The organism is Phaeovulum sp. (assembly GCF_047638075.1).
GTDB lineage: Bacteria > Pseudomonadota > Alphaproteobacteria > Rhodobacterales > Rhodobacteraceae > UBA6197.
Genome location: NZ_JBLJBV010000048.1, coordinates 1 through 41,798, shown reverse-complemented (window position 1 = coordinate 41,798; position 41,798 = coordinate 1). Strand labels below are relative to the sequence as shown.

The following is a 41,798-nucleotide window of genomic DNA, read 5'->3' as shown; positions in this document are numbered from 1 at the left end:
CCCTTGTTCTTGACCAGCATGATCAACCCCGAGGTGATGTTCATCGCCGCAATCAAAACAAGGATCGACAGGATCACGAACATCACGTTGTCCTCAATGTCCAGCGCGCGCAAAAAGCCGCCCGAACTATCGCGCCACGTCCACAGCAACGTGCCGTCGCCCCCGGCCTGAAACAGCGGCGCGGCCCAGTCGTCAACGCGTTCTGGATCGGTGACATAAACTTCGATCTCATCGGCGCCACCTTCGCGGTTGAAATAGCTCTGCGCCTCGGTGAAGGGCATATAGACGCGGGTACGGTCAATGTCCCAGCGTCCGGCGGTAAAGATATAGACCACCTCATAGGCATTGACGCGCGGGCTGGTGCCAAAGGCGGTGCGCGCGCCGTTGGGCGAAATCACCCGAACCCGGTCGCCCAGACTGACGCCCAGTTCGCGCGCGATACCAGACCCGATGGCGATACCCTCGCCAAAACGCCCAAGGTCGCCCAGTGCGGTTTCCGGATTTGCCACACGCGGGATGGTTTTCAGATCATCAAGCGAGATGCCATAAACTTCGGCCACGTTCGAGCGATCACCAAAGGTCAGCATCGCCTGCCCCCGGATCAGTGGCGCGGCCCGTGTGACCCCGGCCACAGCGCGAATGCGTTCCGCACGCGCCTCATAGTCGGTCATCAGGGCCGAGTTCTGCCCCGCCTCATTAGGAGCCGCCGCCGAATAGAGGGTGACATGCGCATTTGACCCCAGAATTGTATCGACAAATTCCGCCCGAAAGCCCGCCCGCACCGCCAGCGTGGCGATCAGCGCCGCCACCCCCAACGTGATGCCGATCAGGCTGATCCAGGTCATCACCGAGACCCCGCCCTCGGCGCGGCGCGCGCGCAGATAGCGCCACGCGATCATGAACTCAAAGCGTGAAAACGGCGCGGTGCGGCTGGCCATACGGTTCTTCCTTAGGTCGCGGCGAAACTGGCCGGGGTAATGGGAAAGGTCAAGGGTGGCCGAACGGCAAAACGATCACGCTTGCGTCCCGGTTGGCTTGCTATTTCCGGCCCAAGCCCTTGAGGCGCTCTGGTGGGGCGTCAATCCGTCAAAAGCGGCTCGTATCGCGCGTCGGTCAGCGTCTCAAGAAACGCCACCAGCGCGTCGATGCGCGCGTCATCCAGCGGGGGCCCGTGTTCAAGTTCGGTCAATGACAACGTACCCGGCACCTCGGGCGCGGCCCAGGTGCTGCCTGTTTCGGGGTTGATCTGACGCGCGGGCCGCCTCGAGTTGTATTTGTTGTAAAACAAAACCACGGTGCGCAGGTCTGCAAAAACGCCGTTATGCATATAGGGGCCGGTCACGGCAACGTTGCGTAGCGTGGGCACCTTGAACTTGCCGTCTTGGGCCGGGTCGGTGATGGCGGGATTATCAAGCAGGCCGTGGTCGATATGGCCGGGCGCAACACCGTTCAGGGCACGCGCGGCAAGGTTCGGCGGGGTGCCGATGTTATGATATTCATAGTTCGAAAACGTCTCTTCCAAAGCCAGAGGAGCCGCGTTCAACTGGTGACAAATGTTGCAATTGGTAAACTGCTGCGAAAAGAACAGAACGCGGCCCAGCTCTTCTTGATCGCTTAACTTGATTTCTCCACGCAAAAATCGGTCGTATTTACTGCTGAACGGCGCGAATTCCGGGGTTGCCTCAAACGCGGCGATAGCGTCGGCTGCGACGTTGAACATTTCCTCCGGGTCGGCCACTGCATCTGCGCCTGTAAGCGCGGTCAGCGTAGCCGCGTAACGGGGGTTTTCGGCCAGACGAGCGGCCACATCAGCGGCGGTTGCCATGCCCATCTCGATCGGGTTCAGGGGCGGGCCCTTGGCCTGATCAGCAAGGCCTCCGGCGCGGCCATCATGGAACTGACCGCCTTTCCATTGGCTATTCTCACCTTGCTGAAACGGCGGTGAAAAGCGGGCGTAGGCCGCCGTTGGCGCATTGCGATCCCCCAGCGACACCCCGTCATCGCCCAATGACACCGCCCGCCCGGCAGCAGTTTCGCGCGGATCGGTAAAGGCGAAGTCCGGCGAATGGCAGGTCGCACAGGCTTGGGTGCGGTTGGCCGAGAGGTTGGTGTCAAAAAACAGCGCCTCGCCCCAGGCTTCCAGCGTGTCATAGGGTGTGGCGGTTTCGGCGCCCATGGGCTGTGCCAGGCCAAGGCCCAGCAGCGTCAGAATGACTGTTTTCATGCCCATAGCGCCAGCCCTGTCACGCATCATGACGCCGTTTTGCACAAGGTCGTGGGCGGATGCAAGTCAATACCTGACAATTTAGCTTTGCCCCGAAAAGGCCAAACAATACCGAAAGCCCCCGCCCCAAAACAAAGATCGGCCGTATCAGACGGTTGCGTAGATTTCGGCCACGCGGGCAACGGCGGCATCGGCGGTCATTTCTTCGCTGATTCCGGTGCGACGCGAGGTCAGTTCAACCACGCCATTGGCCAGACCGCGCGGCCCGACCGTGATGCGCCACGGCAGGCCGATCAGATCCATCGTCGCGAACTTTGCCCCGGCACGTTCGTCGCGATCATCGTAAAGCGGCTCCAACCCGGCTTTGACCAGCGCCTTATATAGGCTGTCGCAGGCCGCATCGGTGCCCGCATCGCCTTGCTTTAGGTTGACAATCCCACAGGGGAACGGGGTCACACCCTCGGGCCAGATGATCCCTTTATCGTCGTGGCTGGCCTCAATGATCGCGCCCAGCAGGCGCGAAACGCCAATCCCGTGGCTACCCATTTCAACCGGCACCCTACTACCATCGGGGGTGACAACGTTGGCCCCCATCGCCTCGGAGTATTTGGTGCCAAAGTAAAAGATCTGCCCCACCTCGATACCGCGGGCCGAACGGCGGCGTTCTTCGGGGATCTGGTTGAAGACGGCCTCATCGTGGGTTTCGTCGGTGCGGGCGTAACGGGCGGTAAATTCCTCCATCACGGCCTGGCATTGCGCCTTGTCATCATAGTCGATGTCACGCGCGCCAAGGCGGATATCGGTCACGGCGCTGTCATAGAACACTTCGGATTCGCCGGTATCAGCCAATACCAGAAACTCATGCGTATTCTCGCCACCGATCGGGCCACTGTCGGCGCGCATCGGAATGGCTTGCAGGCCCATGCGCTCATAGGTGCGCAGATAGCTGACCAGATGGCGGTTATAGGCGTGCAGCGCGTCTTCGCGCGTCAGGTCAAAATTATAGCCGTCCTTCATCAGGAATTCGCGGCCCCGCATGACGCCAAACCGGGGGCGCATCTCATCACGGAACTTCCACTGGATGTGATAAAGCGTCAGCGGCAGGTCTTTGTAGCTGCTGATATGGCTGCGAAAAATGTCGGTGATCATTTCCTCATTGGTCGGACCATAAAGCAGGTCGCGGTCCTGGCGGTCCTTGATGCGTAGCATTTCCTGCCCATAGTCATCATAACGCCCGCTTTCGCGCCACAGATCCGCCGATTGCAGCGTCGGCATCAAAAGCGGGATGTGCCCCGCGCGGACCTGTTCTTCGTGCACGATCTGCTCGATCCGTTTAAGCACACGAAACCCCAGCGGCAGCCAGGAATAAATTCCGGCGGCCTGTTGCTTGATCATCCCCGCGCGCAGCATCAGCCGGTGGCTGACAATCTGTGCCTCGGCGGGGTTTTCCTTTAGAACGGGCAGAAAATAGCGGGACAGGCGCATCGGAACCTCATGCAAAAAGCTTGTCTTTCGTCTATGCGATACAAATCTGGCAGGCAAGGGTTGCGGCACCCCTGCATTGGGACAGCGGCTTGCAACGCGGGCCGCACTGGGGCAAAGTCGCGGCAGATTTTCGGGGGCGGTTTCATGGCATTGCCGGTGCGGCATCAGGCAACATACTGGGGCATCGCGCTGGCGGTGTTCTTTATTCTGTTGTGGGGCCTTGGCGATGTGATCCTGCCTTTTCTGGTAGGCGGTGCCATAGCCTATTTCATGGACCCGATTGCCGACCGGCTGGAACGCGCCGGGCTAAGCCGGGTCATGGCCACCACGCTGATCGCGCTGGTCGCGGTGCTGGTCTTTGTGGTGGCGGCGCTACTGATCCTGCCAAGCCTCGCGCGCCAGCTTTCACAGTTGATTGCCATCACCCCTGAGATTGCACACCGATTACAGGGTTTCTTGACCTCAAAGTTTCCCTCGATCATGGAGGACGGCTCGGTTCTGCGCGATACGCTTTTGAGTTTGGGCGAAGCGGTGAAGGCGCGCGGTGGAGAGCTGGTCAGCGGGGTCTTGTCTTCTGCAATCGGGGTGGTGAACGCGGTGGTGTTCGTCGTCGTGGTGCCGGTGGTAGCGTTTTACATGCTGCTGGATTGGGACCGGATCGTCGCAAAAACCAATGGGCTGCTGCCGCGTGACCACGCGCCGGTTGTCCGCCAGATTGCCGGCGATATTGACCGCGTGCTATCGGCTTTTGTGCGCGGCCAGGTGTCAGTCTGTCTTGCGATGGGGGTGTTTTATTCGGTCACGCTGATGCTGGCGGGGCTGCAATTCGGGCTGATCGTCGGGGCTGTTGCGGGGGCGATCACCTTCATTCCCTACGTCGGGGCGCTGATCGGCGGGGCGTTGGCGATCGGTTTGGCATTATTTCAGTTTTGGGGTGAATGGTTGAATATCGGGTTGGTTGTCGGTATTTTTGGGTTGGGCCAGTTTTTAGAGGGGAATGTGATTACCCCACGTCTGGTCGGAAACTCGGTCGGGTTGCATCCGCTGTGGCTGATCTTTGCGCTATCGGCCTTTGGCACGCTGTTCGGGTTTGTAGGGATGTTGGTGGCGGTGCCGGTAGCCGCAGTGATTGGGGTATTGATCCGCTTTAGCACGGCACGCTATCTAAATAGCATGCTTTATCAGGGGCTTGACCATCCAACCATCAGCCAACAGGCGCAAAAGGACACGGACTGAGTGGAATATCAACTGACCTTCGACTTGCCTTTGCGCGCGGCGCAGGGGCGCGAAGACTTCTTTATCGCGCCCTCGAATGCGCTGGCACTGGCAACGCTGGATGCACCGGAAACCTGGCCATTGGGCAAACTGGTGTTGATCGGCCCAGAGGGCGCGGGCAAAAGCCATTTGGCGCAGATTTGGGCCGATACCCATGGCGCATCTCTGGTACGGGCTGCAGAGCTTAGGGCGGACACGGCGCCACAACTGGCCTCTGCGCGCGCCGTTGTGGTCGAGGATGCGCATCAGATCGGCGGCCTGCCACAGGCCGAGGCGGCCCTGTTTCACCTGCACAATCTTTTGGGCGCCGACGCGGGGCTATTGCTGGTTACGGCGCAAACCCCACCGCGCGACTGGGCGCTAAGCCTGCCCGATCTTTCCAGCCGGATGCAGGCGGCTGCCACAGTGCGGCTGGACCCGCCCGACGATGCACTTCTGGCGGCTGTGCTGGTCAAACTTTTTGCCGACCGTCAAATCGCGGTGACGCCTACCCTTATTCCCTGGCTGGTAACCCGCATCGACCGATCATTTGCCACCGCACGCCAGATTGTCGCTGCGCTGGATGCAAAGGCACTGCAAAAGGGGGCGCCCGTAACCCGCGTTTTGGCCGCCGAAGTGCTGGACACTCTGCCCTGAGCGCCGCAAGGTGGTGTAGCCCCGGCTATCAAACCAACTCATAAGCGCATCATGACACAGGCTGATTTCCTAAAGACGCCCTACCCCGCCCCGGTCGAAATGCCCCCCGAGGTCATCTTGGGCCCGTCGCGGTTTTTCAACCGCGAATTATCGTGGCTTGCCTTTAACTGGCGGGTTCTGGACGAGGCCAAAAATCCGCGCGTGCCGCTGCTGGAACGACTACGCTTTTTATCAATCTCGGCCACCAACCTTGACGAATTTTATACCGTTCGCGTGGCCGGCCTGCGCGAGCTGGTCCGCGAGGGCAACGTGACGCCGTCGCATGACGGGTTATCGCCTGCCGAACAACTGGTCCTGATCAACGCTGATGCCCGCCTTCTGATTGGCACCCAACAGGTCTGCTGGAACAAGATCAAGCGCGAGATGGAGGCAAACGGAATAGTTCTTTTGACACGTTCAAAGCTGACAAAGCGCGACGAAACCTACCTGAAAGAGCACTTTCTCAACAAAGTATTCCCAGTGCTTTCCCCATTGGCTATTGATCCGGCCCACCCGTTTCCCTTTATTCCCAATCTTGGGTTCTGCCTTGCGCTTCAGTTGCAACGCGAAACCGATGGCCGCCGGCTGCAAGCCTTGCTACCGATCCCGCAACAGATTGATCGTTTCGTACGCCTACCCGGCAAGGCGCGGTTTTTGCCCTTGGAAGAGCTGCTTTTACTTCATCTTTCGTCCCTGTTTCCGGGCTACCGCGATACCGGGCACTGTGCCTTCCGGGTGCTGCGCGATAGCGATCTTGAGGTTGAAGATGAGGCCGAAGACCTTGTCCGCGAATTTGAAACGGCGCTGAAACGGCGGCGCCGCGGGCAGGTCATCCGCATGAAAATCACCGCTGGCGCCCCCGAAGGGTTGCGCGCCCTGGTCATGGATGAACTGGGCGTCAACCCCGACGAAGTGGTTGAAGTAAAAGGGTTGCTGGGTATTGCGGACCTAAAGGAACTGGTCTTGGGTGATCGCCCCGAGATGCTCTGGCCCAGTTTCACGCCGCGCGTTCCCGAACGGGTGCAGGACCATCATGGCGATATGTTCGCCGCGATCCGTCAAAAAGACATGCTGTTGCATCACCCCTATGAAACGTTTGACATGGTGATCAGGTTTTTGACGCAGGCGGCCGCAGACCCGAACGTCCTGGCCATAAAACAAACGCTCTATCGCACGTCGCGCGACAGCCCGATTGTCAGCGCCCTTTGCGAAGCCGCCGAGGCCGGTAAATCCGTAACTGCCTTGGTTGAATTGAAAGCCCGCTTTGACGAGGCCGCCAATATTCGCCAATCGCGGCGGCTGGAGCGGTCAGGCGCGCATGTGGTTTACGGATTTATCAACTACAAGACCCACGCGAAAATCAGCACCGTGGTGCGCCGCGAAGGGGACACGCTGGTCACCTATACCCATTACGGAACCGGCAATTACCACCCCATTACCGCGCGCATTTATACCGATTTGTCGTTTTTTACCTGCGATGCGGCCTTGGGCCGGGATGCGACCAAGGTGTTCAACTATCTATCGGGCTATGTTCAGCCCGAAGGGCTTGAAAACATAGCCATTTCTCCCATTACGCTAAAACCCCGCCTTCTAGAACTGATCAGCCGAGAAGCCGAGTTTGCCAGCGCAGGTCGCCCTGCGGAAATCTGGGCCAAGATGAACAGCCTGATCGACCCGGAAGTAATCGACGCGTTATATGCAGCGTCAAAAGCAGGGGTAAAAATCAGCCTGATCGTCCGGGGTATCTGTGGATTACGACCAGGAATCAATGGGTTAAGCGAAAACATTCGGGTAAAATCCATCGTCGGTCGGTTTTTGGAGCACAGCCGGATCGTGTGCTTTGGCAATGGCCACGGCTTGCCTGCCAAAAAGGCACGGGTGTTCTTTTCATCGGCCGATTGGATGGGTCGCAATCTGAATCGGCGCGTGGAAACTCTGGTCGAGGCCAGGAATGATACGGTAAAAGCACAGATCGTCAGTCAGATCATGGCCGCCAACATGGCCGATGAGGCACAAAGCTGGATCTTGCAACCCGGCGGCAAATTCATCCGGCACATGCCCGACGGCAAGTCGGATTATTTCAATTGCCATCGGTTCTTCATGGAAAACCCGTCACTTTCCGGGCGTGGTTCCGCAGGCGCGAAAGATGTACCAAAGCTTGCCCATAGCCTTGAATAGGCGCTAAGGATGCGTGCCAATAGCGAAATAAAGGAAGCCAATGACCGCAAAGCCCCGCAGCCAAAGCGACGATTGGGACCCATTTGGCCGGTCGATTTTTGATAGCGCATCGCCCCGCGCGCTTGCGCGGGTTGGGGTGGTCGATGTGGGGTCAAACTCGGTTCGGATGGTGGTGTTTGACGGGGCGGCACGCTCGCCTGCGTATTTTTACAACGAAAAGGTAATGGCGGGACTGGGTCAGGGATTGGCCGAAACCGGGCGCCTTAGCCCGCAGGGGCGCGAGCGCGCACTATCGGCACTGCGGCGGTTCGCGCTTTTGGCGAAGGGAATGGGCATCGAGCCGCTGACCTGTGTCGCGACCGCTGCCATGCGCGAAGCAGCCGACGGTCCTGAATTCCGCAAGCTGGCGGAAAAGGAAACCGGGTTAAAGCTGCACGTCATCGACGGGCAGGAAGAAGCACGCCTTTCGGCGCAAGGCGTGCTGTTGGGCTGGCCCGAGGCCGAGGGCCTGGTCTGCGACATCGGCGGCAGCTCAATGGAACTGGCCGAAGTTCGAAATGGACAAGTTGGGCGGCGCAGCACCTCGCCATTGGGGCCATTCAGGTTGCAAATGATCAAGGGCGGAAAGAAACAAATCACGGCACACATCCGCAACCTGATGGGCGATCTAGCGGATCAGATGGGCCGCGACCATGATCGGATCTATCTGGTCGGTGGCAGTTGGCGCGCAATCGCGCGCCTCGACATGGAGCGGCGAAAATACCCGATGACGGTGTTGCACGAATATCGGATAGACCCGGAATCCGTGTTACAAACCGTATCGTGGATAGAAAAGAACGACATCAACCAGCTAAGGTCCCGCACCGGAACATCTGCGGCACGGATGGCGTTGGTGCCATTGGCCAGTCAGGTGTTGCGTGAATTGATGCATCAGTTCACCCCCAAAGAAATCGCCATATCGTCCTACGGTATCCGCGAAGGCCTGCTTTATGAGCAGATGCCCGACAGATTGCGGCGGCGCGATCCGCTGCTGGAGGCTTGCCGCCACGCCGAACGCACCATGGCACGGATGCCGGGGTTCGGCAAAAAGCTGTTCGGATTTATCCAGCCGGTGTTTGCCACTGCAACCGACGCGCAGTTGCGGCTGGTCAAGGCCGCGTGCCTTTTGCATGACACCACTTGGCGCGCCCACCCCGATTACCGGGCGGAGGCCTGTTTTGACAATGTGACACGCGCCAACATGGGGGCGCTTTCACACCCTGAGCGGGTGTTTTTGGGGTTGGCGCTGTTGCACCGCTACAAGAATTCGCGCACGGGTTCGGCTATGGCTCCGATCTTTGGGCTATTGTCGGACACCCAGTTGCAAGAGGCTGAGGTGTTGGGCAAAGCCATGCGTTTTGGTGCCATGTTTGCGATCCACTCGCCGCAGAATGCCGGTGCCCTGACGCTATACCCAACGCGCAATTTGCTGGAGCTGAGCCTTACAAAACATGGCGTCGGGTTATTCGGAGAGGTGGCTGAGGCGCGATTCCTGTCGCTTGCCGCCGCCCTTAAGGCAGAGTCGGTGGTGCATGGACGCTAAAGCTCGATCTCGCCGCGTGGACCGGGGATGATTTCCATATCAGGGCGCGGGGAATCCGGTTTCCGGCGGATCAGAATGTCACCATTGGGCAGTTTCACCGGTGCCTCATAGTTGCGGATATCCCCCAGCATCGCGGCCAGATGACGCAGCGCAGGCTCCATCTCGGCCATGGCGCCTTCCAGACCCTTCTGCATTTCTTGCAACGCTGGACCCATTTCGCTGATCAAGCCGCGCAACAGCAGTTGCGTGCCCTGCTCGATCAGGCCCATGCCTTGATCCACCTCCCCCGGGGGCGGTTCGTCAGCCATCAGCGGCGCGGCCAGGATCAGGGCAAATAATGGCGGCAAAAATCGTTTCATTCCCTCAATATAGCTGATCCGGCGCGAAATATCAGGGGTCATAGCGAAATATCCACCGAAACCGGAAAATGGTCAGACGCCTGCAACAACGCCTCGCGCAGTTCTGGGACACGGTAGCAGGCGGGGTCATCAAACGGGTGCCAGATCCGCCATTTCGGGGCATCGGCGCACAGATCCGGTGACAGCATCACATAATCCAGCATGGCAGAGAAAAACTGCCCCGCCTCAGGCAGATAAAACCGCGCCGATGCGGGCGCAGCCGAGGTCGGGCGCCCGCGTGACAGCCGCGCGTTGGGGTCGCGCAGGCGCCGGGACTGGTCTACATGTTCGCCTAGAACAATCTCGACACCGGACCGACCGAACAGCTTTTCGTATTCGTCAATACCCGGCCCATCATTGAAATCACCCAGCACGATCAGGCTGTCACCGGCGTCAAGATGTTCGTCAACACGGGCGCGCAGCCAGATGCATTGCGCCAGTTGCTTGCGACGGTTTTCAATGGCGATCCGTGTGGCGTTTTCGGGGCTTGTCGCGCCATGCGGGGCTTTTGATTTGATGTGAACGCCAATCAAGCGCAACTCGCGCCCCTCTGGTGTGGTCAGAGCCACCTCAAGCGGTGGCTTTGAAAAGGTGACGGTTTCAGGATCGGCGTCGGTGTTCAGGTCGATCCGGTAGCTTGTATCAAAACGCGGGCTGGCCCCGCCATCGCCTTGCGGATCATGCACCGCAGAGACTTTATCAGGGTCATAAAGGAGCGCGATTTCCTGTTGCGTCTCATTGGAATAGCCCAAAAGCGCCCGCCGGGTGCGCAAGCCGAAGTGACGGGCGAACCGCTCCAGCATGGCAACTGTATGGCGGCGGCGGTTGTCATCGGGGGCCTCAATCACCGTCACCACATCGGCATCAAGCGCGGTAAAGACAATCCCCAGCGCCCCCAACTGCTGGGCCCGCGTCACCTGATAGCGCGCCGACCATTCGTCATCCTCCAGCAGCTTGCCATAACGGTCAAAAAGATTGGAAAACCATTCAACGTTATAGGTGGCGATCCGCATGATGTGTCCCTTTATGCCGCGCGCCGCGATACCTCATCCCAGGCGCGGTTCAGCGCGATCAGGCGCCGTTCTGCCAGTTTTACCGCCTCGGGCGGCAGGCCCCGCGCCAGGGCACGGTCGGGGTGGGTTTCGCGCACCAGATCACGCCAGGCCGCACGGACCTGGTCCAGGGGCGTGTTGGACGGCACCCCCAGAACCTGCCACGGATCAGGCGCTGCATCGGGCACAAAGCTTGCGCGCAGCGATTCAAAGCAACATTCCTCAAGGCCAAATATTCGCGCCACCTCGCGCAGGAATTCATCCTCGCAGGCGTGATAGTGACCATCTGCCATGGCTATGAAGAAAAGCCCCTCCATGACGTCCTTCAGCACCTCATTACCGGGGCCGAACATCGCGGCGATCTTATGTGCCCAGGCATCAAAACCAGCAACATCGGTGCGGGCCAAATTGAACACGCGCGCGGCATTTGCCTCCTCTGTGGGGGGAACTGAGAACACTTCGCGAAAGGCGGCAACCTCGTCGCGGGTGACGCGCCCATCGGCCTTTGCCATCTTGGCGCCCAAGGCGATTACCGCGATGGTAAAGGCAACGGAACGTTCGGGCGGGGTGCGTAATGGCTCGAATATCGCTGACAGCCCTTCGCCACGCGACAAGGCGGCAAAGGCGTCATAGATGCGGGTCCACAGTGAGGCAGGTTTATCCATAGGTATACTTTAGCATAGGGCGAAACAGTAGAAACCCGATTTTCACAGGCCGCATCTTGTAGCGCGTCTTTTGCACCAGAACCACGCCCGGCGCGCCCATAATCCGCCAAGGGCTGCAAATCTGCCTCTTCTTCAGCCCAAGACGGCTAAAAGCGCATCATGTCATTGAAAATCACTGCCATATGCTGCATGTTCCGCCTCGATCCCATGTATCCGAAAGGTCTGATATGCTGTTAGTTCACGCCCTGACCCGCTTCTTTCGACATGAGGCGTCGGGGGGCGTCCTGCTGATGCTGACAGCATTATTGGCCCTTTTGGTCGCCAACAGTGGCTTTAGTGCGGTTTACCACGGCATTCTAGAGATGAAACTGTCGATCCTTCTGGATGATCAGGGGTTATCAAAACCATTGATCTTGTGGATTAACGATGGGTTGATGGCTATTTTCTTCTTTCTGGTTGGTCTGGAGCTGAAACGCGAAGTGCTGGAGGGTAAGCTGCGCAACCCGGCTGATGTAATGCTACCGGGTATGGCAGCGCTTGGCGGCATGGCCGCACCTGCGTTTATTTATCTGCTGTTCAACTACAGCCATCCAGAAACGATTCACGGTTGGGCAATCCCTGCTGCAACCGATATCGCCTTTGCGGTCGGGTTGATGGCGCTATTGGGGCGGCGCGTTCCGTCCTCGCTAAAGATTTTTCTGCTGACATTGGCAATTTTGGACGATCTCGGCGCAATCCTTATTATTGCGTTGTTTTATACCGAGCATCTGAACCTGACCTATCTGGGGTTGGCGCTGATCCCGCTGGCAATTCTATGGTGGGCCAATCGTGTGGGCTTGCACCGGATGGCGCCGATCTACCTGCTGGGCATCGTGCTATGGGTGCTGGTGCTGAAATCGGGCGTCCATGCAACGCTGGCCGGGGTTATCACCGCATTCTTCGTACCGCTGACAGACCGGTTTGGAAAATCGCCCTTGCATGCGATTGAGGATGCGCTGACGCCCTACGTCTATTTCCTGATCGTGCCGATCTTTGCCTTTGCCAACGCAGGCGTTGTTTTGCGCGGCCTTACGCTGGCGGATTTGGCTGAAACGCTTCCCATAGGTATCGCCGCGGGCCTTGTGCTGGGCAAGCAGATCGGGGTCTTTGGGATGACATGGATCCTAGTCCGCTTTGGTGTGGCAAAGCTGCCCGATAGTGCCAGTTGGACCCAGGTTTGGGGTATTTCCTGCCTTGCCGGGATCGGGTTCACGATGTCGCTGTTTATTGGGTCGCTTACCTTTGCCGAGGGGCACTACATGAATGCTGTGCGGTTGGGGGTGCTGTCAGGGTCAGTGATTTCAGCAATCCTGGGCTATACCATTTTGCGTGTTGCCGCAGCCAAGCAAACAGAAGTCAATCCAGCCTAAGGGCCAAAGGTCAGTAGAACAGGGCGGGGGCATTTCGCCCCCGCTTTTTTCAGCTCTGCCGGGTCTTGCGAATAAGCGTCATGATATCGCGCGCGGCCGTCGGGATATTGGTTCCCGGCCCAAAGATGGCCTTCACGCCCGCGCGTTTCAGATAATCATAATCCTGCTGCGGAATGACGCCGCCACAGATCACCAGGATATCGCCTGCGCCTCTGGCCTCCAGTGCCTCGATCAGCTTCGGCGCGAGGGTCTTGTGCCCTGCCGCCTGCGACGACATCCCGATCACATGCACATCGTTGTCAACGGCGTCCTGCGCGGCCTCTTCGGGGGTCTGGAACAGCGGCCCCACGTCTACATCAAAGCCGATATCTGCAAAGGCGGTAGCAATGACCTTGGCGCCCCGATCATGGCCATCCTGGCCCATTTTCACCACCAGCATACGCGGGCGGCGGCCTTCTTCTTCGGCAAAGGCTTCCACATCCTTTTGGATCGCGGCAAAACCATCGTCGCCCTCATAGGCGGCGCCATAAACCCCGGCCAGCATTTTCACTTCGGCGCGGTGACGCCCGAAAACCTTTTCCATCGCCATGCTGATCTCTCCTACGCTGGCACGCGCCCTTGCAGCCGAAACAGCTGCCTCCAACAGATTTCCACCTTCCGAGGCGCGGCGCGTCAACTCTGTCAATGCTGCGTCACAGGCTGCGGAATCGCGGGTCTCGCGCATCTTGTTCAACCGTGCAATCTGGCTTTCGCGCACCGCAACGTTGTCGATATCAAGAATGTCGATCGGGTCTTCCTGCGCCAGACGGTATTTGTTGACGCCCACGATCACCTCTTCGCCACGATCAATCATGGCCTGACGGCGCGCAGCGGTTTCTTCGATCCGCAGTTTCGGCATGCCGGTGGCAACGGCTTTGGTCATCCCGCCCATTGCCTCGACCTCTTCCATCAAGGCCCAGGCTTTTTCTGCCAGATCATGGGTCAGCTTTTCGACATAATAGCTGCCGGCCAGCGGATCGACGACATTTGTAATGCCGGTTTCTTCCTGCAATATCAGCTGGGTATTGCGCGCGATCCGGGCAGAAAACTCGGTCGGAAGAGCAATCGCTTCGTCCAGTGCGTTGGTGTGCAGGCTTTGCGTGCCGCCCAATGCCGCCGCCATGGCCTCATAGGCGGTGCGCACGACATTGTTATAGGGGTCTTGTTCTTGCAACGATACGCCCGAGGTCTGACAATGCGTCCGCAACATCAGACTGCCGGTTTTTTTCGCGCCAAACTCGGTCATGATCCGGTGCCAAAGCATGCGGGCGGCGCGCAGCTTTGCGGCCTCCATGAAAAAGTTCATCCCGATCGCAAAAAAGAACGAGAGCCGCCCGGCAAAGGCATCGACATCCATCCCCCGTTCAATTGCCGCGCGCACATATTCGCGCCCATCGGCCAGCGTATAGGCCAGCTCTTGCACGAGGTTCGCCCCCGCCTCCTGCATGTGATAGCCGCTGATGCTGATCGAGTTGAACTTGGGCATTTCTGCCGCCGTATATTCAATGATATCCGCAATGATCCGCATCGAGGGTTCGGGCGGGTAGATATAGGTGTTGCGGACCATGAATTCCTTCAGAATATCGTTCTGAATGGTGCCAGACAGCAGGCTGCGGTCAACGCCCTGCTCTTCTCCGGTAACGATAAAACTGGCCAGAACAGGGATAACCGCGCCGTTCATCGTCATGGAGACACTGACTTTTTCCAGCGGGATCCCGTCAAACAGGATCTTCATGTCCTCAACGCTGTCAATCGCCACCCCGGCCTTGCCGACATCACCCACCACGCGCGGATGATCGCTGTCATAGCCGCGGTGGGTGGCCAGATCGAAGGCCACCGACACGCCTTGTTGCCCGGCGGCCAGTGCCTTGCGGTAAAAGGCGTTGCTGGCCTCGGCGGTGGAAAAGCCCGCGTATTGCCGGATCGTCCAGGGCCGCCCGGCATACATTGTCGCGCGCACACCGCGCGTAAAGGGTTCCAACCCCGGCAGCGTGCCCATATGCGGCAGGTCGGCCACGTCCTCGGCGGTGTAAAGCGGCTTTACCGGGATCCCTTCCAGAGTATTCCAGGTCAGGCTGTCAAACGGGCGGTCGCGTAGCTCTTTTCTGGCCAGCTTGACCCAGTCGTCCAATGGGATGGGCTCTATTTGGTTGGTCATAGCGGGTTCCTTTCTTCTTGGTCATCCCCGGATCTGTCCGGGATGCCGACAGCATTCTTGGTAAAAACGGCCTTGGGTATGTTTTCAAACATATCGCCCTCCAAATCGCCCCCCTCCCCGCGGCACGATCCGAAGTCCACGATTAATTCGTGCGCCCGGGATGAACAAACATGGAGCAGGCGGCACAAAGGTCGCTTTTTCAACAAAAGCGGCAGGTCTGGCTTTGCCCCGGCGCGTCCTAGTGCCTATATCGTTGCAAGAAGGAGATCCGATGAACCGCGCCCTTAGCCTTACAATCGCTGCATTTTTTCCGTTTGCCTTGGCGGCCCAAGGGGCCCCCGGCCTGCCGGACCCCGCCGCGTCAGAACAACCCCAAGCAGTAGAGTTCATGCCACTGGATGCCCAAAGCGTTGATCTGGAAGGTTTTCTTTGGGAAAAGCGCCCGCTTGTGGTTTTTGCGAACAGCCCCGCCGACCCGGCATTTGGCGAACAGCTGCGCCTGTTGGCGGCACGCTGGCCCGATCTTGTTGCGCGCGACGTGGTCGTGATCGCGGATAGCGACCCTGCCGCAAAATCATCGGTTCGCGAAACACTGCGCCCGCGCGGGTTTTCACTGGTGCTGATTGAAAAAGACGGCACCGTCGGATTTCGCAAGCCCATACCTTGGGACGTGCGCGAAATCACCCGGGCAATAGACAAGATGCCACTGCGGCGCGAGGAAATCCGCAGCGGGCTTAGCGGCGCAGGCGGATAGCGGGCGGGTAGATCGACGCACGCCGCCATCATTGTGTCCCCGCCTCAAATGACAAATAGGCGCCGGCGGGTAATGTCGGGGCGAAATCACGCAGCAGCGCCAGTTGCGCCGGTGCAAGCGACGGGTCAGTGGCATAAAAGGACACCTCACCCCCCCCTAACGCACCGCGATACGGATCCATCCGCAATACGGCAAGGCGACGCCAATCGGGGCCCATGGCCGTTTCAAACCACCTGTCGTAGATGATCGCCATCTGCGCCCCTTTGCTTTGTGCCAGAGGGGCGGCCCATCCCTTGGGCGTATCGCCACTAAGGCGCAGTTCAAGCACCTTCGGTGAAGCCAAGCCATAAAGATCAAGGACGTAATCGGGGTTACCCCAGGCAATGCGCCCCAGATCATTGATCGCGACGGGCGCTTTCAGCCAACCTTGCACAAAACGCCCCATCTGCGTTTGCTGCAAATATACGGCGCGGGTGTTCCAGATATAACGCTGCGCAACTTTAGGCCAGAAAGCCAAGGCAGCAATGGCCAGCAAAAAGCCCAACATCGCCCGCCAACGCCATGCGGCGCGCGGTCCGGTTACGCCTTTGGTCGATATCACCATCGCGGTGATTTGCGCCGCAATGATGTAATGCTCATAGCGGTGCATCCAGCCAATCTGTCCAGCCAGCAAATGCGCCACCCCGGCCACGGCCACCACCGCCAGCAACCATATCTCGGGCCTGCGGCGCCCGCTCAGGGCCAGGGGAAGCAACGCACAGAGCATTGTCAGCACCGCCAGCAACTGCCCGGGCGGGGTAGAAAGATTGACCTTGACCGCCATCACCAGCCGCATCAGTCCGCTACCCAGTGGCGCCGCCAGCCCCACCTTCGCCAGGACAGACCCGGGTAGCGGTGCCAATCCCAGCCCCATCAAAAACGCCGCAAAGGCCAACACCGGCACCACCACAGCCAGCCCCAGCATCACACCGGACCGCAACTGCCCACGGACCGCCACCACACCCGCCGCCAGAAGCGACAGCGCCAGCCCCTCAAGCCGGAACAACGGCGCCACAACGACCGCCAGCACAAACCAGGGGGCAACACGCCCCTCGCGCAGGAAGATGGCCAGCCCCAGCACCGTCGCCAAACTGGCGGCCGTGTGAAGCGTATGCTCCATACCTGTATAGCCAACGCCGGGCATGTTCAGCGCCAGCGGCCCCAGCAACGCCAGCGCAACCCCCACACCACCCGAAAGGCCGCCCATCACCAGCGCGCGCCCCCAAAGCCAGCCGCAAAACACCAGCGCAACCCCGTTCCAAAGCAGCGGCAGCAGCCGTTGCACCTCGGTCCCCGCAAAGGGCATCAGCAGAACCGGATAGAGAATGGACGACGCCGCCGAGGCCGGTTCACCCGCATTTATCCCGTAGGTGCCCTGCACCATGTTTGCGGCCATCGCGAGGTGAATATAGACGTCATCCAGCGGGTATTCGAACACCCCCGCCAGCGTGAACGCCCAAAGTTGCAGCGCCACGAACCCTGCGCCCGCCGCCAGTGCGGCAAGCACAGGCAGATCAAGGCCGACGCGTCGGATTTGTGGCACCGCCGTCATGTCATTCAAACTCCATGATCACTTCGTCAACGCGCAGACTGGTACCCGGTGTCGCATTGATTTTCTTGACCACACCCTTCTTTTCGGCGCGTAGGGTATTTTCCATCTTCATCGCCTCGATCGTGGCCAGCGCCTGCCCTTCCTGAATTTCGTCACCCTCAGCCACGTTGATTTTAACGATCAGGCCGGGCATCGGGCACAACAAAAAGCGCGATGTATCTGGGGGCAGTTTTTCCGGCATCAGGCGCGCAAGTTCCGCCTGACGCGGGCTGCGTACATGCACCTTGAGATCGGCGCCCCGGCTTCGGATACGAAAACCACCGGGTATCTTACCAACCTTGAGCACGAGCGGATCACCGTCCACTTTCAGCCGCGCCAGCGCTTGCCCCGGCGTCCAGTCAGATGTGACCCGATGCCCGCCACCCCCGGCGAAGCTAACCGTCGCACCATCGGGGTCAGCCGCAATTTTAACTTTGTATTCAGTGCCCTGAAGCGTAACAACCCAATCATCTCCGATCAGGCGTTCATGATTTCCCAAGCGCCCTGATATGCGCGAGCGTCGTATCTCCGCCACGCGATTCATCGCTGCTGTTGCCGCCGCGATGCGCCGCAGCAGGTCTTCGGCCAAGGTCGCACCCTGAAACCCGTCGGGGTATTCTTCATCTATGAAAGCGGTGGTAATGTCGCCCGACACAAACCGCGGATGATCCATCACCGCGCCGACGAAGGGCAGGTTATGGCCGATGCCCTCGACCTCAAACGTATCCAGCGCGATCCGCATTTCCTCGATCGCCTGCGCGCGGGTCGGTGCCCATGTGCAGAGCTTGGCGATCATCGGGTCGTAATACATGCTGATCTCACCGCCCTCGAAAACGCCGGTGTCGTTACGCACAATGCCCTGCGCCGTCGGCCCTTCCACGGGCGGGCGATAGCGGGTCAACCGCCCGATCGACGGCAGAAAGTTGCGGTAGGGGTCTTCGGCATATAGGCGGCATTCCATCGCCCAGCCGTTGATTTTCAGATCCTCCTGCCTGAAGGGCAGCGGCTCGCCATTGGCAACACGGATCATCTGCTCGACCAGATCAACGCCGGTGATCAGTTCAGTCACCGGGTGTTCGACCTGAAGCCGGGTGTTCATTTCAAGAAAATAGAAATTGCGATCGCCGTCGACGATGAATTCTACTGTGCCTGCACTGGTATAGCCCACCGCGCGCGCCAGGGCACAGGCCTGTTCGCCCATTGCCTTGCGGGTTGCGGCATCCAGAAACGGCGAAGGCGCCTCTTCGATGACCTTCTGGTTGCGGCGCTGAATCGAACATTCCCGTTCGTGCAGATAGACATAGTTTCCGTGCTGATCAGCCAGCACCTGAATTTCAATATGGCGCGGCTGTGTGACGAACTTTTCAATAAAGATCCTGTCATCCCCAAAGCTGTTGGCCGCCTCGTTTTTTGACGACTCAAAGCCCTCGCGCGCCTCGGTATCGTTCCAGGCAATGCGCATACCCTTGCCGCCACCCCCGGCAGAGGCCTTGATCATCACCGGATAGCCGATCTGGTTCGAGATCGTCACCGCCTCATCGGCATCCGCGATCAGGCCCATATAGCCCGGCACGGTCGACACACCTGCCTCCATCGCCAGCTTCTTAGAGGTGATCTTGTCACCCATTGCCTCAATCGCGGGGCTGGGGGGGCCTATGAACACCACGCCTTCTGCCTCAAGTGCAGCGGCGAAATTCATGTTTTCGCTAAGAAATCCGTATCCGGGGTGAACCGCCTCGGCGCCGGTCTGGCGAATGGCCTCCATGATCTTGTCGATCACGATATAGGATTGGTTCGCGGGCGGCGGGCCGATGTGAACCGCCTCATCGGCCATCTTCACATGCAGCGCGTTGGCGTCGGCGTCAGAATAGACCGCCACCGTCTTGATCCCCATTTTCTTTGCTGATTTGATCACACGGCAGGCAATCTCACCCCGGTTGGCGATCAGGATTTTCTTGAACAAGGCGCTTTCCCCCTCAGTCGTGCCCAAATCGGGCCAAATGCGAAAAGGCCACCCGAAGGGCGGTTGCCCCCGGATGGCCTATGAATGGAACTTTGGCCGCGCAGAAGGCGCGGCGGATCAGATCAGTAGCAGGCAGGCAGGCCCGGAACGCCGCAGGACACACCGCCCGCGACGGCACCGATAAGCGCGCCTTTGGTCTTGCTGCCGCCGGTTGCGTCGGCAATGACAGCGCCCGCAGCGGCGCCACCGATGGTGCGCATTGCCGCCGAATTGGTCGGTGAATTACCACCGCCATAGTAGGGATCTGAACAGCCAGCCAAGGCGAAGGTGGCCAGGGCTGCCGCAGCGAGAGATATCTTGAACATGGAATACTGCCTCTTTCAGGGGTTTTTATCTTGGCCGACTCTAGCCATTCCCCCCAAAGACGAAAGCGGAAAAAGACGCTCCGCGAAACTGTGATCGGGCGATCGGCAAACCTTTGCCTAACCGCAAAAAGCTGCCTGATCCTAACGGGATCAGGCCAGAGGGATAGGGAAGGGATACGGACTTGACAAAAACGAAGCGAGGATCCGTGTAGCGCCTCGTTCGCCCGGTCAGCATGCGCTGTGCCCAACGGGATGGCAAAGTCGGATTTGCGCGCCAAAAGGTGTTCGGCGGCAATTTGCCAGTCGCGAAGGACGCTTGGCGAAATCATGCCCAATCGTCCTCGTCTTCACCCAAGCCCGGGGCTGCATCTGCCGCGAACACCTCGGGGAATGACACCATCGCGCGCTGCACGTTGATCTTTAGCAGCGCCTCGTAACTGGCCGGATCAAATGGCTCTTCGGCGGGCACCACCTCACGGCCAAACAGCCATGATAGCCGCCCCGCATCAAGATTTCCTCTTTCAAAGGGTTCTTCGCCAAAATGGTTCCAGAGCGCGGCCATAAAGCCGGCATCGGCCCGGCGGTCTGCGGGGGCGCGGTCCCGGAAACGTTCGCGCGCGATCAGTTTTGATATGCCCTTGGCATGGCTAGCGCGTCGAATGACGAATTGAAAATCCGTTCCCGGCAAGCGCCCGGGAAAAGCCCTGTGTTTCAGCATCTTGCACCCTCCTGTAACAGGTTCGGGCGCGGGCAAAGCGGAGCGGGCCCGGAAGCCCGCCCCGGATTTTTATTACTTGTACTTACCGGTATAGGTCGGTTCGACAGTGACTTCGTCCACGACCGGTTCGGTCTTGGCTGCACAAGCAGCGACGAAAGCAACCATTGCAAACGAAAGCAAAACCTTTTTCGACATTCCAGTCTCCTGTCCTTGCGGTTTCTGATGCCGGTTTTTCCTGCACCACACCGCCCATGATTCAAAACCCGAACCAATCCATATTGGCCCGATCCAAGGATAGCTTGTAAGCTCTGTGCCTCACAGGGGGAAATGCACGAAGGCACATTTTGTGGCGGCGGTGCATCAGCGCTGGGGGCGCAAACAGGGGGGCGGCAGTGACGCATCAATACATCTCCCAGACACACGCGGCGCCATCGGGGCGATAAGCCTCAAAATATTGGGTAGCCGCGGAATCTGTTGCGCCGAAATCCAAAGCCCGATCAGCAAGACTGATGATGATCTGCTGCGGCTGCGGCCCCAGGGATGACAGCCGCGGCAAGGCGTAAGTTTCACATAAGTAGGCCATGTCAACCAGCGCCTGCTCTGCGTCGACCGCCCCGTTTGCGGTGGCAATCATCGGCGCGAGAAACCGAAAACGGGCGGTCAACCCATCTGGGCCGGCGGCATCATTGATCGTCTCCAGCAAGGTTACCTCCTGCCCTGACGGCACCAATATCGGCTCTGCACCCAAGAGGGCCTGAGGCGCCATGGCAACCATCAGCGCAACCCAGACCCGGCTTTTCGCCAAACTGCCGTCAGAACCCATCCCAAGGCCTTTCATCCTGCCCCCTCACAACGGAATATTGTCGTGCTTCTTCCATGGGTTCGTCAGTTTTTTGGAGCGCAACGATGCAAACGCCCGCGTGACCCGTTTACGGGTTGAACGCGGTTGAATGACCTCATCGATAAAGCCCTTTTCGGCCGCAACAAACGGGTTGGCAAAGCGGCTTTCATAATCGGCGGTGCGGTCCGCTATCTTTGCGGCATCCCCCAATTCGCTACGGTAAAGGATCTCAACCGCGCCCTTGGCGCCCATCACCGCAATCTCTGCCGTGGGCCAGGCATAGTTGAAATCTCCGCGCAGGTGCTTGGACGCCATCACGTCATAGGCCCCGCCATAGGCCTTTCGGGTAATCACCGTGACCTTGGGCACCGTCGCTTCGCCATAAGCGAACAGCAGCTTTGCGCCGTGTTTGATCACGCCGCCAAATTCCTGACTCGTACCAGGCAAGAAACCCGGCACATCGACCAGTGTCAGGATCGGGATCTCGAATGCGTCGCAAAACCGCACAAACCGCGCCGCCTTGCGCGAACTATCAATATCAAGGCAACCCGCCAGCACCATCGGCTGGTTCGCCACCACGCCTACGGTCTGACCCTCAAGCCGGATGAATCCGGTGACAATATTGCCGGCAAAATCCTTCTGGATCTCAAAGAAATCGCCCTCGTCCGCAATCTTGGTAATCAGCTCTTTCATATCATAAGGCTGGTTTGGATTGCTGGGGATCAGTGTATCAAGGCTATCTTCCAGCCGCGCCACATCGTCAAAAAACGGTCTGACAGGGGCTTTTTCGCGGTTGTTCAACGGCAGAAAGTCGATCAGACGACGTGCCTCAGCCAAGGCCTCCACATCGTTCTCAAATGCGGCATCGGCCACGCTGGATTTGCGGGTATGGGTCGTAGCACCACCCAGTTCTTCGGCGGTGACAATCTCGTTGGTGACGGTTTTCACCACATCCGGCCCGGTCACAAACATGTAGGATGTGTCCTTCACCATGAAGATGAAATCGGTCATTGCCGGGCTATAAACCGCACCACCTGCACAGGGCCCCATGATCAGGCTGATCTGCGGCACCACGCCCGAGGCCATGATATTGCGCTGAAACACCTCAGCATAGCCCGCAAGGCTGGCCACGCCCTCTTGAATCCGCGCGCCACCAGAATCGTTGATGCCAATCACCGGAGCGCCATTTTGCATCGCCATGTCCATGATTTTGCAAATTTTCTGCGCATGGGTTTCCGAAAGCGAGCCCCCAAACACGGTAAAATCCTGACTGAACACATAGACCATCCGGCCGTTTACCGTGCCCCAGCCCGTAACGACACCGTCCCCCGCCGGGCGGTCCCCCTGCATGCCAAATTCGGTGCAGCGGTGTGACACAAACATGTCGAATTCTTCAAAGCTGCCCTCGTCCAACAGCAACTCAAGCCGTTCACGCGCAGTCAGTTTGCCCTTCGCGTGCTGCGCATCAATTCTGCGCTGGCCCCCGCCTTTACGGGCTATGTCACGACGTATTTCCAGTTCTTGAATAATCTTGTTCATGGCACATCCCCTCCGGCAATTGGGGGCACCCTATACAAGTCAATATCCGTTACAAAGCGAATTTCAGAAAATTTGCAAACTATAAATCGACAAATAACTGCGAATTGCAACCTTGCAAATAGACGCTCGCTTCCCAACACTTGAAATTCAGCGCCAACAGTCAATCCATTGCTGTGCGTTCTTTGGTAACTTTTGGCCGTTCGGCAAGGGGGCACTGGCTTTTATCTTTTCGGGCCTGCCTGGATGAATTGGGGGCCTAAGTACTTGACTAACCGATAAGCGCGATCACGGGCGTCCGGGCCTTGCACTTGGATTACAAACGAACCTCAAACCCACAAAAAAATCCTAGCGGCGGACAGGCCCAGCAGAGCGTCGCGCCTAAGTCGATGCCCCCCCTCCGGCAACGCGCCATCCCCCCAGCTTAGGCGCAAGGGTCGCGTGCCGCCTCACGCTCTGCAGTATCCTGCGCGACTCAATGCATATAAATAGAAAAGCCCCGGCAAGACCGGGGCTTTCTGTCGTCTTTTCAATCGTGCTCAGAGCCCCATGTGGGTGCCCAAAGCCTCCATGTCGGCCAGCAGTTTCGCCGCCGCATCGACACCGTCAATCTTTGCCGTCGCCTTGAACTCACGCGCTTCGGCAACCATTTCGGCGTGGAAGGCGGCGGTCAGTTCGGCTTTGGGCATTGCCCGCTCGGCCAGGACCGTAACGCCATCGGCACTGATTTCGGCAAAGCCGCCGGTCACCGCATAATCGGCGGTGCCCTCGGATGAAACCACGGTCAGGATACCGGGACGCAGGCCGGTGATCAGCGGCGCATGGCCCGGCATCGCGGTCAGGTCGCCGTCGGCGCCCGGAATCCGCACCTCGCGGGCCTCAACGGAAGCTAGCTTGCGTTCAGGGGCCACGAGATCGAATTGCATCGTATCGGCCATGTTCCCAACCCTCCTTATGCTGCTTCAGCAGCCAGACGCTGGGCCTTGGCGATCACTTCCTCGATGCCGCCGACCATATAGAAGGCCGCTTCGGGAAGGTGGTCGTATTCACCCGCCACAACTGCCTTGAACGATTTGATCGTGTCTTCCAGCGGCACCTGTTTGCCGTCGGCACCGGTGAACACCTTGGCCACGTCGAACGGCTGGCTAAGGAAACGCTGGATCTTGCGCGCCCGCGCAACGGCCAGTTTGTCCTCTTCCGACAATTCGTCCATCCCGAGGATGGCGATGATGTCTTGCAGCGATTTGTAGCGCTGAAGGATCTGCTGCACGTCGGTTGCGACCTTGTAATGCTCTTCACCGATCACCGCCGGGTCCAGCAGACGCGAGGTCGAGTCGAGCGGGTCCACGGCCGGGTAGATCCCCAGTTCCGAGATTGCACGCGACAGAACGGTCGTGGCGTCGAGGTGGGCGAACGAGGTGGCCGGAGCCGGGTCGGTAAGGTCGTCGGCCGGAACGTAGACGGCCTGTACCGAGGTGATCGAGCCTGCCTTGGTCGAAGAGATGCGTTCCTGCATCGCGCCCATATCGGTCGCCAGGGTCGGCTGATAGCCCACGGCCGAGGGGATACGGCCCAAGAGTGCCGACACCTCAGAACCCGCCTGGGTAAAGCGGAAGATGTTGTCCACAAAGAACAGCACGTCCGAGCCGGTATCGTCGCGGAACTGTTCTGCGAGCGTCAGACCCGACAGGGCAATCCGCATGCGGGCCCCCGGCGGCTCGTTCATCTGGCCGTAAACCAGCGCGATTTTCGATTTTTCCAGATCATCAGGAACGATAACGCCGGATTCGATCATCTCGTGGTAAAGGTCGTTACCCTCGCGCGTCCGCTCGCCCACGCCGGCAAACACCGACACGCCCGAGTGCACTTTGGCGATGTTGTTGATCAATTCCATGATCAGAACCGTCTTGCCCACGCCGGCACCACCGAAGAGGCCGATCTTTCCGCCCTTGGTGTAGGGTGCGAGCAGGTCGATCACCTTGATACCCGTCACGAGGATCTCGGTTGCGGTGGACTGCTGGTCAAACGCCGGTGCGTCGCCGTGAATGGCGCGGCGCGCTTTGGTCGAGACCGGACCCTTTTCGTCAACCGGCTCACCGATAACGTTCAGGATGCGGCCGAGCGTCGCGTTGCCGACCGGAACGGTGATTGGTCCGCCGGTATCCGTCACACGCTCACCGCGCACCAGTCCTTCGGTGGCGTCCATGGCGACGGTGCGCACGGTATTTTCGCCAAGGTGCTGGGCAACCTCCAGAACCAGTCTTTTGCCGTTATTGGTGGTTTCCAGGGCGTTCAGAATAGCCGGAAGGCTATCTTCGAACTGGACGTCCACCACGGCGCCGATCACCTGCGTGATTTTGCCAATAGCTGTGGTCATTTACTTTCTCCGTCTCGTTCAGAGCGCCTCGGCGCCCGAAATGATTTCGATGAGCTCTTTGGTGATCGCGGCCTGACGCGAGCGGTTATACTGGATAGTCAAACGGTTGATCATGTCACCCGCGTTACGGGTGGCGTTATCCATCGCAGACATCCGGGCACCCTGTTCGGAAGCCCCGTTTTCCAGCAGCGCCGCAAAGACCTGTGTGGCAAGCCCGCGCGGCAGAAGGTCGGCTAGGATCGTCTCTTCCGAAGGTTCATATTCATAACCGACGGCAACCGTTGCCTCGCCTTCAAAATGCGCCGGGATCACTTGAAGCGCGGTCGGAATCTGGCTGATCACCGATTGGAAGCGGTTGTAAAACAACGTGGCGACATCGAATTCGCTGGCATCAAACCGCGCCAGAATATCGCGCGCGATGCTGGAGGCGTTTTCATAGCCGACCCGTTTCACTTCGGTCATGTCGACGTGACCCACGAAATGGGCACCGTATTCACGACGTAGCTGTTCGCGGCCCTTCTTGCCAACGGTCATGATCTTGACCGTCTTGCCCTGCGCCAACAACTCGGTGATCCGCGCACGGGCAAGCCGCACGATGGACGAGTTGAAACCGCCGCAAAGCCCACGCTCCGAGGTCATCACCACCAGAAGATGGATCTGATCCGACCCCGTCCCGGCCAGAAGCCGAGGGGCAGAGTCCGATCCGCCAACCGACGCGGCAAGCCCCGCCATGACGTCTTTCATCCGCTCGGCATAAGGCCGGGCAGCCACGGCGGCGTCTTGGGCGCGGCGTAATTTTGCCGCCGCGACCATCTGCATCGCCTTGGTGATCTTGCGCGTATTCTTGACGCTCTCGATCCGGTTCTTCAGGTCCTTAAGGCTGGCCATATCCCTGTCCTCTCCACCCGACGCTTACGCGAAGGTCTTGGCGAATTCTTCGATGGCAGCCTTGATGCGATCCTCGGCTTCACCTTTGACTTTCGGGTCTTCGTTGGTGATGAAGTCCAGAATGTCGCGGCGGTTCGTGCGCAGGTGCGTCAACAGACCCTGCTCAAACCGGCTGACATCCTTGACCGCAACCGCATCAAGATAGCCCTTGGTGCCGGCGAAGATGACGCAGACGATTTCCGCATTGGTCAGCGGTGAATACTGCGGCTGCTTCATCAGCTCGGTCAGGCGGGCGCCACGGTTCAGCAGCTTTTGCGTCGCCGCATCAAGGTCAGAGCCGAACTGAGCAAAGGCCGCCATTTCGCGGTACTGCGCCAGTTCCAGCTTGACCGGACCCGCAACCGATTTCATCGCGTTGGTCTGGGCGCTTGATCCCACGCGCGACACCGACAGACCGGTGTTCACGGCCGGGCGGATGCCCTGGTAGAACAGGTCGGTTTCCAGGAAGATCTGGCCATCGGTGATCGAGATCACGTTGGTCGGAATAAAGGCCGACACGTCGCCACCCTGGGTTTCGATGATCGGCAGCGCCGTCAGCGAGCCGCCGCCAAAATCCTTGTTCAGCTTGGCCGAACGTTCCAGCAAACGAGAGTGCAGGTAGAAAACGTCGCCCGGATAGGCTTCGCGTCCGGGCGGACGGCGCAGCAAGAGCGACATCTGACGGTAGGACACAGCCTGTTTGGAAAGGTCATCATAGATGATCAGCGCGTGTTTGCCGCCATCCCGGAAATATTCCGCCATGGCTGTCGCAGAGTAGGGTGCGAGAAACTGCATAGGTGCGGGGTCAGAAGCGGTCGCGGCGACAACGGTGGTATACTCCATCGCGCCGGATTCTTCGAGCTTCTTGACCAACTGCGCCACGGTCGAGCGTTTCTGCCCGATAGCAACATAGAAGCAGTGCAGTTTGTTCGACGGATCTGCGTCGTTGTAGGATTTCTGGTTCAGGATCGTGTCAAGTGCGATTGCGGTTTTGCCAGTCTGGCGGTCACCGATGATCAGTTCGCGCTGACCGCGGCCAACCGGGATCATGGCGTCAATCGACTTCATGCCCGTTGCCATCGGTTCGTGAACCGATTGGCGTGGGATGATACCCGGCGCTTTCACGTCAGCGATGCGGCGTTCGGTCGCCTCGATCGGGCCTTTGCCGTCGATCGGGTTGCCAAGACCGTCAACGACGCGGCCCAGCAGGGCCTCGCCCACCGGCACGTCCACGATGGACTTGGTGCGCTTGACGGTATCGCCTTCCTTGATGTCACGGTCAGAACCGAAAATAACGATACCGACGTTGTCGACTTCAAGGTTCAGCGCCATACCCCGGATGCCGCCCGGAAACTCGACCATTTCGCCCGCCTGGACGTTGTCGAGCCCGTGGACGCGGGCAATACCGTCACCGACGGAAAGCACGCGGCCAACTTCGGCCACCTGGGCATCTTGCCCGAAATTCTTGATCTGCTCCTTGAGGATAGCAGAGATCTCTGCGGCTTGGATTCCCATTATCCGACCTCTTTCATGGCATTCTGGAGAGAAGCGAGTTTCGCGGCGATCGACGTATCGATCATCTTGGAACCCAGCTTGACGATCATCCCGCCGATGAGTTTTTCATCGACAGACATGGCGAGTTTGACGGTCTGGCCCGTCTGCGCCTTCAGCGTTTTGGCCAGCTTGTCGGCCTGAGCGGCTGTAAGCGCCGTGGCAGAGGTGACCGTGGCGGTCACTTCGCCTTTTTCTTCAGCAATGCGGGCGGCAAGACCCGCCAGCAGGTGCGGCAGCGCAAAAAGGCGGCGTTTGACCGCCATAAGCGCCAGGCCGTTGGCCAGCGGGGTCGATAGCCCCATTTTTTTGGCCAGCGCGGCAATTGCATGGCCCTGCTGATCGCGGGTGTAGATCGGCGAGCCGATCAGATCGCGCAGATCGGCGCTGCCCGTCAGGGCCTCGCGCAGGGCGGTCACATCCGCCTCAAGGGCAGTCAGCCCCTTGGCATCGCGTGCAAGTTCGAAAATGGCCGTGGCATAACGCCCGGCGATGGCAGCGGAAATCGAAGCTGGTTCGGACACGTCAACCCTTCCGATGTCTTGGCCCCTGCCGTTGCGCTTATGCTGCACGGTCAGAAACCCCCTTGACGTGCAGTCGCCCACACGCCCAATTCGGCGCGGGTCTAGCAGAGCAATTCCCGCGCGGCAACCGTCTTGAACAAGAGAAAGTGATTGCGAATGGTGCTAATTGTCGCCCCCCCTATGTAGCGGCCGATTTTGCGGGATCGGAGTTGGGGCGCTAACGGGGATCGCGCCGGTGCAAAGGGAACGCGGGGGGGGGGAATCAGCCTGAGGCTGGCAAAGCAGCGGGACGGTGAGGGTGTTTGCGGCGGCAGGAGCCTCCGGCGGGAGTATTTTGGCCAAGGAAAAGTCGAAAAAACGGGGGCTAGGCCGGGTCTGCGACCGGGCGGACGGCACCTTCGAGTACCGACAGCGGTTTGCGTACCCGCGCGCCGAGACCGGGGCGGCGCGGCGAGTGGATCTGCTTTGATACCTCAAGCATGACCACGCCGGCGGCCAGGAGCCCCGAGACGCGGCTGCCCATACGTTCCCACATCGGAGCCGAGCGCAGCCAGAAGCGACGATGTGAGGGCGGGATGTAAAGAGCGGCAGCGTGGCGTTCGGGGACGAAACCGGCGCGCCGGGCCTGGGCGTCAAGTTGGCCCAGCGTATAGGGGCGGCCAAAGCCGAACGGCGTAGATTCGCTCGGCGCCCAAAGTCCGGCGCGATTGGGCACCACAAAAAGCGCCCGCCCACCGGGACCGAGGACGCGCCAGCATTCCTCCATCAGGGCGGTGGGGTTGTTGGCGGTTTCCAGGCCGTGCATCAGAATCAGGCGGTCAACCATGCCGGTTTCAAGCGGCCAGCGCGTTTCCTCGGACAGGGCCGAGACATTGGGCATGCCTGCGGGCCATGGCATGACCCCTTGGGCCGCGGGCATCAACCCGATGACCCGGCGCGCCTGTTCCAGATAGGGGCGCAAAAGCGGCACAGCAAAACCGTAGCCAACCACTGTCTGGCCGGCGATGCCCGTGGCCGGCCATAGGCTGACCACCCGGTCACGCACCGCTTTTTGCGCCGCACGCCCCAATTGGGTGCGATAATAGAAATTGCGCAGGTCAAGAACGTCAAGATGCATTGCGCGCGGGCGATCCTTGGGCGAAGCTCTGGGTGCAGCATACGGAAAAGAACACGAAACACCATGCCCTTGGAAATTGTCACCATCCCCTGTCTGAAAGACAACTACGCCTATCTGGTTCATGACCCGGCGACTGACACCACAACCGTGGTCGATGCCCCCGAGGCCGGGCCGATCCTGCGCACGCTTTATGAGCGGGGCTGGAAGTTGAGCCATGTCCTGATCACCCACCACCATGCCGACCATATCGACGGGGTGCCGATGCTGGAGGCTGCGACCGGTGCGCGGGTAATCGGCGCCGAGGTCGATGTGGGCCGGCTGCCTGCGCTAACCGAAAGCGTCCGTCCCGGCGACGTGATTCCGATCGGGATGCAGATGGTGGAGGTGATCGACGCGCCGGGCCACACGCTGGGCCATATCGCCTGGTATTTTTCTTCGGCCGGGCTGGTGTTTACCGGCGACAGCCTGATGAGCTGGGGCTGCGGGAGGCTGTTTGAGGGCACTGCCGCGCAGATGTGGGAAACGTTGCAACAGCTTTCGGCCCTGCCACCCGAGACGCTGATCTGTTCGGGCCATGAGTATACCGAAGCGAATGGCCGCTTTGCCCTGTCGCTGGAGCCCGACAACCCGGCCCTATTGGCGCGGATGGCGGCGGTTCGCGACGCGCGGGCGAAGGGCGAGCCGACGGTGCCGGTGACCCTGGCGCTGGAACTGGCGACCAATCCGTTTCTGCGCGCCTCGGACCCGGTGATGAAGGCGCTGCTGGAATTGCAGGGCGCGCCCGATGTCGAGGTTTTCGCCGCCCTGCGCAACCGCAAGGACCGGTTCTAGACTTCAGCGCCCCGCAGGTGGCACCGGGCTGCCCTGGTCCGTGGTTTTATCACTGCCCGTCACGTCTGCTGCCTGGGCTGCGGCGGCGCGGCGCTGGCGTAGCGCATCAGCAATGAACAGCCTGGAAAGCGCGTGATAGACCGGTTCAGGCGCGACAAAACGCGATGTGCCATAGCCAAGCATCGCCGCTACCATGATTGCGATGACATTGTCGTGGTTACCGGTCATTTCGAAAATGATCACGAAGGCAGTCATCGGGGCTTGCGTGACCCCTGCGAAATACCCCGCCATGCCCACGATTGCGCCGATGCCGATGCTGGAGCCAAGCACCACCGCCACGCTGGCCCCCAAACCCGCCCCCACCGATAGAGAGGGCGCAAACAGCCCACCGGGAATACCTGAAACCGTGGCGGCGAGGGTGGCCAGAAACTTGCCCAGAAAATACGTCGCGGTGGGGGCCTCGCCCTCAACCGCGGCGCGGGCCTGGTCATAACCGGTGCCGAAGGTCTCACCGTTGCAGGCCAGACCCACCACCGCGGTAATCATCCCGGCCGCGAATGCCAGTTGTACGGCGCGCCAACGCGGCGCCGAGGTCCGCCAGCGGCGGATACGCCGGGTCAACGCGATCACGAGGCGACTGAATAGCCCCCCCATCAGCCCCCCGACAAGCCCGCAGACGACGACCGCCAGCGCATCCTGCGGAAAGGTCGCACTGGCATATGAGACACCGAAATATGTGTAGGAGCCAAGGATACCCAGCGATGCCAACCCCGCAATGATCACCGCCGACAGCACCACGCCGTTGGTGCGTGCCTGATAGGTGCGGCCCATTTCCTCGATGGCAAAAACGATACCAGCCAGTGGGGTGTTGAACGCCGCCGCAACACCGGCCGCTGAACCGGCAAGGATCAGCCCGCGCGCGTTGGCCATGCGCCCTACCCGCGCCGATTGCAGCATGATCGCGGCACCGATCTGCACGGTCGGCCCCTCCCGCCCGACCGAGGCACCGCAGGCCAGCCCCGCCACCGTCAGAAATATCTTTCCAATGGCAATGCGGAGCGACAAAAGCCCGCCCCGGTCGGGACGGTCGCGCAGATGACGCGAGGCAATAGCTTGTGGAATGCCTGACCCCTGGGCCCCTGGAAACCAGGTACTGGACGCCAGCGCGCAGACCACGAACCCCAGAGGCGTCAGCACCAGCGGCAAAAGATTGCCAGAGCCCGGTTGGGTCATAAGGATAAAAAGGCCCTGCGCATAATCCGCACCCCAGGCAAAACCCGCGCTGATGGCCCCAATAGCCAAGGCTCCGGCCCAAAACACCAGCCGCGTTTTCCAAAGGCGGCGTGAGACCACCAAAGCACGCGAACGTCGCAGCATGGCGATGCGCGAAACCTTCAGACTTCTCATGCTTCCTCTCTCGCATTCATCTATGCTGCATGCGCCCCCATCGGGGCCAATGCAACCCGGTTTGGCCCCAGGATCCGACGCCGGGGCGCTGGCGGTGGCGTTTCAGCACAGCATGGGGCTGGACCTTTGGCCTACACTATGTTCACTTTTCAGCCAAAGCACCGGTCTATGGTGAAATTTATGCAGGCAGGGGTTGAAGAACGGCAATTTCCACCGAAGTTTAACCATATGAGATGAGAGTTGGTGCAGGCGTAACAGAGGCGCCCCGCAAGACCCAAAGGAAAGGAGCACCACATGCCTTCGTTTTCGACAACGCTCGAACAAGCCATCCATGGTGCGCTGGCGCTGGCAAATGCCCGGCGCCATGAACTCGCCACGTTGGAACACCTGCTGCTGGCCTTGATCGACGAACCCGACGCCGCGCGCGTGATGCGCGCCTGCTCGGTTGATCTTGACGATTTGCGCCGGACCCTGACCGAATTCATCAATGATGATTTATCCACACTGATCACCGATGTTGAGGGCTCCGAAGCGGTCCCGACAGCTGCGTTTCAGCGGGTAATCCAACGTGCCGCGATCCATGTGCAAAGCTCGGGCAGGACCGAGGTTACTGGGGCCAACGTATTGGTCGCCGTTTTTGCCGAACGCGAATCGAATGCCGCGTTTTTCCTGCAAGAGCAGGACATGACCCGCTATGACGCGGTGAATTTCATTGCCCACGGTGTTGCGAAAGACCCCGAATTCGGTGAGGCCCGTCCCGTGCTGGGCGCCGATGAAGAGGCCCAACAGGTGCCGCCAGGCGAGGCCAAGGAATCGGCCCTGGCAAAGTTTTGCGTGGACCTGAACGACAAATCGAAAAAGGGCGATATTGACCCGTTGATCGGCCGCGAGGCCGAGGTGGAGCGCTGCATTCAGGTGCTGTGCCGCCGCCGCAAGAACAACCCGCTGCTGGTGGGCGACCCCGGTGTCGGCAAAACCGCGATTGCCGAAGGGCTGGCGTTAAAGATCACCCGCGGCGAAACACCGGACATCCTTTCAAAATCAACGATTTACAGCCTCGATATGGGCGCGCTTCTGGCGGGCACCCGCTACCGCGGTGATTTTGAGGAACGGCTGAAAGCGGTGGTGAAGGAACTGGAAGAGCATCCCGATGCGATTCTGTTCATCGACGAAATCCATACCGTGATTGGCGCCGGGGCGACCTCGGGCGGGGCGATGGACGCCTCGAACCTGCTGAAACCTGCGCTGCAGGGCGGCAAACTGCGGTGCATGGGCTCCACGACCTACAAGGAATACCGCCAGCACTTTGAAAAGGACCGCGCGCTGAGCCGTCGGTTCCAGAAGATCGACGTGAATGAACCCAGCGTGGGCGATTCGATCAAGATCCTGATGGGGCTGAAACCCTATTTCGAAGAGCATCACGAGATCCGCTATACCAATGAGGCGATCAAATCAGCGGTCGAACTGTCGTCGCGCTACATCCACGACCGCAAACTGCCCGACAAGGCGATCGACGTGATCGACGAAGCCGGTGCCGCACAACACCTGCTGCCCGACAGCAAGCGCCGCAAGACGCTGGGCGCGAAGGAAATTGAGGCGGTCGTCGCCAAAATCGCACGGATTCCGGCCAAATCGGTGTCAAAAGACGATGCCGAAGTGCTGCGCGATCTGGAAAAATCGCTCAAGCGGGTGGTTTTCGGGCAGGACAAGGCGATCGAGGCGCTGGCCTCTGCAATCAAACTGGCGCGGGCGGGTCTGCGCGAGCCGGAAAAACCGATCGGGAACTATCTGTTCACCGGCCCCACCGGCGTAGGCAAGACCGAGGTGGCCAAGCAATTGGCTGACACGCTGGGGGTAGAGCTGCTGCGGTTTGACATGTCGGAATACATGGAAAAACACGCGGTTTCGCGGCTGATCGGCGCGCCGCCGGGCTATGTCGGGTTCGATCAGGGCGGGATGCTGACGGATGGGGTGGACCAGCATCCGCATTGCGTGCTGCTGCTCGATGAGATGGAAAAGGCGCATCCCGATGTCTACAACATCCTTTTGCAGGTGATGGACCACGGAAAGCTGACCGATCACAACGGCCGCACGGTTGATTTTCGCAATGTGATCCTGATCATGACCTCAAACGCGGGCGCCACCGAACTGGCAAAGGCCGCGATCGGCTTTGGTCGTGACAAGCGCGAGGGTGAGGATACGGCAGCGGTAGAACGCACCTTCACGCCGGAATTCCGCAACCGCCTGGATGCGGTGGTCAGCTTTGCCGCGCTGCCGCCCGAGGTGATTTTGAAGGTGGTGGACAAGTTCGTGCTGCAACTGGAAGCGCAGCTGATCGACCGCAATGTTCATATCGAACTGACGGCCGAGGCGGCGCAATGGCTGGCCGACAAGGGCTATGACGACCGGATGGGCGCGCGCCCGCTGGGCCGCGTAATTCAGGAGCATATCAAAAAGCCCCTGGCCGAGGAGTTGCTGTTTGGCAAACTGACCAAAGGCGGCGTCGTCAAGGTCAGCGTCAAGGACGGCTCCCTGGTACTTGAGGTGGAAGAGCTGCAAAAGCCGCGGCTTACAGGATCGAAACCACCCTTGCTGACCGCCGGGTGATTGCACGGCGCTAGGCATCTGCTCGGCCTTGGCCCGGCGGATGCTTAGCGTTCGGTCAGTTTCAGTTCGATCCGGCGGTTTTGCGCTCGCGCTTCGGGGGTGTCGCCTGCCGCCACCGGGCGAAATTCGCCAAATCCGGTCGCCGCAAGGCGTGAGGGCGCAAAGCCCAGATCGTCGATCATGTAGCGCACGACCGAAAGTGCGCGGGCTTGGCTTAGCTCCCAGTTATCGGCAAAGGCGCCCTGCCCCGACAGTGGCACGTCGTCGGTATGGCCATCCACGCGCAGGATCCAGTCGATCTCGGGGGGGATCTTGTCGGAAACGTCGCGCAGCATCGCCACCACATCGGCAATCTGCGCACGACCCTCTGGCGACAGGTTGGCCGATCCGGGTTGGAACAGCACCTCGGACGAAAATACGAACCGGTCGCCCACCACCCGCACGCCCTCGCGCCCGGCAAGGATTGCCGACAGCCGCCCGAAAAATTCGCTGCGGTAGCGGGTCAGTTCGCGGGCCTCTTCCTGCGCGCGCAGCTTTGCCGCCTCTTCCAGCTCAGCGCGTCTGCGCTGCTCCGAAGCGACCTGCGCTAGGGCCGCGTTCAACTGCGTGCCAAGGCTTTCGACCTGCACCTTCGCCTCGGCGTCGCGGGCGGCCGAATCATCCAGCACGGCCTGAAGCGCGCCCAACTGGCGGCGTAGCGCCGCGATCTGCTGGTTCAAAAGCGCCACCCGGCGTTCCGCCTCGGCCGAAGTCGCCTGCTGTTTGGCCAGTTCCGCATTGGCCACCGCAAGAAGGGCGGCCTGGCGTTCCGCCTCAGAGCCGGGGCCGATACTGGCCTCAAGGTCGCGTTTCGCGGCCTCGGCTGCGGCCAGAAGAGTCAGTGTTTCTTCGGCTTTCTTGCGGCTTTGTTCCAGCGAGAGGGTCATCGCGGTGATTTCAGTATCAGCATTTTTCAGACGTTCGCGCAGCGCCTCAAGGGCGGCGGCATCGGCTAGCTGGGTTGCCTCGGCGGTGGATAGCTGCGTTTGGGCGGCGGCAAGTTTACCTTCGGCGGTATCGGCACGGGCACGCAGATCGGCGGTCAGGGCCTCAAGTGCCTCGCGGCGCGCGGCGGCAAGACGGGCGGCCTCGGCAGCGGTGTCAATTTCACTACGCACGGACGCCAGCGCAAGGTTAAGCGCCTCGGCCTCGGAACGGGCGATATCGCGGGCGGATTCGGCGCTGGCAGCGGCGCTGCGGGCGGCGTCGCGTTCCGTCAGCAGCGTGGCGACCTGCGCCTCGAACGAGGTGATACGGGTTTCGGCGGCGGCCAGATCGCGGCCCTTTGCTTCAAGCTGACCGGTCAGCGTGGCAATCAGCGAGGATTGCGCGGCAGCGGCATCGCGGGCCGCGTCCAGATCCCCGGTCAGGGTACGGGTTTTCACCTGCTCCAGCGACAGCGCCTGCGCCAGCCCTGCGACCTGTTCCGACAGCACCGACAGTTCGGAATCCTGCGTGGAAATCGTGTCACGCAACACCGATTGCACCACCATGAAGATGGTCAAAACGAACATCAGCACCAACAAAAGCGCGGTCATCGCGTCGACGAAACCGGGCCAGATCGTAGCCGAGAACCGTTGGTTGCCGCGCCGGGCCAGGGCCATGGATCAGCCCTCCTCGGCTTCGCGGCTGCGCTGCGACAGGATTGCGCGCGTCAGCCCGGCGAAATCGTTGCGCAGCTCGGCCATGCTTTCCTGACGACCCGCCGCGATCTCTTCCAAAAGCCGCAGCATCTGCACATCGATCGAGCGCAGCCGCATCCGGGTTTCGGCGCCATCGGGAAGGGCGGCGGCGTGATGGGCCTCAAGCGTGGCCAAAAGCCGATCCTGCCCGTCAGCAATCCGTTCCATCTGAGGTGCGGCGCCGGGGTCGGCCTCAAGCCGCTGGGTCATCCGCTCGATCGACTGGGCAAGCGCGCCAAGGCGGGCATCAACGCCTATGCGTGCCGCATCGCTATGCGCGAAAATCTCTTGCAGGGTTTCCATCTGTTGCGCCATGTGGTCAAGCACGCCCACAACCATGCCCGCCTCGCCGCCCTCGCCTTCTGCACCGGCAAAGGACAGACGGGTAATGGAGGAAATCCATTCTTCCAGCTCGCGGTAAAAACGGTTTTGCCCGTGGGTCACGAACAGCTCCAAAAGCCCCACCACCAGCGACCCCGCCAACCCCAGAAGTGATGAGGAAAACGCCGTGCCCATGCCGCCAAGCTGCGCCTCAAGCCCGGTCATCAGCTTGTCAAACACCACCATCGAGCTTTCGCCCTCTTGCGGGGCAAGCGCGCGAATGGTTTCGACTACCGCCGGAACAGTGGTGGCCAGCCCGTAGAACGTACCCAGAAGCCCAAGAAAAATCAGCAGGTTAGCCAGATAGCGCGTGATATCGCGGGCCTCGTCAATGCGGGTGGCAACGGATTCGAGGATTGAGCGCGAGGATGAGGTGGCAATTTCGCGGCGCACGCCCCGCGCGCCCAGAAGGGCCGCCAAGGGCGCCAGCAGCAAGGGTGCCTTGGCCTGCGGACGGCCGGGCCGGTCCGCCGCAAAGCTTTCGATCCAGTTGACCGATTGCACCAATTGCACCACCTGCCAAAAGCAGGCCAGAATGCCGAACACAAAGACCGCAAAAATCAGCCCGTTCAGCCAGATATTGGCCGAAAAGATCGGATAGATCCGGGCATAGGCGAACCAGCCGCCCATCAGCACCAGACCCACCACGATCAGCATCATTGCAACCTGACGCACCGGCTGGGAAAACTGCGGCTCCGTCTGACGTACCGGCGCTCTCATTCCCGGCCCCTTCTGGCTTGGTCTTTTGCGGCGAGGATAGGCGGCGACGGCGGCGCTGCCAAGCCCTAACCCTTCAGCGCCGTAACCCGTGTCACCAGCCAGTCAAGTTCCGGGTCTGGCAGGCCCAGTTCATGCAGGTGACGCGCGGTATTGAACAGGTAGTCCACGTTGGGGCCACGGTCGCCGCGGGCCCGGGCGATGATCTGGGCCTGATCCTCGGGGGTCAGGCCGGCCCAATACTGTGGGTGCTGGTGGTCAATGACAAAAGTAATGGCATTAACCTGCCGCCCATCATTCAGCATGACCGGCAGGTTGCGTTCAAGATAGGCCGAGGAAATCAGCTCGCGCGCGCGCAAATAGGCCAGCACCTCGTCCTCGCTGCCGGGGGCCGCGCGAAAGGCCAAACCCGCACAGGCAGAACTGGGCACACTATCAAGCGCCAGCACCAGCCCCGGCGCAATATCCGTACCGCGATAGGTGATCGAGCGCATACAAAATGAACGCTGCCAGCCGATAAGTCGTGCGGGCAGCGCCTCGGCAGGCTGAAAGCCGGGGTTCCAGATCAGCGAGCCATAGCCGAAGATCCAAAGCGGGGTGTGGTTTGTCTGGTTCTCATTCATGGGGGCAGATAAACAGGGCACGGGAAAAATGGAAAGGGGCGCAATGCGCAAGTTGATCGGATTGGTGGTGGTGCTGCTGGCGCTGTATGGCGGCTATTGGCTGGTGGGCAGCCGGGCCGCGCTGCGCGGGGCCGAGACGGCACTGATCAACGCGCGCGCCGAAGGCTGGGGCGATGCCGAGGCGGTGCATCTGGCGGGGTTCCCCTCGCGGTTTGATCTGACCTTCACCGCGCCGATGCTGCGCCGGGCCGATGGCGCCGTGGAATGGCGCGCAGGGACGATGCAGATTTTGATGCTGAGCTACCGCCCAAACGAGGTGATCGCCTGGTTTCCGCATGAACAGGTGCTGCGCGCCGCCGGACAGGACTATGCCGTAACGGTCGAGGATATGCGCGCCAGTGCCGGGGTCAGTGCCAGCCCCGACCTGCCGCTTAGCCATGTCACGCTGGTGATCAAGACCCCGCAGATTGCGGCGCCCGATGGCAGCACCCTGGCGGCGGCTGAGGTGCGCGGGGCGATCCGGGCGGCGGGCGAACCGGGGCGCTACGATCTGGGGGTAGAGGTGATCGACCTTGACCTGCCGGGCGCGACGCTTGCCACGCTGGCAAACGGGGCGACGATCCCCCAGCGGATCGAGTGGCTGCATCTGGATGCGGCGCTAAGCTATGACCGGCCGCTGGACCGGCACACGGGGGAAACGCCGCCACGACTGCTGGCCACTGATCTGCGCGATTTTGAACTGCACTGGGGCGGGATGGCCCTGGCCGCGCAAGGCACGGTCGAGATTACCGCCACCGGCCAGCCCGAGGGGCGCATCCTGCTGCGCGCAACCGAATGGCGGCGGATGCTGGATATGGCGGTGGATGCGGGGTTGATTGCCCCGAAACTGGCCCCAACGATGCAGGCCTTAGGGGCGCAGATGGCCGCAGCCTCGGGCGGAGAGGTGTTGGAACTGCCGCTGGTCTTTGCCAATGGCCGAATGAGCCTTGGCCCCCTGCCGCTAGGCGCCGCGCCCTATTTACAGTAACCTCTGGCGCGGTAGCGGGCGACCAGACGGCTATGTTTCCGTGCCTGTCGTGGCGGGCGCGCCACGGCCAAAATCCGGCGCGGCGGTGTCTTGACCGGCCTCGATGATGCCGCGGCGGATGGCACGGGTGCGGTTGAAATAGTCATACAGCTGCTGCCCGTCGCCCATGCGAATGGCGCGTTGCAGCATGAACAGCTCTTCGGTGAAACGGCCCAGAATATCAAGCGTGGCATCCTTGTTGGTCAAGAACACGTCGCGCCACATCGTCGGATCCGAGGCGGCGATGCGGGTAAAATCGCGAAAGCCGGCGGCTGAATATTTGACAATCTCGGATTCGGTCACGCGGCGCAGATGATCCGCAACGCCCACCATCGTATAGGCGATCAGGTGCGGGGTGTGGCTGGTGACGGCCAGCACCAGGTCATGGTGCGCGGCCCCCATCTCGTCAACATTGGCGCCGATGCCTTCGCACAGCGTACGCAGCCGCGCGGTGGCGGCGGGGTCCCCGTCGGGTAGCGGGGTCAAAAGCCACCAACGGTTTTGAAACAGCGTTGCAAAACCCGCGCGCGGACCGGAATGCTCGGTCCCCGCCAAGGGGTGGCCGGGCACGAAATGCACCCCCGCAGGGATATACGGGGCGACCGCCTCGATCACCGCCTGCTTGACCGACCCCACATCGGTCACCGTGGCGCCGGGTGCAAGATTCGGGCCAATCTGCGCCGCAATTTCGGCCATGCTGCCCACCGGCACACAAAGCACCACCAGATCGGCACCCGCCACCGCCTCGGCTGCGGTTTCATAAACCCGGTCACACAGGCCGATTTCCAGCGCGACGGCCCGCGTCTCGGGGCTGCGCGCATGGCCGGTGATTTCCCCCGCCAACCCTTTCCAGCGCATCGCATGGGCCATGGACGACGCGATCAGCCCCAAACCGATCAGCGCCACGCGGTTGTAAATGGGCGCATTCATGGCGCGGCCTTACCCTGCGCCTTGAACCGGCCGATGGCATGGGCGACCCGGCGGCACGACGATTCGTCACCGACCGTGATGCGCAGACAATGGGGTAAGCCATAGCCCGAAACGCGCCGCACGATCAGCCCTTCGGCCCTGAGATAGTCGTCGCAGGCGGTTGCGTCGGCCTCATCGGCAAAGCGCGCCAGAATGAAGTTCGCGGTGGAAGTATCTGACGGAACACCCTTTTCTGCCAACGCCTCAGCCAGCCAGGCGCGCATGCGCGTATTTTCATCGCGGCATCTTGTGACGTGGTCCTGATCGCGCACAGCGGCTTCGGCGGCCTCAAGCTGGGCGTTCGACAGGTTGAACGGCCCCCTGATCCGGTTCAGCACATCAATGATTGCGCGCGGACCATAGCCCCAACCAATGCGCAAGCCCCCCAGCCCGTAGATCTTGGAAAAGGTCCGCGTCATAAAAACGTTGGGCAGACGGGTGGCCAGATCCGCGCCGCCATCATAGCCCTCGACATATTCGGCATAGGCACCATCAAGCACCAGAATGGCCTGTTTCGGCAGAGCCTTGGCCAGCCGCTCCACCTCGGCCAGGCCGATCATCGTGCCGGTCGGGTTGTTGGGGTTCGCCAGAAACACCAGTTTCGTCTTTTTGCCGCAGGCCGCCAAAATCGCGTCCACATCGGTTGTGCGTTCACGTTCAGGCACCGCAACAGGCGCAGCCCCGGCCGCCATCGCGGATATCCGGTACATCAGAAAACCGTGTTCGGTAAACACTACCTCATCGCGCGGCCCGGCATAGGCCTGACACAGGAAATGGATGATCTCATCGCTTCCGACACCGCAGATAATCCGCGCCGGGTCTAGCCCGTGCGCCTCGCCAATCGCGTCGCGCAGTGCGGCATGATCAGTGTTGGGGTAGCGGTTCAGCCGGTGAACCGCGCGGGAGAACGCCTCCTTGGCGCGGTCTGACGGGCCGAAGGGATTTTCGTTCGACGACAGTTTCACCGCATCGGTCAGCCCCGCCACATGGGCCGCCCCGCCCTCATATAGCGCGATATCCATGATGCCCGGCTGCGGCTTGATATAGTCTGACATACGAAAACTCCCCGTCTGAAAAGACTTCTAGCGGGCGCAAGAGGCCATTGCCAGCGGGATATTGCCGATAGGGGCCATGAAAAAACAGACCTGTCGCGCGGCCAGCCTCTTACAATAAATGATGCACAAATTTCTGAGGTTGGCCAACTTTATTCCTGACTACGCAGGATGCAGCGGATTCACAGCGGTTTTCACTGAACGATCTCTCGAAAATATCTTCGACAGGCCCCAAGCGGCATTTGCCACACCCCTGTCGTGGGATCGACATCAACTTCTGTCGCAATCCGCGATGCGGCCTTTTTATGGTGCCGCACGGCAAGGTTATTGGATCTGTATCCGATAAATCCTAAGCTTGCGGTGCGTGCGGCCATCATTCGATCATTAAGAAAAATCGCGCCATCGTTCAAGAATACGAACGACTACGCAAGCAATATAAAGAGGCATTCCCAAGGACGCTTGCTAGAACTCTGATTGCGGAAATCACGGCAAGGCACGCGATATACATCCAAGCCTCTATCGTAAGTCCGGCAAGACGGCGAACGGCGCGCAACGATGGAACAGCAAAGCCTGTATGAAGTCCTACTCGGTCGGGTCGAGCATCCGAAGACAGAAACGTAGCCACAACAGCCGCGACATACTCTGGCAACTGACGAACGGGACACCGATCTCGAAGATTTGCGATTTTACAAAGATGTCTGCACGCGATGTCTATGCGAAAATTGACTTCATCTACGAACAGGTCATCGACTTCACCGCGAGGCGAGAAAAGATGTTTGTCGGCGTTGATTGGGAAACCGTTGGTCGTCACCTTGCCACCGATTCCCAAGCCTTACATCTCAACTGGCTCAACAAGCGCACCAGGGCGCAGATTGCTGCACAACACCTATGCACCGCGTACGCAAACAGCGGATACATAATGGCCGCTGCGTGTTTCGCGTGATGGTGGGCGCTAATTTCACGGGATCGTGGGCAGTCATT

General features: G+C 60.3%; 36 protein-coding genes. 10 read left to right on the top strand and 26 right to left on the bottom strand.

Annotated elements, in window-relative coordinates; genetic code table 11:
- From ACM62R_RS07435 to proS, 3 genes are all read right to left on the bottom strand, one after another.
- Nucleotides 1-938 (bottom strand): ABC transporter permease (locus ACM62R_RS07435; protein ID WP_415183424.1); only part of this gene is annotated, 938 nt, incomplete at its 3' end.
- Between the two features lie 140 nt (nt 939-1,078).
- Entirely contained in the window at nt 1,079-2,224 is a 1,146-nt protein-coding gene (locus ACM62R_RS07430) for a cytochrome-c peroxidase (RefSeq protein ID WP_415183423.1), read from the bottom strand.
- 147 nt (nt 2,225-2,371) lie between these two features.
- Nucleotides 2,372-3,709 (bottom strand): proline--tRNA ligase, encoded by a 1,338-nt coding sequence (gene proS, locus ACM62R_RS07425; protein ID WP_415183422.1) that lies wholly within the window; start codon nt 3,707-3,709, stop codon nt 2,372-2,374.
- Between the two features lie 144 nt (nt 3,710-3,853).
- Here proS and ACM62R_RS07420 point away from each other — a divergent pair, with 144 nt between their 5' ends.
- From ACM62R_RS07420 to ACM62R_RS07405, 4 genes are read left to right on the top strand one after another with little or no spacing between them, the layout of a single operon-like run.
- A complete protein-coding gene (locus ACM62R_RS07420; RefSeq protein WP_415183421.1) occupies nt 3,854-4,945 on the top strand; it encodes an AI-2E family transporter in 1,092 nt (363 codons plus the stop codon).
- Nucleotides 4,946-5,620, top strand: a complete 675-nt coding sequence (locus tag ACM62R_RS07415) for a chromosomal replication initiator DnaA (protein ID WP_415183420.1) — start codon at nt 4,946-4,948, stop codon at nt 5,618-5,620. It begins immediately after the preceding gene.
- A 51-nt stretch (nt 5,621-5,671) separates the two neighbouring features.
- Nucleotides 5,672-7,837 (top strand): RNA degradosome polyphosphate kinase, encoded by a 2,166-nt coding sequence (locus ACM62R_RS07410; protein WP_415183419.1) that lies wholly within the window; start codon nt 5,672-5,674, stop codon nt 7,835-7,837.
- A 40-nt stretch (nt 7,838-7,877) separates the two neighbouring features.
- Nucleotides 7,878-9,419 carry a Ppx/GppA family phosphatase gene (locus tag ACM62R_RS07405; RefSeq protein WP_415183418.1) on the top strand — a complete coding sequence of 514 codons (1,542 nt, stop codon included), beginning with the start codon at nt 7,878-7,880 and terminating at the stop codon, nt 9,417-9,419.
- Here ACM62R_RS07405 and ACM62R_RS07400 read toward each other — a convergent pair.
- From ACM62R_RS07400 to ACM62R_RS07390, 3 genes are read right to left on the bottom strand one after another with little or no spacing between them, the layout of a single operon-like run.
- Nucleotides 9,416-9,820: a hypothetical protein gene (locus tag ACM62R_RS07400; protein WP_415183417.1), complete on the bottom strand. Its 405-nt coding sequence runs from the start codon at nt 9,818-9,820 to the stop codon at nt 9,416-9,418. The genes ACM62R_RS07405 and ACM62R_RS07400 overlap by 4 nt on opposite strands.
- On the bottom strand, nt 9,817-10,830 hold the full coding sequence (locus ACM62R_RS07395; protein ID WP_415183416.1) for an endonuclease/exonuclease/phosphatase family protein: 1,014 nt from the start codon (nt 10,828-10,830) through the stop codon (nt 9,817-9,819). Before ACM62R_RS07395 ends, ACM62R_RS07400 begins: the two co-directional genes overlap by 4 nt.
- An 11-nt stretch (nt 10,831-10,841) precedes the next feature.
- Nucleotides 10,842-11,534, bottom strand: a complete 693-nt coding sequence (locus ACM62R_RS07390; protein WP_415183415.1) for a TerB family tellurite resistance protein — start codon at nt 11,532-11,534, stop codon at nt 10,842-10,844.
- Between the two features lie 227 nt (nt 11,535-11,761).
- On the opposite strand from ACM62R_RS07390, the gene nhaA reads away from it, so the two are divergent.
- On the top strand, nt 11,762-12,943 hold the full coding sequence (gene nhaA, locus ACM62R_RS07385; protein ID WP_415183414.1) for a Na+/H+ antiporter NhaA: 1,182 nt from the start codon (nt 11,762-11,764) through the stop codon (nt 12,941-12,943).
- 49 nt (nt 12,944-12,992) lie between these two features.
- On the opposite strand, the gene scpA is transcribed toward nhaA, so the two are convergent.
- Complete coding sequence (scpA, locus tag ACM62R_RS07380) at nt 12,993-15,140, bottom strand: methylmalonyl-CoA mutase (protein WP_415183413.1); 2,148 nt, start codon at nt 15,138-15,140, stop codon at nt 12,993-12,995.
- A gap of 271 nt (nt 15,141-15,411) precedes the next feature.
- On the opposite strand from scpA, the gene ACM62R_RS07375 reads away from it, so the two are divergent.
- Complete coding sequence (locus tag ACM62R_RS07375) at nt 15,412-15,894, top strand: DUF4174 domain-containing protein (protein ID WP_415183412.1); 483 nt, start codon at nt 15,412-15,414, stop codon at nt 15,892-15,894.
- Nucleotides 15,895-15,922: 28 nt separating this feature from the next.
- Here the strand turns inward: ACM62R_RS07375 and ACM62R_RS07370 are convergent, their stop codons facing one another.
- The 13 genes from ACM62R_RS07370 to ACM62R_RS07310 all read right to left on the bottom strand — a co-directional run bounded on the left by ACM62R_RS07370 (nt 15,923) and on the right by ACM62R_RS07310 (nt 29,443).
- On the bottom strand, nt 15,923-17,476 hold the full coding sequence (locus ACM62R_RS07370; protein WP_415183411.1) for a hypothetical protein: 1,554 nt from the start codon (nt 17,474-17,476) through the stop codon (nt 15,923-15,925).
- 10 nt (nt 17,477-17,486) lie between these two features.
- Nucleotides 17,487-19,487, bottom strand: a complete 2,001-nt coding sequence (locus ACM62R_RS07365) for an acetyl-CoA carboxylase biotin carboxylase subunit (protein WP_415183410.1) — start codon at nt 19,485-19,487, stop codon at nt 17,487-17,489.
- Between the two features lie 122 nt (nt 19,488-19,609).
- The gene (locus ACM62R_RS07360) at nt 19,610-19,852 is read right to left on the bottom strand and encodes a hypothetical protein (RefSeq protein ID WP_415183409.1); all 243 of its coding nucleotides are present in this window, start codon (nt 19,850-19,852) and stop codon (nt 19,610-19,612) included.
- A 325-nt stretch (nt 19,853-20,177) separates the two neighbouring features.
- Nucleotides 20,178-20,570, bottom strand: coding sequence for a hypothetical protein (locus tag ACM62R_RS07355; RefSeq protein ID WP_415183408.1), 393 nt, complete (start codon nt 20,568-20,570; stop codon nt 20,178-20,180).
- Nucleotides 20,571-20,642: 72 nt separating this feature from the next.
- On the bottom strand, nt 20,643-20,765 hold the full coding sequence (locus tag ACM62R_RS07350; protein WP_415183407.1) for a hypothetical protein: 123 nt from the start codon (nt 20,763-20,765) through the stop codon (nt 20,643-20,645).
- Nucleotides 20,766-20,970: 205 nt separating this feature from the next.
- A complete protein-coding gene (locus ACM62R_RS07345) occupies nt 20,971-21,408 on the bottom strand; it encodes a DUF6497 family protein (RefSeq protein ID WP_415183406.1) in 438 nt (145 codons plus the stop codon).
- A 9-nt stretch (nt 21,409-21,417) separates the two neighbouring features.
- Nucleotides 21,418-22,950 carry an acyl-CoA carboxylase subunit beta gene (locus tag ACM62R_RS07340; RefSeq protein WP_415183405.1) on the bottom strand — a complete coding sequence of 511 codons (1,533 nt, stop codon included), beginning with the start codon at nt 22,948-22,950 and terminating at the stop codon, nt 21,418-21,420.
- 536 nt (nt 22,951-23,486) lie between these two features.
- The gene (locus ACM62R_RS07335; protein WP_415183404.1) at nt 23,487-23,885 is read right to left on the bottom strand and encodes a F0F1 ATP synthase subunit epsilon; all 399 of its coding nucleotides are present in this window, start codon (nt 23,883-23,885) and stop codon (nt 23,487-23,489) included.
- Nucleotides 23,886-23,899: 14 nt separating this feature from the next.
- Nucleotides 23,900-25,324, bottom strand: a complete 1,425-nt coding sequence (atpD, locus tag ACM62R_RS07330; protein ID WP_415183403.1) for a F0F1 ATP synthase subunit beta — start codon at nt 25,322-25,324, stop codon at nt 23,900-23,902.
- Nucleotides 25,325-25,342: 18 nt separating this feature from the next.
- The gene (locus ACM62R_RS07325; protein WP_415183402.1) at nt 25,343-26,212 is read right to left on the bottom strand and encodes a F0F1 ATP synthase subunit gamma; all 870 of its coding nucleotides are present in this window, start codon (nt 26,210-26,212) and stop codon (nt 25,343-25,345) included.
- Nucleotides 26,213-26,236: 24 nt separating this feature from the next.
- A complete protein-coding gene (gene atpA, locus ACM62R_RS07320) occupies nt 26,237-27,766 on the bottom strand; it encodes a F0F1 ATP synthase subunit alpha (RefSeq protein ID WP_415183401.1) in 1,530 nt (509 codons plus the stop codon).
- A complete protein-coding gene (locus tag ACM62R_RS07315) occupies nt 27,766-28,326 on the bottom strand; it encodes a F0F1 ATP synthase subunit delta (protein WP_415183400.1) in 561 nt (186 codons plus the stop codon). Before ACM62R_RS07315 ends, atpA begins: the two co-directional genes overlap by 1 nt.
- A 364-nt stretch (nt 28,327-28,690) precedes the next feature.
- Nucleotides 28,691-29,443 carry a methyltransferase domain-containing protein gene (locus ACM62R_RS07310; RefSeq protein WP_415183399.1) on the bottom strand — a complete coding sequence of 251 codons (753 nt, stop codon included), beginning with the start codon at nt 29,441-29,443 and terminating at the stop codon, nt 28,691-28,693.
- A gap of 63 nt (nt 29,444-29,506) precedes the next feature.
- Between ACM62R_RS07310 and gloB the strand changes: the two genes are divergently transcribed.
- Nucleotides 29,507-30,274, top strand: a complete 768-nt coding sequence (gene gloB / locus ACM62R_RS07305) for a hydroxyacylglutathione hydrolase (RefSeq protein WP_415183398.1) — start codon at nt 29,507-29,509, stop codon at nt 30,272-30,274.
- Nucleotides 30,275-30,277: 3 nt separating this feature from the next.
- Here gloB and ACM62R_RS07300 read toward each other — a convergent pair whose 3' ends face one another.
- The gene (locus tag ACM62R_RS07300) at nt 30,278-31,681 is read right to left on the bottom strand and encodes a chloride channel protein (protein ID WP_415183397.1); all 1,404 of its coding nucleotides are present in this window, start codon (nt 31,679-31,681) and stop codon (nt 30,278-30,280) included.
- 294 nt (nt 31,682-31,975) lie between these two features.
- On the opposite strand from ACM62R_RS07300, the gene clpA reads away from it, so the two are divergent.
- Complete coding sequence (gene clpA, locus ACM62R_RS07295) at nt 31,976-34,288, top strand: ATP-dependent Clp protease ATP-binding subunit ClpA (RefSeq protein ID WP_415183396.1); 2,313 nt, start codon at nt 31,976-31,978, stop codon at nt 34,286-34,288.
- A 44-nt stretch (nt 34,289-34,332) separates the two neighbouring features.
- On the opposite strand, the gene ACM62R_RS07290 is transcribed toward clpA, so the two are convergent.
- The 3 genes from ACM62R_RS07290 to ACM62R_RS07280 form a co-directional block, all read right to left on the bottom strand.
- A complete protein-coding gene (locus ACM62R_RS07290) occupies nt 34,333-35,931 on the bottom strand; it encodes a peptidoglycan -binding protein (RefSeq protein ID WP_415183395.1) in 1,599 nt (532 codons plus the stop codon).
- 3 nt (nt 35,932-35,934) lie between these two features.
- On the bottom strand, nt 35,935-37,110 hold the full coding sequence (locus ACM62R_RS07285; protein ID WP_415183394.1) for a biopolymer transporter ExbB: 1,176 nt from the start codon (nt 37,108-37,110) through the stop codon (nt 35,935-35,937).
- Nucleotides 37,111-37,175: 65 nt separating this feature from the next.
- Nucleotides 37,176-37,730, bottom strand: coding sequence for a gamma-glutamylcyclotransferase (locus tag ACM62R_RS07280; RefSeq protein ID WP_415183393.1), 555 nt, complete (start codon nt 37,728-37,730; stop codon nt 37,176-37,178).
- Between the two features lie 43 nt (nt 37,731-37,773).
- Between ACM62R_RS07280 and ACM62R_RS07275 the strand changes: the two genes are divergently transcribed.
- Complete coding sequence (locus ACM62R_RS07275; RefSeq protein ID WP_415183392.1) at nt 37,774-38,757, top strand: DUF2125 domain-containing protein; 984 nt, start codon at nt 37,774-37,776, stop codon at nt 38,755-38,757.
- Between the two features lie 30 nt (nt 38,758-38,787).
- Here the strand turns inward: ACM62R_RS07275 and ACM62R_RS07270 are convergent, their stop codons facing one another.
- Together ACM62R_RS07270 and hisC are read right to left on the bottom strand one after the other, a co-directional pair.
- Nucleotides 38,788-39,726 carry a prephenate/arogenate dehydrogenase family protein gene (locus ACM62R_RS07270; protein ID WP_415183391.1) on the bottom strand — a complete coding sequence of 313 codons (939 nt, stop codon included), beginning with the start codon at nt 39,724-39,726 and terminating at the stop codon, nt 38,788-38,790.
- Nucleotides 39,723-40,820, bottom strand: coding sequence for a histidinol-phosphate transaminase (hisC, locus tag ACM62R_RS07265; RefSeq protein ID WP_415183390.1), 1,098 nt, complete (start codon nt 40,818-40,820; stop codon nt 39,723-39,725). Before hisC ends, ACM62R_RS07270 begins: the two co-directional genes overlap by 4 nt.
- Nucleotides 40,821-41,511: 691 nt before the next feature.
- Between hisC and ACM62R_RS07260 the strand changes: the two genes are divergently transcribed.
- Entirely contained in the window at nt 41,512-41,760 is a 249-nt protein-coding gene (locus tag ACM62R_RS07260) for a hypothetical protein (RefSeq protein WP_415183389.1), read from the top strand.
- Nucleotides 41,761-41,798 lie beyond the last annotated feature (38 nt).

Excerpts from the sequence above, each read along its gene's own strand:
- ACM62R_RS07430 (WP_415183423.1), bottom strand. The coding sequence starts at position 2,224 with ATGAAAACAGTCATTCTGACGCTGCTGGGCCTTGGCCTGGCACAGCCC.
- proS (WP_415183422.1), bottom strand. The coding sequence starts at position 3,709 with ATGCGCCTGTCCCGCTATTTTCTGCCCGTTCTAAAGGAAAACCCCGCC.
- ACM62R_RS07420 (WP_415183421.1), top strand. The coding sequence starts at position 3,854 with ATGGCATTGCCGGTGCGGCATCAGGCAACATACTGGGGCATCGCGCTG.
- ACM62R_RS07410 (WP_415183419.1), top strand. The coding sequence starts at position 5,672 with ATGACACAGGCTGATTTCCTAAAGACGCCCTACCCCGCCCCGGTCGAA.
- ACM62R_RS07405 (WP_415183418.1), top strand. The coding sequence starts at position 7,878 with ATGACCGCAAAGCCCCGCAGCCAAAGCGACGATTGGGACCCATTTGGC.
- ACM62R_RS07400 (WP_415183417.1), bottom strand. The coding sequence starts at position 9,820 with ATGACCCCTGATATTTCGCGCCGGATCAGCTATATTGAGGGAATGAAA.
- ACM62R_RS07395 (WP_415183416.1), bottom strand. The coding sequence starts at position 10,830 with ATGCGGATCGCCACCTATAACGTTGAATGGTTTTCCAATCTTTTTGAC.
- ACM62R_RS07390 (WP_415183415.1), bottom strand. The coding sequence starts at position 11,534 with ATGGATAAACCTGCCTCACTGTGGACCCGCATCTATGACGCCTTTGCC.
- nhaA (WP_415183414.1), top strand. The coding sequence starts at position 11,762 with ATGCTGTTAGTTCACGCCCTGACCCGCTTCTTTCGACATGAGGCGTCG.
- scpA (WP_415183413.1), bottom strand. The coding sequence starts at position 15,140 with ATGACCAACCAAATAGAGCCCATCCCATTGGACGACTGGGTCAAGCTG.
- ACM62R_RS07375 (WP_415183412.1), top strand. The coding sequence starts at position 15,412 with ATGAACCGCGCCCTTAGCCTTACAATCGCTGCATTTTTTCCGTTTGCC.
- ACM62R_RS07360 (WP_415183409.1), bottom strand. The coding sequence starts at position 19,852 with ATGTTCAAGATATCTCTCGCTGCGGCAGCCCTGGCCACCTTCGCCTTG.
- ACM62R_RS07355 (WP_415183408.1), bottom strand. The coding sequence starts at position 20,570 with ATGCTGAAACACAGGGCTTTTCCCGGGCGCTTGCCGGGAACGGATTTT.
- ACM62R_RS07350 (WP_415183407.1), bottom strand. The coding sequence starts at position 20,765 with ATGTCGAAAAAGGTTTTGCTTTCGTTTGCAATGGTTGCTTTCGTCGCT.
- ACM62R_RS07345 (WP_415183406.1), bottom strand. The coding sequence starts at position 21,408 with ATGAAAGGCCTTGGGATGGGTTCTGACGGCAGTTTGGCGAAAAGCCGG.
- ACM62R_RS07340 (WP_415183405.1), bottom strand. The coding sequence starts at position 22,950 with ATGAACAAGATTATTCAAGAACTGGAAATACGTCGTGACATAGCCCGT.
- ACM62R_RS07335 (WP_415183404.1), bottom strand. The coding sequence starts at position 23,885 with ATGGCCGATACGATGCAATTCGATCTCGTGGCCCCTGAACGCAAGCTA.
- atpD (WP_415183403.1), bottom strand. The coding sequence starts at position 25,324 with ATGACCACAGCTATTGGCAAAATCACGCAGGTGATCGGCGCCGTGGTG.
- ACM62R_RS07325 (WP_415183402.1), bottom strand. The coding sequence starts at position 26,212 with ATGGCCAGCCTTAAGGACCTGAAGAACCGGATCGAGAGCGTCAAGAAT.
- atpA (WP_415183401.1), bottom strand. The coding sequence starts at position 27,766 with ATGGGAATCCAAGCCGCAGAGATCTCTGCTATCCTCAAGGAGCAGATC.
- ACM62R_RS07310 (WP_415183399.1), bottom strand. The coding sequence starts at position 29,443 with ATGCATCTTGACGTTCTTGACCTGCGCAATTTCTATTATCGCACCCAA.
- gloB (WP_415183398.1), top strand. The coding sequence starts at position 29,507 with ATGCCCTTGGAAATTGTCACCATCCCCTGTCTGAAAGACAACTACGCC.
- ACM62R_RS07300 (WP_415183397.1), bottom strand. The coding sequence starts at position 31,681 with ATGAGAAGTCTGAAGGTTTCGCGCATCGCCATGCTGCGACGTTCGCGT.
- clpA (WP_415183396.1), top strand. The coding sequence starts at position 31,976 with ATGCCTTCGTTTTCGACAACGCTCGAACAAGCCATCCATGGTGCGCTG.
- ACM62R_RS07290 (WP_415183395.1), bottom strand. The coding sequence starts at position 35,931 with ATGGCCCTGGCCCGGCGCGGCAACCAACGGTTCTCGGCTACGATCTGG.
- ACM62R_RS07285 (WP_415183394.1), bottom strand. The coding sequence starts at position 37,110 with ATGAGAGCGCCGGTACGTCAGACGGAGCCGCAGTTTTCCCAGCCGGTG.
- ACM62R_RS07280 (WP_415183393.1), bottom strand. The coding sequence starts at position 37,730 with ATGAATGAGAACCAGACAAACCACACCCCGCTTTGGATCTTCGGCTAT.
- ACM62R_RS07275 (WP_415183392.1), top strand. The coding sequence starts at position 37,774 with ATGCGCAAGTTGATCGGATTGGTGGTGGTGCTGCTGGCGCTGTATGGC.
- ACM62R_RS07270 (WP_415183391.1), bottom strand. The coding sequence starts at position 39,726 with ATGAATGCGCCCATTTACAACCGCGTGGCGCTGATCGGTTTGGGGCTG.
- hisC (WP_415183390.1), bottom strand. The coding sequence starts at position 40,820 with ATGTCAGACTATATCAAGCCGCAGCCGGGCATCATGGATATCGCGCTA.
- ACM62R_RS07260 (WP_415183389.1), top strand. The coding sequence starts at position 41,512 with ATGTCTGCACGCGATGTCTATGCGAAAATTGACTTCATCTACGAACAG.